The 57,671-nt window shown below is 60.0% G+C and carries 45 protein-coding genes and 1 pseudogene (2 of these 46 cut by a window edge); 19 read left to right on the forward strand and 27 right to left on the reverse strand.

The window, feature by feature from the left end; all coding sequences use genetic code 11:
- Positions 1 to 83, reverse strand: partial view of a TetR/AcrR family transcriptional regulator gene (locus AC3WMV_RS21895; protein ID WP_097090341.1) — the 5' portion only. 556 nt of this gene lie to the left of the window's left edge; 83 of the gene's 639 nt are visible here — the first part of the coding sequence; the start codon lies at positions 81 to 83; its stop codon lies off the left edge, out of view.
- A 111-nt stretch (positions 84 to 194) separates the two neighbouring features.
- Here AC3WMV_RS21895 and AC3WMV_RS21900 point away from each other — a divergent pair, with 111 nt between their 5' ends.
- Positions 195 to 851 (forward strand): O-methyltransferase, encoded by a 657-nt coding sequence (locus tag AC3WMV_RS21900; protein WP_097090342.1) that lies wholly within the window; start codon positions 195 to 197, stop codon positions 849 to 851.
- A 26-nt stretch (positions 852 to 877) separates the two neighbouring features.
- Here AC3WMV_RS21900 and AC3WMV_RS21905 read toward each other — a convergent pair whose 3' ends face one another.
- Complete coding sequence (locus tag AC3WMV_RS21905) at positions 878 to 1,357, reverse strand: GNAT family N-acetyltransferase (protein ID WP_097090343.1); 480 nt, start codon at positions 1,355 to 1,357, stop codon at positions 878 to 880.
- Between the two features lie 52 nt (positions 1,358 to 1,409).
- Positions 1,410 to 2,306: a LysR family transcriptional regulator gene (locus tag AC3WMV_RS21910; RefSeq protein ID WP_178085255.1), complete on the reverse strand. Its 897-nt coding sequence runs from the start codon at positions 2,304 to 2,306 to the stop codon at positions 1,410 to 1,412.
- A gap of 168 nt (positions 2,307 to 2,474) precedes the next feature.
- On the opposite strand from AC3WMV_RS21910, the gene AC3WMV_RS21915 reads away from it, so the two are divergent.
- Positions 2,475 to 3,485, forward strand: coding sequence for a zinc-dependent alcohol dehydrogenase family protein (locus AC3WMV_RS21915; protein ID WP_103368599.1), 1,011 nt, complete (start codon positions 2,475 to 2,477; stop codon positions 3,483 to 3,485).
- Positions 3,486 to 3,512: 27 nt separating this feature from the next.
- On the opposite strand, the gene AC3WMV_RS21920 is transcribed toward AC3WMV_RS21915, so the two are convergent.
- The 5 genes from AC3WMV_RS21920 to AC3WMV_RS21940 form a co-directional block, all read right to left on the reverse strand.
- Positions 3,513 to 4,532: an XdhC family protein gene (locus AC3WMV_RS21920; RefSeq protein ID WP_103368598.1), complete on the reverse strand. Its 1,020-nt coding sequence runs from the start codon at positions 4,530 to 4,532 to the stop codon at positions 3,513 to 3,515.
- Positions 4,533 to 4,542: 10 nt separating this feature from the next.
- Complete coding sequence (locus AC3WMV_RS21925) at positions 4,543 to 5,895, reverse strand: c-type cytochrome (protein WP_103368597.1); 1,353 nt, start codon at positions 5,893 to 5,895, stop codon at positions 4,543 to 4,545.
- Positions 5,896 to 5,912: 17 nt separating this feature from the next.
- Positions 5,913 to 8,165: a xanthine dehydrogenase family protein molybdopterin-binding subunit gene (locus AC3WMV_RS21930; protein WP_103368596.1), complete on the reverse strand. Its 2,253-nt coding sequence runs from the start codon at positions 8,163 to 8,165 to the stop codon at positions 5,913 to 5,915.
- Complete coding sequence (locus tag AC3WMV_RS21935) at positions 8,165 to 8,620, reverse strand: (2Fe-2S)-binding protein (protein ID WP_011333895.1); 456 nt, start codon at positions 8,618 to 8,620, stop codon at positions 8,165 to 8,167. Before AC3WMV_RS21935 ends, AC3WMV_RS21930 begins: the two co-directional genes overlap by 1 nt.
- An 88-nt stretch (positions 8,621 to 8,708) precedes the next feature.
- Positions 8,709 to 9,641: an AraC family transcriptional regulator gene (locus AC3WMV_RS21940; protein WP_103368595.1), complete on the reverse strand. Its 933-nt coding sequence runs from the start codon at positions 9,639 to 9,641 to the stop codon at positions 8,709 to 8,711.
- A 206-nt stretch (positions 9,642 to 9,847) separates the two neighbouring features.
- Between AC3WMV_RS21940 and AC3WMV_RS21945 the strand changes: the two genes are divergently transcribed.
- Entirely contained in the window at positions 9,848 to 11,044 is a 1,197-nt protein-coding gene (locus tag AC3WMV_RS21945; RefSeq protein WP_103368594.1) for an MFS transporter, read from the forward strand.
- A gap of 30 nt (positions 11,045 to 11,074) precedes the next feature.
- Here the strand turns inward: AC3WMV_RS21945 and AC3WMV_RS21950 are convergent, their stop codons facing one another.
- From AC3WMV_RS21950 to AC3WMV_RS21965, 4 genes are all read right to left on the reverse strand, one after another.
- The gene (locus AC3WMV_RS21950) at positions 11,075 to 12,073 is read right to left on the reverse strand and encodes an NADP-dependent oxidoreductase (RefSeq protein WP_103368593.1); all 999 of its coding nucleotides are present in this window, start codon (positions 12,071 to 12,073) and stop codon (positions 11,075 to 11,077) included.
- Positions 12,074 to 12,140: 67 nt separating this feature from the next.
- A complete protein-coding gene (locus tag AC3WMV_RS21955) occupies positions 12,141 to 13,010 on the reverse strand; it encodes an alpha/beta fold hydrolase (protein WP_103368592.1) in 870 nt (289 codons plus the stop codon).
- A gap of 82 nt (positions 13,011 to 13,092) precedes the next feature.
- A complete protein-coding gene (locus tag AC3WMV_RS21960; RefSeq protein WP_103368591.1) occupies positions 13,093 to 13,881 on the reverse strand; it encodes an SDR family NAD(P)-dependent oxidoreductase in 789 nt (262 codons plus the stop codon).
- A gap of 39 nt (positions 13,882 to 13,920) precedes the next feature.
- A complete protein-coding gene (locus tag AC3WMV_RS21965; protein WP_103368590.1) occupies positions 13,921 to 15,021 on the reverse strand; it encodes an alkene reductase in 1,101 nt (366 codons plus the stop codon).
- A gap of 147 nt (positions 15,022 to 15,168) precedes the next feature.
- Between AC3WMV_RS21965 and AC3WMV_RS21970 the strand changes: the two genes are divergently transcribed.
- On the forward strand, positions 15,169 to 15,753 hold the full coding sequence (locus AC3WMV_RS21970) for a TetR/AcrR family transcriptional regulator (protein ID WP_178085254.1): 585 nt from the start codon (positions 15,169 to 15,171) through the stop codon (positions 15,751 to 15,753).
- A gap of 114 nt (positions 15,754 to 15,867) precedes the next feature.
- Here AC3WMV_RS21970 and AC3WMV_RS21975 read toward each other — a convergent pair whose 3' ends face one another.
- The 5 genes and pseudogenes from AC3WMV_RS21975 to AC3WMV_RS21995 form a co-directional block, all read right to left on the reverse strand.
- Positions 15,868 to 16,254, reverse strand: coding sequence for a cupin domain-containing protein (locus tag AC3WMV_RS21975; RefSeq protein WP_047294860.1), 387 nt, complete (start codon positions 16,252 to 16,254; stop codon positions 15,868 to 15,870).
- Positions 16,255 to 16,298: 44 nt separating this feature from the next.
- Positions 16,299 to 17,150 (reverse strand): annotated as a pseudogene (locus tag AC3WMV_RS21980) (AraC family transcriptional regulator).
- A 66-nt stretch (positions 17,151 to 17,216) separates the two neighbouring features.
- A complete protein-coding gene (locus tag AC3WMV_RS21985; protein WP_096796431.1) occupies positions 17,217 to 17,585 on the reverse strand; it encodes a hypothetical protein in 369 nt (122 codons plus the stop codon).
- 230 nt (positions 17,586 to 17,815) lie between these two features.
- A complete protein-coding gene (yghU, locus tag AC3WMV_RS21990; RefSeq protein WP_103368588.1) occupies positions 17,816 to 18,655 on the reverse strand; it encodes a glutathione-dependent disulfide-bond oxidoreductase in 840 nt (279 codons plus the stop codon).
- A 73-nt stretch (positions 18,656 to 18,728) separates the two neighbouring features.
- Positions 18,729 to 19,349: a LysE family translocator gene (locus AC3WMV_RS21995; protein ID WP_027613032.1), complete on the reverse strand. Its 621-nt coding sequence runs from the start codon at positions 19,347 to 19,349 to the stop codon at positions 18,729 to 18,731.
- Between the two features lie 176 nt (positions 19,350 to 19,525).
- On the opposite strand from AC3WMV_RS21995, the gene AC3WMV_RS22000 reads away from it, so the two are divergent.
- Positions 19,526 to 20,419 carry a LysR substrate-binding domain-containing protein gene (locus AC3WMV_RS22000; RefSeq protein ID WP_103368587.1) on the forward strand — a complete coding sequence of 298 codons (894 nt, stop codon included), beginning with the start codon at positions 19,526 to 19,528 and terminating at the stop codon, positions 20,417 to 20,419.
- A gap of 33 nt (positions 20,420 to 20,452) precedes the next feature.
- Here AC3WMV_RS22000 and AC3WMV_RS22005 read toward each other — a convergent pair whose 3' ends face one another.
- Positions 20,453 to 21,382: a LysR family transcriptional regulator gene (locus AC3WMV_RS22005; RefSeq protein ID WP_103368586.1), complete on the reverse strand. Its 930-nt coding sequence runs from the start codon at positions 21,380 to 21,382 to the stop codon at positions 20,453 to 20,455.
- Positions 21,383 to 21,508: 126 nt separating this feature from the next.
- On the opposite strand from AC3WMV_RS22005, the gene AC3WMV_RS22010 reads away from it, so the two are divergent.
- A complete protein-coding gene (locus AC3WMV_RS22010; protein WP_103368585.1) occupies positions 21,509 to 21,784 on the forward strand; it encodes a DUF2798 domain-containing protein in 276 nt (91 codons plus the stop codon).
- 8 nt (positions 21,785 to 21,792) lie between these two features.
- Here the strand turns inward: AC3WMV_RS22010 and AC3WMV_RS22015 are convergent, their stop codons facing one another.
- Entirely contained in the window at positions 21,793 to 22,563 is a 771-nt protein-coding gene (locus tag AC3WMV_RS22015; protein ID WP_027613036.1) for an APH(3')-II family aminoglycoside O-phosphotransferase, read from the reverse strand.
- On the reverse strand, positions 22,526 to 23,485 hold the full coding sequence (locus tag AC3WMV_RS22020) for a LysR family transcriptional regulator (RefSeq protein ID WP_103368584.1): 960 nt from the start codon (positions 23,483 to 23,485) through the stop codon (positions 22,526 to 22,528). The genes AC3WMV_RS22015 and AC3WMV_RS22020 overlap by 38 nt, the downstream gene beginning before the upstream one ends.
- Positions 23,486 to 23,591: 106 nt before the next feature.
- Here AC3WMV_RS22020 and AC3WMV_RS22025 point away from each other — a divergent pair, with 106 nt between their 5' ends.
- The 5 genes from AC3WMV_RS22025 to AC3WMV_RS22045 all read left to right on the forward strand — a co-directional run bounded on the left by AC3WMV_RS22025 (position 23,592) and on the right by AC3WMV_RS22045 (position 30,739).
- The gene (locus tag AC3WMV_RS22025; RefSeq protein WP_103368583.1) at positions 23,592 to 25,319 is read left to right on the forward strand and encodes an amidohydrolase; all 1,728 of its coding nucleotides are present in this window, start codon (positions 23,592 to 23,594) and stop codon (positions 25,317 to 25,319) included.
- A 37-nt stretch (positions 25,320 to 25,356) separates the two neighbouring features.
- On the forward strand, positions 25,357 to 26,433 hold the full coding sequence (locus AC3WMV_RS22030; RefSeq protein ID WP_027613039.1) for a C45 family autoproteolytic acyltransferase/hydrolase: 1,077 nt from the start codon (positions 25,357 to 25,359) through the stop codon (positions 26,431 to 26,433).
- A gap of 37 nt (positions 26,434 to 26,470) precedes the next feature.
- Positions 26,471 to 27,796: an MFS transporter gene (locus AC3WMV_RS22035; RefSeq protein ID WP_027613040.1), complete on the forward strand. Its 1,326-nt coding sequence runs from the start codon at positions 26,471 to 26,473 to the stop codon at positions 27,794 to 27,796.
- Between the two features lie 225 nt (positions 27,797 to 28,021).
- The gene (locus AC3WMV_RS22040) at positions 28,022 to 29,809 is read left to right on the forward strand and encodes a thiamine pyrophosphate-requiring protein (RefSeq protein WP_027613041.1); all 1,788 of its coding nucleotides are present in this window, start codon (positions 28,022 to 28,024) and stop codon (positions 29,807 to 29,809) included.
- A gap of 216 nt (positions 29,810 to 30,025) precedes the next feature.
- Complete coding sequence (locus AC3WMV_RS22045; RefSeq protein ID WP_103368582.1) at positions 30,026 to 30,739, forward strand: DUF72 domain-containing protein; 714 nt, start codon at positions 30,026 to 30,028, stop codon at positions 30,737 to 30,739.
- Between the two features lie 45 nt (positions 30,740 to 30,784).
- On the opposite strand, the gene AC3WMV_RS22050 is transcribed toward AC3WMV_RS22045, so the two are convergent.
- A complete protein-coding gene (locus AC3WMV_RS22050; protein ID WP_103368581.1) occupies positions 30,785 to 31,603 on the reverse strand; it encodes an alpha/beta fold hydrolase in 819 nt (272 codons plus the stop codon).
- Between the two features lie 189 nt (positions 31,604 to 31,792).
- On the opposite strand from AC3WMV_RS22050, the gene AC3WMV_RS22055 reads away from it, so the two are divergent.
- From AC3WMV_RS22055 to AC3WMV_RS22075, 5 genes are all read left to right on the forward strand, one after another.
- On the forward strand, positions 31,793 to 32,242 hold the full coding sequence (locus AC3WMV_RS22055) for a winged helix-turn-helix transcriptional regulator (protein WP_097090367.1): 450 nt from the start codon (positions 31,793 to 31,795) through the stop codon (positions 32,240 to 32,242).
- A gap of 154 nt (positions 32,243 to 32,396) precedes the next feature.
- Positions 32,397 to 34,103 carry a ShlB/FhaC/HecB family hemolysin secretion/activation protein gene (locus AC3WMV_RS22060; protein ID WP_103368580.1) on the forward strand — a complete coding sequence of 569 codons (1,707 nt, stop codon included), beginning with the start codon at positions 32,397 to 32,399 and terminating at the stop codon, positions 34,101 to 34,103.
- Between the two features lie 24 nt (positions 34,104 to 34,127).
- Complete coding sequence (locus tag AC3WMV_RS22065) at positions 34,128 to 45,860, forward strand: two-partner secretion domain-containing protein (protein ID WP_103370562.1); 11,733 nt, start codon at positions 34,128 to 34,130, stop codon at positions 45,858 to 45,860.
- Entirely contained in the window at positions 45,861 to 46,430 is a 570-nt protein-coding gene (locus AC3WMV_RS22070; RefSeq protein ID WP_103368578.1) for a hypothetical protein, read from the forward strand. It abuts the gene before it with no gap.
- Between the two features lie 293 nt (positions 46,431 to 46,723).
- Complete coding sequence (locus AC3WMV_RS22075) at positions 46,724 to 47,089, forward strand: hypothetical protein (RefSeq protein ID WP_103368577.1); 366 nt, start codon at positions 46,724 to 46,726, stop codon at positions 47,087 to 47,089.
- Between the two features lie 92 nt (positions 47,090 to 47,181).
- Here AC3WMV_RS22075 and AC3WMV_RS22080 read toward each other — a convergent pair whose 3' ends face one another.
- Complete coding sequence (locus AC3WMV_RS22080) at positions 47,182 to 48,225, reverse strand: LLM class flavin-dependent oxidoreductase (protein WP_103368576.1); 1,044 nt, start codon at positions 48,223 to 48,225, stop codon at positions 47,182 to 47,184.
- A gap of 139 nt (positions 48,226 to 48,364) precedes the next feature.
- Positions 48,365 to 48,850: a flavin reductase family protein gene (locus AC3WMV_RS22085; protein WP_086790921.1), complete on the reverse strand. Its 486-nt coding sequence runs from the start codon at positions 48,848 to 48,850 to the stop codon at positions 48,365 to 48,367.
- A gap of 324 nt (positions 48,851 to 49,174) precedes the next feature.
- On the opposite strand from AC3WMV_RS22085, the gene AC3WMV_RS22090 reads away from it, so the two are divergent.
- Together AC3WMV_RS22090 and AC3WMV_RS22095 are read left to right on the forward strand one after the other, a co-directional pair.
- Positions 49,175 to 50,596: a purine-cytosine permease family protein gene (locus AC3WMV_RS22090; RefSeq protein ID WP_103368575.1), complete on the forward strand. Its 1,422-nt coding sequence runs from the start codon at positions 49,175 to 49,177 to the stop codon at positions 50,594 to 50,596.
- 296 nt (positions 50,597 to 50,892) lie between these two features.
- On the forward strand, positions 50,893 to 51,993 hold the full coding sequence (locus tag AC3WMV_RS22095; protein WP_027613051.1) for a polyamine ABC transporter substrate-binding protein: 1,101 nt from the start codon (positions 50,893 to 50,895) through the stop codon (positions 51,991 to 51,993).
- A 245-nt stretch (positions 51,994 to 52,238) separates the two neighbouring features.
- Here the strand turns inward: AC3WMV_RS22095 and AC3WMV_RS22100 are convergent, their stop codons facing one another.
- The 4 genes from AC3WMV_RS22100 to AC3WMV_RS22115 form a co-directional block, all read right to left on the reverse strand.
- Entirely contained in the window at positions 52,239 to 53,216 is a 978-nt protein-coding gene (locus AC3WMV_RS22100) for a TerC family protein (protein ID WP_103370561.1), read from the reverse strand.
- Positions 53,217 to 53,490: 274 nt separating this feature from the next.
- Complete coding sequence (locus tag AC3WMV_RS22105; protein ID WP_103369695.1) at positions 53,491 to 53,991, reverse strand: hypothetical protein; 501 nt, start codon at positions 53,989 to 53,991, stop codon at positions 53,491 to 53,493.
- A 225-nt stretch (positions 53,992 to 54,216) separates the two neighbouring features.
- Positions 54,217 to 55,929: an amidase gene (locus AC3WMV_RS22110; protein WP_103369694.1), complete on the reverse strand. Its 1,713-nt coding sequence runs from the start codon at positions 55,927 to 55,929 to the stop codon at positions 54,217 to 54,219.
- A 139-nt stretch (positions 55,930 to 56,068) separates the two neighbouring features.
- Complete coding sequence (locus tag AC3WMV_RS22115) at positions 56,069 to 56,857, reverse strand: AraC family transcriptional regulator (RefSeq protein WP_103369693.1); 789 nt, start codon at positions 56,855 to 56,857, stop codon at positions 56,069 to 56,071.
- 84 nt (positions 56,858 to 56,941) lie between these two features.
- Here AC3WMV_RS22115 and AC3WMV_RS22120 point away from each other — a divergent pair, with 84 nt between their 5' ends.
- A protein-coding gene (locus AC3WMV_RS22120; RefSeq protein ID WP_103369692.1) for a bile acid:sodium symporter family protein crosses the window boundary here: on the forward strand, positions 56,942 to 57,671 show its 5' portion. It continues 269 nt past the right edge of the window; only the first 730 of its 999 coding nucleotides appear in the window; the start codon lies at positions 56,942 to 56,944; the stop codon falls past the right edge of the window.

Genomic DNA, 57,671 nt, shown 5'->3' on the forward strand with positions numbered 1-57,671 from the left:
AGAATCGCCGCGACCAAGTCAGTCGAGCGTGCCTGCTGCGGCTGTTTGCGCGAGGAAATACGGGCGGTCTGACGATTGCTCATGGGCGGCTCGGGCCTCGGGGGAAACGCGAATAGCGGATCGAGTGAATCACTTGCATCATTTAAATGCGACGAATCACTCGCATCTTAATCCCCCATTGACGGAAAGCAATCATGACCACCCTGACTTCTGAACCATTGGCCAGCCTGATCGAACGCCTCTACAGCCAGGCCAGCGCCGCCACCAGCCCGGTGCTGGAAACGGTGTCGGGCGAGGAGCGCGAGCGCCTGATGCACAGCAAGACCGAGTACCTGCAACTCTACGCCATGCTCAAGGACCTATGGCTGCCGGTCTCGCGCGACACCGGCAAACTGCTGTACATGCTGGCGCGCAATACCAAGGCCAAAGCGATTGTCGAGTTCGGCACCTCGTTCGGCCTGTCCACTCTGCACCTGGCGGCGGCACTGCGCGACAACGGTGGTGGCGTGCTGATCGGCAGCGAATTCGAACCGTCGAAAATCGCCCTGGCTCGCCATCACTTCATCGAGGGCGGCATCAGCGATCTGGTGGAAATCCGCGAAGGCGATGCTCTCGTCACACTCGCCAGCGACCTGCCGCCGTCAGTCGATTTGCTCCTGCTCGATGGGGCCAAGGCGTTGTACGGCGACGTGTTGAGGCTGGTGGAAAAACACCTGAAGCCTGGCGCACTGGTGGTGGCGGATAACACCAACTATTGCCCGGAATATCTGGCCCACGTGCGTGCGCCACAGAACGGTTACCTGTCGGTGCCATTTGCTGATGACATCGAGCTGTCGATGCGACTGGGCTGAGTCCTGCCCACCCCAGGGGCAAACCACTACAAACGCATGCCCATTTCGACAGCCCGAGTCTCAAAGCCGAACTCCGCATACATCCGCGCGGCACGGTTATTGAACGGCCAGACGTTCAAACGCAGATCCTGGGCATCCTGTTCGATCGCCCAGTTTTTCACCAGATTCATCAGCCCACGGCCGATGCCCTGTCCCGAAAACTGTTTGGCGACACACACCGAGCCGATGCGAACGACATTCTGCGGTTGCATCAACGGCCCTGAACTGGCCGACAGGCTGGCCGTGATAAACGCCGCAGGTTGATCGTCGACATGGGCGATGAACACAACGTGACCGGGTTTCTCGAACAGCGCTGACCAGTGGGGCAGGTCGCGGGAAAAGTCCGCGGTGGGAGGGGCATAGATGTCGGGGCGGGCAGTGTGATGCACGTCGTTAAGCAATTGCCCCAGCTCACACATGCTCAACGCGTCTGCGCTCGTCGCGGTGCGGTAAGTGATTTGTTCCATGTCGTGCGGTGCTCCTTGATTACGCGCAAGCCGCGAACGGCGCTGTTGATCGTTATTGTTCCAGCCAGTCAGGATAGATCTGCACAAAGTGCTGCTGCAGCCATTCGACAAATACCTGAACTTGCGCAGCCAGATGCGTGCGGCTGGGGTACAGCAGTGATACCGGGCGCGGGGTGGGCCGATAGGCGCTGAGGATTTCCACCAGGGTGCCGCTGGCCAGATATTCGGCCACGGTGATGCCTGGCGCCTGAATGATTCCAAAGCCCGCTACGCCGCACTGCACGTAGGCATTCGACTCGGTGACGGTGATGCCGGCGTTGCTGATGAACGTGCGGTCTTTGCCTTTGACCGAGAAGTGCCAGGGCAATGTCCTGTTGTTTTGGCCGGAAAGAAAATTCACCCCGCGATGGGCATTCAGATCGTCGAGTGTCCGCGGTTCGCCGTGTTCCTGCAGATACTCGGGGGCTGCGCACGTGACCATGGTCGCCATGGCGATCGGGCGAGCGATCAAGGTCGAGTCCGGTAACTCGCCAATTCGTAACGCGCAGTCGATGCCTTCACCGATCAGGTCGACCGCCCGATCAGTCACGCCCAGCACCATGTCGATCCCGGGGAAGGCGCTGGTGAAGGTTTTCAGGTTTTTGATGAAGTCCAGTTGCGCGAACGCGGTCGGGATATCGACCCGAAGCCGGCCTTCGAGCGTTGCTCCGCTGCGGTCGAACATCGAAGTGGCGGCCGAGATATCCGCGAGAATTTCCTGCACTCGCTCATAGAACAGTTGGCCTTCGGTGGTGAGCGCGACTTTTCTGGTGGTGCGCTGAAACAGACGCACACCCAGGGATGTTTCCAGCTCCTGGATGTAACGGGTGACCTGGGGGCGCCCGATGTCCAGCGATTCGGCGGCTTTAGTGAAGCTGCCGAGCTCGGCAAGCCGAGCGAACAGTCGCATCGATTGCAGCAATTCCATGATCGGGACCTGACGGAATTCAATTGTTGCTTGAGGATAGAATAATCATGTGCCTTTTTGCGTATTTATTGCGCGAGCCCAACAGCGAAAGATGTGCCCAGGCAAACCCTTGGTGGTTTGCAGCCATTGATCCGTTTTTGGAGATTCGCAATGAAAGCCTGGTTACTGAAAGATTTCGGCCTCGACAATCTGCACCTGGAAGAGACAGCGACCCCGCAGCCACAGTCCGGCGAATTGCTGGTAAAGGTCGGCGCCGTGTCCCTCAATTTTCGCGACAAGGCGATCGTTGACGGCATCTACGAGCCGCACATGGTGCCCAAACCGTTGATTCCGGTGAGCGACGCAGCGGGCACCGTGGTAGCGGTGGGTGACGGCGTCAGCCGCTTCAAGGTCGGCGATCGGGTCAACTCGCATCTGTATTCCCGCTGGCTGGATGGCGAGCCGGGGCCGAATGAACCGGACTACTGCTTTGGTTCGCCGTTGCCCGGCGGATTGGCCGAATACATGATCATCCACGAAGACAGCGCCGTTGCCGCGCCGGACAACATGAGCGACGAAGAGGCGGCGACGTTGCCGATTGCTGCGCTCACGGCGTGGTACTCACTGGTCGACTTTGGACAGATCCAGCCCGGTCAGACCGTGCTGGTACAAGGCACGGGCGGGGTGTCGATTTTTGCCGTGCAGATCGCCACGGCGCTGGGCGCCAAAGTGATCGCCACATCGAGTAGCGAGCACAACCTGCAAGCCGTGAAGGAACTGGGAGCGGTCGCGGGCGTGAACTACAGAACGACACCGAGCTGGGCCGATGAAGTGTTGCGGCTGACTGACGGCAAAGGCGTGGATCTGCTGCTCGACGTGGCCGGTGGCAACGGCATCAATCAGTCGGTTGCAGCGACCAAGGCTTCCGGGCGCATTGCACAAATCGGCTTTTTGACCGGGCAGACCGTTGCACTCAATCTGATGCCGCTGATTTTCCGCCAGACCACCATTCGCGGTATCGCCGTGGCACCGCGCTCATCCTTCGACCGAATGAACGTCTTCCTCAACCAGCACAAGATTCGCCCGGTGATCGATCAGGTGTATCCGTTCGAGAAAGCGCGCGAGGCGTACGAGCATCTGGCGAAGGGCGCGTTTGGCAAAGTGGTGATCAAAGTCGCCTGATATAGGCACAGGGCCAGGCAACGGGGCTCAATGCGATTGCGCCAGACCCTGTTGCGCCTTGGCTCTGGCAATCGAAAACGCCTTCGGCAGGCTGGCGCCATTCTTCGCGGCCAGGATCTCGGCCATCACGCTGACCGCGATTTCCGCCGGTGTCTTGCTGCCAATGTAGATGCCGATTGGCCCGTGCAGCCGTTCGAGTGATGCCTGGGTCTCACCAAAATGCTCGATCAGACGTTCGCGGCGCAGTTGGCTATTGCGCCGCGAACCGATGGCGCCGATGTAAAACGCCGGGCTGTGAAGAGCTTCGAGCAGTGCCAGATCGTCGAGTCGCGGATCATGGCTCAAGGCGACGATGCAGGTGCGCAGATCAACCGCGAAGTCGCGCACCACGTCATCCGGCATGCCGATGATCCGCTCCACACCGTTCACCGCCCAGGTTTCGATGTATTCCGCACGCGGGTCGCACACCGCGACCTTGAAGCCGTTGAACAGGGCCATGGTCGCCAGATACTCGGCCAGCGCGCCGGCGCCGATCATCAGCAGCCGATACCCCGGCCCGAGGGTATTGAGCATCTGTTGGCCGTCAAAACTGAATTGCTCAGGAGTCGCCGTGGCTTGCAGTGTGACCTGGCCGCTATCCAGTGCCAGGCAGCGGCGCACCAGTTGCCCGGCATCCAGTTGCACCAGCAGTTCGTCCAGCATCTGGCACGACGGGTTGAACTCCAGAATCAGCTCAAGCGTGCCGCCACAGGGCAAACCGAAACGATGTGCCTCGTCGGCGCTGACGCCGTAGCGCACCACCTCGGGCGCCGCGTCGTTGAGGCCGCTGCCGCCATGCGCGGTGGTGTAGCGCTGGATCAGGTCGTCCTCGATGCAGCCGCCGGACACGCTGCCGATCACGCGCCCGTCGTTACGCAAGGCCATCATCGACCCTGTCGGGCGCGGCGAAGAGCCCCATGTGCGCGCCACCGTGGCGAGCAACACTTGCTCGCCGGCGGCGAGCCAGTCCCGCGCGGTGCGCAGGACCAGCAAGTCGATGCTTTCCATCAAAGTTCCTCTAACGCATTTGCAGGATGATCGGGCTGCTGCTGGCCGGATCCGTACGTTCACGCAGCTTGTTGACGGCCTGCGGTTCAATGGCACCGCCCTGATTGCCCCAGGTGCTGCGCATGAAGGTCAGCACTTCAGCGATCTGTTGATCCGATAACTGTTCACGGAACGCCGGCATGCGATAGGCGTCCGGTACTCCGGCGGCCACCACCCGTTGTGAACCGTTGAGGGTGATGTTGATCGCGGAGGCACTTTCCTTGGCCAGTGCCGAGGTGGCGCCGGCCAGCGGCGGCATCCATTCTGACTGGCCCTTGCCGTCCAAACCGTGGCACGAAGCACAGCGCGTGACGTAGGTATGAGCACCGGGCGCGTCCAGACGTTCCGTCGCCGAAACCGCCTGGTACTGCCATGGCTGGCCGTCGCGCTGAGGATCCCCCGGCAATGACTTGAGATAGCGGGCGATCGCGGTCAGATCGTCATCGCTCATGAACTGCGTCGAGTTGTTGAACGCCTCGGTCATTGAGCCATAAACCACTGCATGTTTGTTACGCCCGGTCTTGAGGAACTGCACGATCTCCGGTTCGCTCCAGCGGCCCAGACCGGTGTTGTGATCATCACGCAGGCTCGGCGCGTACCAGCCATCGAGCAAGGCGCCGGCGAGGTACGGCGTGGCGGATTCATCCAGAGCCTTCTCGTTGAACGCCAGACCGCGCGGCGTATGGCAACTGCCGCAGTGCCCGGCGCCTTGCACGAGATAAGCGCCGCGATTCCACACGGCATCCTGCGACGGTTTGTCCACGTAAGGTTCGGTATCGGCAAACACACCGTTCCACAACGCAATCGGCCAGCGCAGGTTCAACGGAAAAGGAATCGCACTCGGGATATTCGCCTGCTTGACCGGTGCCACGCCTTTCATGAAAAACGCGTACAGCGCTCGCACATCGTCGTCACTGAGCTTGGCGTAGGACGGGTAGGGCATCGCCGGGTACAGACGACGGCTGTCGGGTGCCACGCCGTGGCGTACCGCACGGTCGAAGTCCGCCAGGCTGTAGCGACCGATGCCGGTTTCCGGCTCCGGGGTGATGTTGGTCGCGTGGATCGCGCCCAGTGGTGTGGCCATTTCCAGACCGCCAGCGAACGGCGCACCGCCCGGCACGCTGTGGCATGCCACGCAGTCGCTGAGTCGGGCGACGTATTCGCCACGAGCGACCAGCGCCGGGTCGATATCGGCCACGGCGGTGTGGTTGTTTTCAAGGCGCGAGACAGGCTCGCGGGTGACATACCAGGCCAGCAGGCCTGCCGCGACCAGGCACGGCACTGCCAGCCAGCCAGCGGTTCTTGCGAATCGGCTGTTATTCATGGACGCTCCGGCGCTGATCAACTGAAGGTGTGTCGGCTCATGGGCAGGCTGCGCACCCGTTGCCCGGTCAGCGTTGCCACCGCATTGGCGACGGCGGGCGCGACAGCGGGCAACGGTGGTTCGCCGATGCCGCCCATTTTTTCCCCGCTCTCGACAACACGCACGTGGACCCGGGCCATCCGCGCAGGCGGCAGGATCGGATACAGGTCGTAGTTGCGCGCGCGCGGTTTGCCATCAATCCACACGGCTTCCTCCACCAAAGTCTGCGACAGTCCCAGCGCCACCGCGCCATTGACCTGTGCTTCGACAATCGCCGGATTGACGATGCTGCCGGGGTCGATCGCCTGCCAGATGTCGTGCACCTTGACCTGACCGTTCTCGATGGAAACCTCGGCGATCACCGCCGTCTGGGTACCGAACGGCGACGCCATCGCCACGCCTCGCGCACGTTTGCTGCCGTCCGTCGCGATGAACGGCCCACGCTTCCAGCCACCCGACAGCTCGCCCACCGCTTGCAGCAGCGTGGTCAGTCGTTGGTTGTCGCGCAGCAGATGCAGGCGCAATTCGAACGGGTCCTTGCCGCCCTTGTCAGCCAGTTCGTCAAGGAACGATTCGTAGAAGAAGTCGTTGAGCGAATTGCCCACCGAACGCCAGTAACCCAGCATCGCCGGGCCTTTGGCGTAGATCTGCGCGATGCGCTTGTTGGGGATCGCATAGGACTTGCCCGACAAGCCTTCAAGCGCCGTCGGGTCGAGTTTTTCACCCTGTTTGCCGGCCAGCGCCTCGGTCGGGCCTTCGGTGGCGCTGATTGCTTCGATCGCCAGCGGCCAGCCGTCGTTGTCCAGCGCGGCGCGGAAATTCACGGCGGCTACGGGACGCAGCACGTCGCGCAGAAACTCTTCCTCGCGACTCCAGATCAGTTTGACCGGGCGGCCAACCGCCTTGGACAACTCGATCGCCTGCGGGTAGGGGCTGGCGGCGTCGTAGAGGAAGTGCCGACCGAAGAATCCGCCCAACAATGGCGAATGCAAGGTGATGCGCGACGGATCCAGCCCGGTGCGTTTAGCGATGTCGGCACGAAACATGTCCGGCGCCTGATTCGGCAGCCAGACTTCCAGCGAACCGTCCGGATTGAATCGGGCCAGCGCCGACGGCGGCTCCAACTGGCCGTGGTTCAGGTACTGGTTGTGGTAAGTGGCGTCAATCCGCGTTTTGGCGCTGGCCAGAACTGCAGCCACGTCGCCCTCATTTTCATCATCCCTGGCCGGGCCTTTGTCTTCAGCCAGGCGCTTGAGCCAGGCATCACTGGAAAAGTCCGCAGGCATCGGCCGTACCTTGCTGTCGGCTGTTGGTTCCTGCCAGTCGACCTGAATCGCTTCCACTGCACGTTTGGCGTGCCACCAGCGCTCGGCCACCACCGCCACGGCCCCCGGCAGGCGATGCACGGAATGCACGCCTTTCATTGCCTTGACCTGCTCTTCGTTGCGCAGGTTACCCACGGTCATCCCCAAACGCGGGGCATGTTGAACGGCAGCATGCAGCATGTCGTCGACCTTCAGGTCGATGCTGTACAGCGCTTTGCCCGTGGACTTGTCGTAGGCATCGACGCGCTTCACCGGTTTGCCGATCCAGCGGAACTGGCTCGGATCACGCAGTTGCACCGAGGCCGGATCGGGAACCGGCAGATCCATGGCGTGTTCGGCCAGTTCGCCGTAGGCCAGCGAGCGGCCCGACCTGGCGTGCACGACTTTGCCGGGTTCGGTGCTCAGTTCGCTGACCGGCACCCCAAGTTTCTGCGCACCGGCCTGCAGCAGCATGGCGCGGGCGAGGGCGCCGAGGCGGCGCATCACCGGGTAACTCATGCGCACCGACATGCTGCCGCCGGTGATGCGCATACCGTTTTCCATCACCACATAGGCTTCGCCGGGCGGCGCGGCTTCGACCAGGAATGTCGACGGGTCGGCATCCAGTTCTTCACCGACGATCTGCGCCATCGCGGTGAACGTCCCTTGCCCGCCTTCCATGAACGGGCAGAGCAGGCGCACGCGGTTGTCCGGGCGAATTTCCAGAAACGCCGGCACCTGCGTGCCGCGCTCGGCAGTCGCGGCTGCCACTGCCGCTTGCACGCGCGTCGTGCCCAGTGGCAGGCCGAAACCGAGCACCAGTGCGCCGACGGCAGTGCCGGTCAGAAAACGTCTGCGCGACACGTTGATCGGTTCATGCAGAGCCAGTGCTGATGCTTCCTGAGCAGGATCGATACGCACGTTCATCAGGCATCTCCCTTGCCGGCCAGCTCATGCACAGCGGCATGAATGGCGTTGTACGTGCCGCAGCGGCACAGGTTGACCATCGCCGCCTCAATCTGCGCGTCACTTGGCTTGGGGTTTTGCTTGAGCAGTGCCGTGGCGGCCATCACCTGCCCGGACTGGCAGTAGCCACATTGGGCGACCTGCAGATCAACCCAGGTCGAGACCACCCGTTTGCCCACTTCATCGGCCTCGATCGCCTCAATGGTGGTGACCTCGCGGCCGACCACACCGGCCACCGGCGTGACGCACGAGCGCACCACGTTGCCGTCCACCAGCACGGAACAGGCGCCGCACTGCGCCAATCCACAGCCGTACTTGGTGCCGGTCATGCCCAGATCATCGCGGATCACCCACAGCAGGGGCGTATCGGCGTCGGCATCGACCTGATAGGTTTTCTGGTTGATTCGTAGTTCCATGGTTCACCCGCTCGATCATCGGTTGACGTGCATTTTTATAAGCGGTGAAACGCTGCGAGGCGCCTCACCGGTAAAGCGTGTTCTTTGTTCAACTGGCCGCGTTGCCCAGTGCTTCTGCGGCGAAGGGTTCGCCACGCAGCAGCGCGATGTCCCGACTGGGTGCGGTGCCGTACAGGCGTGCGTATTCACGGCTGAACTGCGAGGGACTTTCATAGCCGACCGCAAACGCCGCTCGCGAAACGTCCAGACGCTCCATCAACATCAGCCGGCGCGCCTCGTTCAATCGCAGCCATTTCTGGTACTGCAGCGGACTCATGCCGGTGAGTTGGCGGAAGTGATGGTGAAAGGTCGGTGCGCTCATCTGCACCCGCGCCGCCAGCTCATCGATGCGCAGCGCCGCGGTGTAGTTGACCTTGAGCCAGTCGATGGCTTTGGCGATGCGATAACCCTGGCCATCGACGGCCGTGATCTGCCGCAGCCGCGCGCCTTGATCGGTATGGAGCAGCCGATAGTGGATTTCCCGCAGCACCAGCGGCGCCAACACCGGGATCGCCTCAGGCTCGTCGAGCAATGTCAGCAGGCGCTCGAGCGCGCCTTCCAGAGCGGAAGACATGTTGCCAATGCCAGCGCCGGTGTTCGTCGACGGCTGCCGTTTCGCAGGCAAGCCACCTTTGCTGAGGATCTCGGCGAGCATGCCGACATCCAGCTTCAGCACCAGCCCGACACAGGGCTGTTCGGGGCTGGCTGCAAGCACTTCGGAATTGGCGGGCAGATCCAGCGAGGTGACCAGAAATCGCGAAGGGTCGTAGCTGTAGCCCTCACCGCCGACCCACAAGCGCTTTTCCCCACGGCCCACCAGAATCAGGCTCGGCTCGATCATGCACACGCTCGGTGGCGCCGGCTGATCGCGACGAAACAGCGGCAGGCCGGGTATCGACGTGGCGAAGTCGCCCGCTACGCTCACGCGCGAGTCAATGTTCAACGCCAGAGGTGATTGGTGGCGCAGCGGGGTAGGGATCATGTCGGGCAACTCCTGTTGAACGAACTCTAATCCGCTGCACAGGCGATTCCTATACACCACCCTGCATCCTCAGAGGATCAGGCAAGCATTCAAGAGGAATGCACTAGGGCAGAGGTGAATCGACCGGGAGAATGTGTCAAACCATTACAGGAGAGCCGCGATTCGACAACGCGATCCTGACGCCTCTCGCAATACAGGTAGTTCCCATGACTTCCCTTTCTACAGAACAACGCGGCTGGAGCGCCGTGCTGGCCATGTCGCTGGCCGCCTTCGCCCTGGTCGCTTCAGAATTCATGCCGGTCAGTCTGCTGACGCCGATTGCCGCCGAACTGCACATCACCGAGGGCCAGGCCGGGCAGGGGATTTCCGTGTCCGGAGCATTCGCCCTGGTGACCAGCCTGGTGATTGCAGCGGTCGCTGCTCGTGTCGAGCGCAAGAAGCTGTTGCTGGGTCTGACCTTGCTGATGATCGTCTCGGGTACGGTGGTCGCATTCGCGCCGGGCTATCCGTCGTTCATGTTCGGGCGGGCCCTGATCGGCATCGCCATTGGCGGTTTCTGGTCGTTGTCGGCGGCAACCGCGATGCGTCTGGTGCCGCCTGACCAAGTGTCCCGGGCACTGGCGATCGTCAACGGCGGAAACGCGCTGGCGACGGTAATTGCCGCTCCGGCGGGGAGTTTCCTCGGCGCGTTGATAGGCTGGCGCGGCGCGTTCTTCTGTGTGGTTCCGGTCGCTGCGCTGGCGGCCGTGTGGCTGCTGATCAGTCTGCCGTCCTTCAAGCTCGAGCGTCAGGCCGGTAGCGGCAACGCCCTGCGGCTGATGAAGCAATGGCCGGTCGCCTTGGGGATGGTCGCCGTCAGCGTATTTTTCATGGGGCAGTTCATGCTGTTCACCTACCTGCGGCCCTTTCTGGAGGGGGTCACCGGGGTCAGTGTTGCAACCCTGTCGTTGATGCTGCTGGGGCTGGGGCTTGCAGGCCTGATCGGGACCTTTGTGATCGAAAGATTCCTTGGCACTGGCCTGTACCGCACGCTGACGGTTATCCCGTTGATAATGGCGGTCATTGCACTGGCGCTGGTCAACTTCGGTGCTTCGCCGTTGCTGACTGCGTTGCTGCTCGGACTCTGGGGGCTGGTCGCCACGGCGGCCCCCGTGGGCTGGTGGACATGGCTGGCGCAGACGCTGCCGGAGGATGCCGAAGCCGGCGGAGGCTTGCTCGTGGCCATCGTGCAACTGGCAATCGCCGCAGGGGCCATCGTCGGTGGACTGGCGTTTGATCTGAGCGGTTATAAAGCCACCTTCGAACTCAGCGCGGCGGTGTTGGTGATTGCGTCGGTGCTCGCCTGGTTAGCGGGACGCAGTGCAACTGAAGTTCATCTGGTCGAGTCGAACGCGGCCGGTTGATCAGTTCAGCCGGCCGCCGGGGGAACGTTGTCATTTGAGCGTAACGACGACCTTGCCCTTGGCGCGCCCCTGCTCGACGTACTTCAACGCCTCTGCCGTCGAGGCAAACGAGAAGCTGCGGTCAATCACCGGTCGGATGATTGCCTCCTCGACCAGCGTGGCGATTTTTTGCAGTTGTGCACCATTGGCCCGCATGAAGACGAACGTGTAGTTGACCGCCTGCTTGCGCGCCTTGCGCCGGATACCGAAGCTGAGCAGGCGCATGACCTGTTGCAGTGGCCAGGACAAGCCTTGTTCTTGTGCGAACTGTGCTGTGGGCGGGCCCGAGATGGAAATGAGCTGGCCGCCGGGCTTCAGGACCTTGAGTGATTTTTGCAAAACGTCCGGGCCAAGGCTGTTCAACACCACGTCGTAGTCGTGCAGGACGCTTTCGAAGTCTTGCTGTTTGTAGTCGATGACCAGATCGGCCCCCAGTGCCTTGACCCATTCGACATTCGCGGTGCTGGTGGTCGTGGCGACGAAGGCGCCGAGGTGTCTGGCCAACTGGATGGCAATGCTGCCAACCCCACCGGATCCCGCGTGAATCAGTACTTTCTGACCCTTTTTCAGTTGTGCGGTTTCGATCAGTACTTGCCACGCCGTCAACGCGACCAAAGGCAGGGACGCGGCTTGCGCCATGCTGGTATTGACGGGTTTTCGGGCGACCGCGTTTTCGTCCACGGCGATCAATTCGGCAAACGTTCCGATCCGCGTTTCCGGCGGGCGAGCGTAGACCTCGTCTCCCGGTTTGAACTGCGTCACCTGTGAGCCAACCTCAACCACGACACCCGCCAGATCATTGCCCAGTATGAGCGGTAATGCATAGGGCAGAATCAGCTTGAACTCGCCACTGCTGATCTTCGAATCCAGCACATTGACGCTGCTGGCGTGTACCTCGATCAAGACATCACGGGCACCCACCACAGGGGCAGGCGCTTCGCCAATGCGCCCGGTGTTCTTTCCATAGCGATCAATCAGAAATGCTTTCATCGTAGTGCGGCTCTTGACGGTTGTAAGGAGGGTAGCTGGCGCGTTGCGGTGTTACTGCGCCGTGTCGTCAGGCGTCGAGGAATGCCTGCACCTTGGCGACAAAATCAACGCAGTGCTGGAAAATCCCGCCGTGGCCGGCATCCTCGTAAATCACCAGTTGTGCGTTGGGAATACGCCTGGCCAGCGCCATCGAGTTGACGCTGGGCACCATGATGTCGCTGTCGCCGTTAACGATCAGTGTGGGTATGCGCAAGCGTCCGAGGTCTTGCGGCGGCTGTTGGCCCCACGCGGTGATCGCTTTCAACTGGCGCAGAAAAGCGCTCGGTGTCGGGCCTTTGTCGCGATTGTTTTTGCGTGCTTTCAGGCGTTGCAGATACTGCGACGCAGATCGACGGCCATTGGCTGTCGAGGTGAAGAACAGGTAGACCTTGGGATCGCGAAAGGTCAGCAAGCCTTTGAGGATCAATGGCCACGTCACCGAACCGACTCTGTCGATGCCGTCGCCACCGGCCGGACCGGTACCGGTCAGAATCAAGCGACGCACCCGATCAGGCGCCTTCAGGGCAATGTCCTGAGCAACGAAGCCGCCGAGCGAGAATCCCAGTACATCAACGGTTTCCAACCCCAGTGCCCGGATCAACTGAATGGCATCGTCTGCCATTTCTCCGACAGTCATTGGCGCGGTTCCACCAGAGCCGCCAATACCGCGATAGTCAGTGGTAATGACGCGTCGGGTTCGTGCCAGGCCATCAATGATCGCGGGATCGAAGTTGTCCAGCACGGCGCCCCAATGGTTGAACAGCACCAGCGGCACGCCGATCGCGGGGCCGATGTCGCGGTAAGCGAAGCGAACGCCGTTGACCATGATCGACTGGTTCGCCGCGTTGCTGAATGGCGTCGACGCGCCAGTGTGGTTATTTGCCAGGATTTGATTCATTTCTGCTCCGGATCGCGGGCCGGATTCGATGCAGTGACTTGCGCCTGCATCGAATCCGCCGCGCGTGTTCGCTACCAGACAATCACTGTGGGTCCAGGTAGCGCTGGGCAACCGCAGACTGACGGATTTGCCCGATCAGGCCCTGACGTGCGCCTTGCAGATCATCCCAGCGTTGCGCTTCGTGCAGCGGCGGGATGGTCACCGGTTCGCGACGATCGAAACCGACCAGAGCGGCATCCACCAGATCGCCCACTTCCATGATGTCGCTCAAGGTGTTGATGTCGATGCCGGAGCGATCCCAGATCTCCGTACGGGTGGCGGCGGGGAGTACGGCTTGCACGTAGACGCCCTGAGGTGACAGTTCCAGGCTCAGTCCCTGAGACAGGAACAGGACGAAGGCCTTGGTCGCACCGTAGACGGTCATGCCGAACTCCGGTGCCAGACCCACCACCGAACCGACGTTGATGATCGCGCCGTCACCGGCCTTGACCAGACGTGGAGCGATGGCGCTGGCCAGGCGCACCAGCGCGGTGGTGTTGAGGGCGACCAGTTGCGCAACGCTGTCGGTGCTTTGGTCGATGAAGTTGCCGGAGAGGGCAGCGCCGGCGTTATTGACGAGGATGCCGATACGGGCGTCCTCGCGCAGGCGGTTTTCAACGGTGCTCAGATCAGCGAGTTGGGTCAGGTCCGCCGGGATCACACCGACGGTGACATCGTGTTCGCTGCGCAAACGAGCTGCAAGTGCGTCCAGGCGTGCCTGGTCGCGGGCGACCAGAACCAGGTCATGGCCGCGTTGCGCGAAGCGCTCGGCGTAGACCGCGCCAATGCCGGTGGAGGCGCCAGTGATCAGAACAGTAGGGCGAGTGCTCATGGGGGATCTCTCTTTCAGGGTGTGAGAAACAGAACGCGCTCAGTTGGCGCTGACGCTTGATTCAGCCAGCGTCGGGTAGTCGATGTAGCCTGCCGCACCGCCGCCATAGAGGGTGGCGGGATTGAACGCGGACAACGGCGCGCCCTGCTTGAGGCGCTCCACCAGATCCGGATTGCCAATGAATGGGCGACCGAAGGCGATCAGGTCGGCGTGGTCTTCGGCGAGCTGCGAAGTCGCCAGGTCCAGGTCATAGCCGTTGTTGGCGATGTAGGTGTTTTTGAAGCGCTGGCGCAGTGCGCCGAAGTCGAAGGGCGCCACGTCGCGCGGGCCACCGGTCGCGCCTTCGACCACGTGCAGATAAACCACGCCGAGGGCATCGAGTTGCTCGGCGACGTAATCGAATTGCGCCTGCGGATCGCTGCTGGAGACGCCGTTGGCCGGCGACACCGGAGACAGGCGCACACCGGTGCGATTGGCGCCGATTTCATCAACCACGGCCGCCGTCACTTCAAGCAACAGACGCGCCCGGTTTTCAATCGAGCCGCCATACGCATCCGTACGCAGGTTGGCGCTGTCCCTGAGGAACTGATCGAGCAAATAGCCGTTCGCACCGTGAATTTCCACACCATCAAACCCGGCGGTAATCGCGTTTGCCGCAGCCTGGCGAAAATCCGAGACGATCCCCGGCAGTTCGCTGGTCTCCAGCGCGCGCGGCGCCGAGACATCTTCAAAGCGATTGTTGACGAAGACTTTGGTGGCGGCGCGTAGCGCAGAAGGGGCCACGGGGGCGGCGCCGTTTTCTTGCAGATCAACGTGCGACACGCGGCCGACATGCCACAGTTGCAGGAAGATTTTTCCGCCCTTGGCATGGACTGCATCGGTCACCAGGCGCCAGCCGTCGATCTGCGCCGGCGTGTAGATTCCCGGGGTGTCCTGATAGCCCTGACCTTGTCGGGAAATCTGCGTGGCTTCACTGATCAGCAAGCCTGCGCTGGCACGTTGGCTGTAATAGGTGGCCGCGAACTCGCTGGGTACAAAGCCTGCGCCTGCACGGTTGCGAGTCAGCGGTGCGAGGACCACACGGTTCGACAGCGTCAGGTCGCCAAGTGTGTAAGGGGTGAACAGAGTCTGGTTACTCATCTGGTATTTCTTCCGTGCCCGTTGGTGGAGATCGGTGTGCGTGCAATTAGGATGATGATCGAAATCTAAACTGTCAACGGTTTTGATTATGACCAGCATCTATGTATGATTGGCGCAAGCATTCCCAATGAACACGAGGTACTGCACGTGCGAGTGACCAAGGCCCAGGCGCAGGCCAATCGAGAACACATCGTCGAGACCGCTTCCGAGCTGTTCCGTGAGCGTGGCTTTGACGGCGTCGGTGTGGCGGATCTCATGGCGGCTGCCGGTTTCACCCACGGTGGTTTTTACAAACATTTCGGCTCCAAGGCCGACCTGATGGCTGAAGCCGCGTCCTGCAGTCTTGCCAAGTCGCTGGCAGGTGCCGAAGCGCTCGACGTGCCTGGCTTCATCGATGTCTATTTGACAAGAGAACATCGCGACGGACGTGGCAGCGGTTGCACCATGGCCGCGCTGTGTGGCGACGCGGCGCGTCAATCGGATGAGGTGAAAACGACGTTTGCCGAAGGGATCGAGCGCACCCTGCAGACCCTCGGAGACAAATATCCAACCGGGCCGGACGCCGTGGCGGGCGAGGGGAGGAAGAAAATGATCGACCTGTTGTCGCGGGCTGTCGGCGCGATTGTGCTGTCGCGTGCCTGTCCGGATGATTCCGCGCTGGCTGACGAGATTCTTGAGGTGTGCCGCGCTGAAATGCTGGCTTCGATGCCGGTTGACGAAGAGGTGGTCTGAGGCGGCGCTCGCTCAGTAAACCCAGTACAAAAACGCCCGTACGATCAGCGGCCAACCAACGGCCCGCCACTCAAAAAAGGCGCCGTCAAATCGCAGATTGACGGCGCCTCCTGCTCAGATCCAGACGTCGTTGTCAGCCGTGCGCTCGCCACCTTCGTGCCCGGTGTTACGCACACCCCGAGGCTCGATCATCATCAGGCGCGCTTCTCCTTCCGCTGCCGTCCGATGTTCGATCCCGCGCGGCACGACGTACAGCTCACCCGGTTCGACGTATACGCTGCCATGGGGCAGGTCGATCCGCAGCGTGCCCTCGATCACAATAAAGGCCTCATCGGTTTCCGGGTGGGAGTGCCAGATGAATTCACCTTCGATACGAACCACTTTGAACTGGTAGTCATTCATTTCGGCGACCACACGGGGGCTCCACTGCTGATCGATCAGCGCGGATTTCTGCGCCAGATTGATGGCGTGCAGTGCTGGTACTTTGCTGGTATGTGGCATGACAAATCCTCTATCAGACAGAAGTCGTCAGCCTAGCGAAGGCGCTATTGGCGATGCTTGTACGATCCTGCAAGTTGCCTTTGCCCCAGGACGCGTTCCAGCCAACGCGACGGAGATACCCCATAAGTGCGGGTGAAGTGCCGGGTCATATGACTTTGGTCGTGAAAACCCGCAGCCAGTGCGGCATCCACCAGTGAGAATCGGTCAAGCAGCAGCGTGCGCAATACATCCAGGCGGCGCAGGGTCACGAAGCGATAGGGGCTGGTGCCAAACAGCACTCTGAAGTCCCGAGAGAGGCTCCATCTTTCACGGCCACTGGCGTGCTCCAGCATTTCCAGCGTAATGCTCTGGTGCAGGTGAGCCATGATGAATTCCCTTGCGCGCTCGGCTGCCGGGTAATCGAGCAGTTTGCGCCCGCGAGGTTTGCCGGCCACGGCGCGCAGAGCCATTGCCAGATCAAACAGGGCGTCCTGTTCTTCCAGCGGATCAAGTGATTAATCCATCGCCTGCACGAACGGTTCGCTGGCGCGATACAGGCGTGGGTCGCTGGACAGACCGCCGGCGATGAAGGGTAGCGGTTCACCCTTCAACACCTGCTGAATCAAAGCCGGATCGATATAGGCCATTCGATAGCGAAACCCCGCTTCGGTCCCGGCCATGCCATCGTGCAGTTCATCAGGATGCAGGAGCAAGGTATTTCCCGGTAAGCCGTGCCGCAGGCTGCCCTTGTAGTGAAAGCTTTGCACGCCAGAGAGTGTGCGACCGATCGAGTAAGTATCGTGCCGATGTGGGTGGTAGCCATGGCCGCCAAACCGGGCTTCGATACGTTCTATCCGCACCGGTTGAGTGCTGCGCACTACCCAATCGGAATCTGGATCTGGTCTGGACTGTTCCATGGTTTCACTGTCTCTGAGAGAAGCCTGCTGCGAGCGATGATAGCCAACCTGATCGAAAGCAGGGTGTCACCGTTGCCCTCGCGTATTTTGCGCCAGACGCTCACGCCAGTTGCCACCGTGCGTGCGTTGGCATTCCTCCTCGGAGTCGAAACGCACGTTGCGCTCTGAAGGGGACAGGTCGATATCGGCTTCCCTCAGCGCAGTGGCCGTCAGTTCGAAGAGGCGTGCCTTGGCGTCAGTCAGGGCGAGGTTTTTGTCGGCTTCGGTGTCGAACACCCAAATGACATTCAGGGTCGCCGCCAATGCGTTCAGGTCAGCGGTGTGAGTCAGCCAGGTGAAGCCCTGGATTTCAGCTTTTGCGGCTTCACATGCGTCGGTGAGCGTGGCAATCAAGCGCCGCTCGATCCGCGCCAGTTCTCGTTTTCCAGCAGGCATTGCAGATCCTTTGACGACAGTGGTGGTGTGGTCTCAATGTAATTGCTGAGGTTCACAAATTCTCATATCCAACCCGAATACCCTGTGGGAGCGAGCTTGCTCGCGAAAGCGGTAGGTCTGTTATGTCAGTGTTGACTGACTTGGCGCCTTCGCGAGCAAGCTCGCCCCCACAAAGGTTGCTGTGAACCGGGATGTCCCTGTCCAGCACAAATGTTTGTGGGAATGTGGCGTCAGTCCAGATCGCTGGCCTGATGTCGCTCCGCAACCTGACTGGCCTCGTCACCCCAGGTGCGATTGACGCGCTGGCCACGAATCACCGCAGGGCGTTGGGCGATGTCCTCTGCCCAGCGCTGCACGTGGGTGTATTCGTGGGCCGCTAGAAATTCGGCGGCCGCATACACGTTGTTGCGCACCAGTTGGCCGTACCACGGCCAGACCGCGATGTCGGCGATGGTGTAGCTGTCGCCGGCCAGATAGCGGCTCTCGCCAAGGCGCCGGTCAAGCACATCGAGCTGACGCTTGGCTTCCATGGTGAAGCGGTTGATCGGGTATTCGAGCTTCTCCGGCGCATACGCGTAGAAGTGCCCGAAGCCACCGCCCAGATAAGGTGCGGCGCCCATCTGCCAGAACAGCCAGTTCAGGGTTTCCGTGCGGCCGGCGGGATCTTTCGGCAGGAAGGCGCCGAATTTCTCTGCCAGATACAGCAGGATCGAACCGGATTCGAATACCCGAATCGGCGGCTGTGCGCTACGGTCGAGCAGCGCCGGAATCTTCGAGTTCGGATTGATCTCGACAAAACCGCTGGAGAACTGATCGCCCTCGTTGATGCGGATCAGCCACGCGTCGTACTCGGCCTCGGTGTGCCCCAGTGCGAGCAATTCTTCCAGCAGGATGGTCACCTTGACGCCGTTGGGCGTCGCCAGTGAATACAGCTGCAGCGGGTGATTGCCCACGGGCAGGGTTTTTTCATGCGTCGGCCCGGCAATCGGGCGGTTGATGCTGGCGAAATGGCCGCCGGACGGGGCTTCGTGTTTCCAGACTTTGGGCGGTACGTAGGGCGCTTTACTCATGAAATGGGCCTCATGGTGAACTTGCCGAGAATGACCTGACGGGTATCAGACCAGACAGCATAAACGCTCTAGCTCAAGACTGCGCAACCCCCGGAATGATCAAACACGCCGCCAGACCCATCAACGCGATCCCGATGACCTTGTCGAGGAGCCGCTGTTTTTCCAGCAGGCGCCGGCGTAACCGTTCGGTGGAGAAAAACAGCGCGACCAGGCTGAACCACAGCCAATGAATGACCGACATGAACAGGCCATAGGCGAAGTTCAACGTCAGCGAACTGCCTGGCTCCACCACCTGACTGTACGCCGCTACCACGAACAACATGGTTTTCGGATTCAGTGCATTGGTCAGAAAACCTGAGCAGAACACCTTCCAGGCACGGGGTGCCGAAGCGCTCGCCTCGGCAAATGTCAGTACAGATTTATTGGTGAAGGATTTGATGCCCAGATAGACCAGGTAGCCGGCACCCAGCAGTTTCATCATCCAGAACAGCAGCGGCGATTGGGTGATGATCAGCGCCACCCCGAACACCGTGTAGAACACATGAACCTGCACGCCACAGGCGATGCCCAGCGCAGCCAGCAAACCACTGCGCCGCCCGTAGGCATAACTGTTGCGAGTGACCATGGCAAAGTCCGGGCCGGGGCTGATCACCGCCAGAACAGTGATGGCGATTACCAGAAACAATTCATTCATCCCTACGCTCCATCGCGTTATTTGCGCTACTTGAATTCACAGATACAGAGCCTGCAGCATCGCCGCCAACAGCGTGGATGGAATTAACAGGCCCTGAGCGGCGACATGATGGAGAAGTGTCTTTGGCAAAAAAAACGATTTATAGTCGCGAAAATCTGTGAGAAATCATCGTCTATATGAACCTGCCTCCGCTGGCTGCCTTTCGCTTCTTCAACACCGCCGCCCAGACCCAGAGTTTCGTCAAGGCCGCTGAGTTGCTGCACGTCACCCACGGCGCGGTCAGCCGTCAGGTGCGCTTGCTGGAGGAGGCGATCGGGGTCGAATTGTTCGAGCGGCGTAACCGCGCGATTTTTCTCAATCACGCGGGACGCTTGCTGTTCAACGTCACCGCGCCGATGTTCGAGCAATTGCAGAACACGGTTTATCGCCTGCAGCGTGAAGTCCACGACGATGTGCTGGTGGTGTCCTGCGAGCCAACCATCGCCATGAAGTGGTTGATCCCGCGCTTGCCTGACTTCCACAGCGCACACCCACAGTTGCAGGTGCAATTGCTGACGGCCGGCGGACCGATCGACTTCGCTCGTTCAGGCGTGGATCTGGCGATCCGCCGCGACGATTTCCATTGGGACGAGACCGTGCACGCCGTGACTGTTTGTGAAGAGTGGATCGGTCCGGTTTGCGTGCTGTCCAGTCGTCCTGACGGCGATCATTTGCGCGGCGCCTGCCTGCTGCACAGCAAGACCCGCCCGCAGGCGTGGGACAACTGGATGCGACAGACCCGGATCAGCGCGGCAGGGGGCAGTCGGGTCGATTACGAGCATTTCTACCTGTGCATTCAGGCCGCGCTGGCCGGGCTGGGCGTCGGTATGGCGTCGTTTCTGATGGTGCAGGACGAACTCAAATCCGGCCAGTTGATCGCGCCGTTCGGCTTCGTTCGCGACGGTTCGAGTTATTGCCTGCTGTCACCGCGACCCTTCGAACAGAGCGCCAATGCCATGCTTTTTCGTGAGTGGATTAGCCAGCAGATGAGTGCGTGCAGCCAATGGCTCGGGGGTGATCTGCAGCCTTGAAGACAGAGCGCTGCATTCATCAGCCAGGCATGATCAACGGGCTTGCATCGGCCAGCGCCTGTTCAGGTGCTCCGTCAAATAATCCATGAAGGCTCTGACCTTCGGCGTCATCGCTGCACGTTCCTGCACGCATGCATAGATGTCCATCGGTTCGACATGCCCGTGGGTTTCACCCGGAAGATCTTCGAACAGTTGCACCAGTTGACCGCTCTCGAGATAGGGCGCAGCGACGAATTCGGCCAGGCGCGTGACACCTGCGCCGTTGACTGCCATTTGCGCCAAGGCATCGATGTCGTCGCTGATGGCGGTGGCGTTGATCGGGGCGTCGTAGCGTTGGCCGTCGCGGATGAGGCCCCAGCGCAGAAAGCGTCCATCCAGTGGATAGCGAAACGCGAGGCAGGCGTGGTGTTGCAGCTCTTGCGGTGATTGCGGCACCCCGGCGCGCGCAAGGTAGGCGGGAGCGGCGCAGAAGATGAACGGCAGGGAAACAATCCGGCGCGCGACGATGCCGTCTTCCAGTTGCGGCTTGATCCGCAGGCTCAGGTCGATGCCGTCCTGGATGTGGTTGATTTTGCCGTTGGTGGTCGACAGCTCGACCAGCAGGCGTGGATGCAGCGCGGCGAAACTGGCGAGTAACGGCGCCAGGACGTGGCGGCCGAATGCACTGGTGGAGGCGATGCTCAAACGCCCTTGCAGTTCGCTTTCATCGCCGACGATCGCACTTTGCGCCGACTCCAGATCAGCCGCGATGCGTCGGACCTTTTCGTAATACAGCGCACCATTTTCGGTGAGGGCCATGCTGCGGGTGGTGCGTTGCAGCAGGCGAACGCCGAGGTGCGTTTCGAGGCGACTGAGGGTCTGGCTCACCGCGGCCGCACTGACGCCCAGGGTCTTGGCGGCGCCGACGATGGAGCCTGCTTCGACCACTTTGATAAAACTGGCAATCGCCGCCAACAGATTCATCCGTGTCCCGCCGCGTGGGTTTGATTCGTAAGTTGTGCTTTATAAAGTACCTGTGGCGGGCCGTCTAGTTGAGGGCAGGGGGCTTTGCTAAGGTGCCGGCTCCCTGTCAATGGATGGAAAAGCCATATGAATCAAAGAACCACTACCGATGCCTTGTATCCCAGCAGGCGCAAGCTGTCGCCGCGTGCAACGCCGTACGTGTTTGCGTTGTACATGGCGACGATCATGGCGTTCCTGATGTCGCTGGTGATCACCGCTGCCAACTCCGGGATTGATAACGACTACCTGAGTAATGCCTTGCACGCCTACAAGCTGGCGATGCCGGTGGCTTTCCTTTGCATCCTCGTGGTGCGGCCGATCGTGATCAAACTGGTGGCGATGACGGTGCATCCGCATCGCTGAGATACGCCTCAGAAAAACTCGTCGAGCAACTGATAAAAGGCGATTTTTTGCTGATCCGGTTGCACTCCGTAAGCCTCGAAAAATACCGGCAGCCATTGCTCGCCCAGGTTGTAGGCGATGCTGTGGGCTGCCAGTGCCAAGTCCTGAAACCGATCGGCAACCCCCAGTCGCCCGCAGTCGACGAAACCGCTGAAGCGACCGTTGTCGGCGAGCAAGTTGGGCAGGCATGCGTCGCCATGGGTCACCACCAGGTCTTCGCTGTGCGGGCGCGCGGCCAGCATCTGCTCGAACACCGCTTCGGCGCTTTGGCCGAGGCGCGAATCGTCGAAATCTTCTTCATCGATCAAACCAGCCAGCAGGTGCTCGCGGGCCAAGGCGATTTTCGCATCGAGGCGATGATCGAATGGGCAGTTTTTGATGTCGAGCGCATGCAAGGTGCGCAAGGCATTAGCCGCCAGCGAGACAATTTGCTGCGGTGCGAGATGCTCGCTGCTGGCGAGGTCACGCCCCGGTACGGCAGTCATCAGCAACCAGAAGCGCTCGCTTTCTTCGACGCTGTCGAGCACGCGCGCCGCTGGCAGATCCTGCTCCGCCAGCCAGCGCAGGCGCTGCACTTCGCCGGGCAATTCGGCAAAGGAAATCCGCGGTTCCGATTTGACGAACAGCGGGTCTGATCCAGCGGGCGTGAGGCGGAACACGTCGGCACGGGATTCACCGATGGTTTGTTGTTCGTAGCGGATATCAGCGAAGCGTTGGCGCCATGTCTGTGGCAGATCCATTTTCATTCGTCCCTTGTGACAGTGGGCGCCAGTGCGCCTTCAAGAATTCGATAAACACTTTGACCTTGCGCGTACTGCGCCGGTGCGCCAGGTACAGCACGTAGATCCACGGGCCGAACGCGCTTGGCTCACGCCAGTATTCGGGCATCACTTCTACCAGTTCACCGCGCGCCAGATACGCTGCGGCGCTCCATTGCGGCAGAAACTGCAGGCCCTGACCCTTCAGCAGACATGCCAGCAGGAAGTCGTAATTGTCGCTGGCTACTCGCGGGTTCGGCTGGGTCAGGCGAATCCGCCGGTCCCCTTGCTTGACCCACCAGAAATGCCGGTTGAGCAGCGGGTGGCGGAAGATCAGCCACTCGTGCTGCTGATAGTTGTCCAGTGACACCTCTTTGCCCTTGCGCGCCAGGTACGCCGGGCTGGCGCACAACACCACGTGATTCTCGACGATAGGTTGGGCGATCACCCCCGGCAGGTCGATCGGGCCATCACGCAGCGCCAGATCGTAACCGCCATCCACCGGATCGTCATAGCTGTCGCTCAAGTCGACTTCCAGATGCACCTGCGGGTGGGCGTCGAGAAAACGGCAGCAGACTTCGTTGAGAAACGCCGGGGCGAAGGAGGGCGGGGCGGTGATGCGCAAGCCGCCGCTCAATTCGTGCTTGAGCTGTTCGACGCCTTCGCAGGCCAGTTGCAATTGCATCAGCGCCTGCCGCGCACCGTCCAGATAAATCCGTCCGGCCTCGGTCAGCGCCATGTGTCTGGTCGTGCGGTCGAACAGGCGCGTGCCGAGCTCGTCTTCCAGCTGCGCCACGGCTTTGGTCAGGGCTGACGGCGTCTTGCCGAGCACATCGGCGGCGCGGCTGAAATTGCCGTGTTCGGCGGTGGCGACGAACATGGTCAGGGCACTCATCTTGTCCATTGATCTATTCCTGCTGGGCACAGAAGTTGTGCGCGAGGTGGCATTCAGTTATCGCCAGGGCTTGGATAGGCTTGCTCGCAGCCTAACAAAAATAAAGAGAAGCCTCATGAAGCAGCTACTGACGCTGATGGTGTCATCGGCACTGGCCTGTGCCTCACTGGAAAGTCTGGCGTCCGCCGATCTGATCCTGCACAACGCCAGGGTCTACACCGCCGAACCCGGCCAAGCCTTGCAGCAAGCGGTTGCGGTGGAACACGGCAAGATCCTCGCCGTGGGCACGGATGCGCAGGTGATGCGTCTGAAGACGGCGGCCACGCAAGTGATCGACCTGCACGGCAAGGTGCTGATGCCCGGCTTCATCGACTCGCATTCGCACACCATCAAGGGCGGTCTGCAGATGTTGCAGGCCAACCTCGACGGGCAACTGTTGCCGCTTGATCAACTGGAACAGCACCTGCGGAAATGGCGTCAGGACGGCAAGGCGCAGCGTGGAGAATCCCTCAGTGTCGGCGGATTGCCGTCGACTTACTGGAGCGACATTGCCGGCCTCGAACAGCGCTTCAATCAGGGCGAATGGGCGAACCAGCCGATCCTGCTGCTGGGCTGGGATCTGCACACCGGCTGGGCCAATCGGGCCATGCTCGACCGCGCTGGCGTGACGGCTGAAAAGATCAAGGGGCTCAAAGGCGAAGAGCAGGCAACCATCGGCCACCACCCCGACGGCAGCCCGGATGGCTTCCTTGTCGATGCCGGTCTGTACCCGGTGCAGGCCCTGCTGCCGCCGCCGACCGCTGATGAGTTATTGGACGGCGCGCGCGCGGCACTCCATTACTACAAGAGTCTGGGGATCACCGGGTGGCTGGATCCGCTCGCCAACGAAGTCCCCGGCAGTGACGTTACCAACACCTCGCTCGGCGTGCTGCCGACCTACAAAAAACTCTCGGAAAACGGCGAACTCACCGCTCACGTCGCGGCGCTGCTGATGGCGGACTCCAAGGCTACGCCGACCGACCTTGATGAGCTGGACAAGGTGCGCCAGCAGTTCCTCGGCGTCAGCAACCTGACCCTGCCGGGGATCAAGATCTTCGCCGATGGCGTGGCCGAAGTGCCGGCGCAAAGCGCGGCGATGCTTGAGCCGTATCGCAACACAAAAAAGACCGGCGAACTGCTGATCGACCCGGCGCACTTCGGCGAGCTGGTCAGCGCTGCCGATGCCCGTGGCTGGCTGGTGCACATCCACGCCATCGGCGACCGTGCGGTACGTGAATCGCTCAACGGCATCGAGCAGGCGCGCAAGGATCGGCAGAGCGGCATCGCCCATTCGATCACCCACCTGCAAATGGTCAACCCAAAGGAATTCGCCCGCTTCAAGGCGTTGAATGTGATCGCCTCGATGCAGATGTTCTGGGCCGCTGCCGACGAGTCGAGCATGGATCTGGTCAAGCCTTACGTCAGCGCGATGGCCTTCATGTACACCTATCCCGCGCGCTCGCTGCTCAAGAATGGCGCGACCATCGCCGGTGCCAGTGACTGGCCGATCACCACCCCCGAGCCGTGGAAGGCGATCTATCAGGCCGTCAGCCGCAAAGGCCCGAAAGGCGTGCTCAACGCCGCTGAAGACATCGACCGCCAGACGATGTTCCAGGCCTACACCCTCAACGCAGCCAAAGTGCTGCGCCTGGAAGACCGGATCGGTTCGCTCAAACCCGGCAAGCAGGCCGACATGATCGTCCTCGACCGCGATGTGTTCAGTGTCGAGCCGCAGGCCCTGCGCGACACCCAAGTGCTCAATACCTGGTTTGCCGGGCGCGAAATCTACCGCCGCAAGCCTTGACGGCATCTCTCTGTAAAGTAACCAAGGAAACCTTTTCGTGAATGTTCATTGCTTTGTCACCGACACCCGCAACCCACAGATTCGCGGGCAACAGATTGGCGCCACCTGGGCGGCTCAGATCCGCCAGACCGTCGAGCTCTATCTGGATTTCTTCAATCAGGTCGGTGTGCCTCAGGCACAGGTGCAGACCATCGGCGAAGCCAGTCTGCAAACCCTCCAAAGCTGGTGCCCGAGCCTAGCCGAAGAGATCGTCGCCACTGCTGAGGGCGCTGGCGTGCCGCTGTGGCAGCTCGCCAGCCTGAATGCCCGCACCGAGATACTCGCGGTGATGCCTGCGTCCACCGAAGGCGAGTGCTCGACCGCCGTGTTCGCCCCCAATGGCGCGAGGGCGCCACGCACCATTCAGACCTGGGACTGGCACGATTCGCTGGTGCCCAACGGGTTGATTCTGCAACTGACCACGGCCAAGGGTATGACGGTCAAGCTGTTCACCGAATTCGGCATGCTCGGCAAGATTGGCGTCAACAGTGCGGGGCTGGGATTGCATTTCAACATCCTGCATCACGCCAGCGACAACGGGTCCGCCGGGGTGCCGGTGCACGCGATTGCGCGGCGCATCCTCGAAGAAGCCAGCAGCGTTGAGGAGGCGATTGCGCTGGCGCGTTCGGCACGGGTCAGTGCCTCGACGGTACTGACCGTGTTCTCCCGCGAGGACTCTACCCCGCGTGCGGTGAGCATCGAAATGTCGCCGGTCTTCACCGCTGTGGTGCGGCCCGACGCCGACGGCTGGATCACCCACACCAACCACTTTCTCGATCCCGAACTGAGCCTCGGCGAGCGTACCCCCGATGCCTCGACGACTTACGCGCGTTTCGATCACGTCAACGCGGCGCTGCAAAACATGGCCAGCGGCAATCTGAGCCGCAGGGCTGAGGCGATGTGCGGCGAGGCGGGCGAAGACGCGCCGATCTGCTTCCACCCGGATCTGAGCATGCCGGCCACCGAGCGTTGGGAAACCTTGCTGACCATCGGCATCGACACTGAAAACAGCGTGCTCGAATACGCAGCCGGCAACCCCGCGCAGCTGGCCCGAAACGGCCATCTGCGCTTCTGAATCGCTGCCTCCAATAAAAACAAAACGAGCATTGCACATGGCTACCGAGATTGATCGCACGAGCGGTTCCCCGTCTGCGCTGAGGACGTTTTTCGTCTCCGGCATGGGCACCGCCCTGGAATTTTACGACTTCGTGATATACGGCACCGCCGCCGCGCTGGTGTTTCCCAAGGTGTTCTTTCCGCAGATGGACCCGCTGACCGCGACGCTGGTGGCGTTCGGCGCCTTTGGTGCCGGGTTCTTTGCCCGGCCCCTTGGCGGCATGGTATTCGGGCATTACGGCGACAAACTCGGCCGGCAGAAAATGCTGGTGATCACGCTGCTGTTGATGGGCCTGAGCACTTTGTTGATCGGGTGTCTGCCGGGCTATGCGACCCTTGGTGCTGGCGCACCGGTGTTGTTGGTGCTGCTCAGGCTGGTGCAAGGCTTTGCCGCCGGTGGCGAGTGGGGCGGTGCGGCGCTGTTCGGCATCGAGTCGGCGCCGCCCGGACGACGTGGTCTGTGGGGCAGTTTCACCAGCATGGGCATCGGAATCGGCGGGATTCTCGGCGCCGGGGTTTTCGCCATTGTCAGTGTCGCGTCGCACGATGACCTGACCGGATTTGCCTGGCGTATTCCATTCTGGCTCGGTGGCGTGCTGGTGCTGATCGGTCTGTATGCGCGCTTGCAAAAACCGCTTGAACAACCCGCCGAACCGCAGACGCACGTGCGCATGCCGTTGCTCGAAGCGCTGCGCGCACGGCCCAGAGCCATGCTGCTGTGCACCGGTATCGCTTTCGGCTACGTGACCATCGCCTACATCGGCAGCACGTTCTTTCTGTCGTACGCCACGCAACTGGGCTATGGCAGCACCGATGCGCTGGTTTTCGACTTGTCGCTGTCGATCGCCATTGTGATCACTGCGCCGTTGTTTGCCTTGCTCTCGGATCGCATCGGACGCCGCAAGGTAATGATCCTCGGCGCGGTGATCATGGCCCTCGGTTTTTTTGCGTTCTTCCCGCTGGTCGGCCTCAAGAGCCTGCTGGTTTCAACCGCCGCCTACGTCGCCATCGGTGCGTTCATGGGTGCGACGCAGGGGCCGATTCCCGCGTTTCTGGCGGAGCAGTTTCCGCGACACATGCGTTATTCGGGAATGTCGGCTGCTTATCAGATCGGTGCGGCGCTGGGCGGCGGGACAGCCTCCAGTGCGGCCACAGCGATTCTGATCGCCAACAATCACAACGCCTTCGGGGTGGCAGTTTACGGTGCGATTGCGCTGGGCATCGTGGCGCTGTGTTCATTGCTGCTCAGAGAAACGGCGCACCTGAGTCTGGCGCAAATCGATGAGGCCGAGTGGCCTTCACCCATGCCCGCTACCAGTTGAACCACTTGAACCTGTAGGAGCTGCCGAAGGCTGCGATCTTTTGATGTTGTTTTTGAAGATCAAAAGATCGCAGCCTTCGTCAGCTCCTACAGGGAGCGGCTCGGCAACGCCGTCGGGTAAAAACAATCGAAACTTCGCGCGCTCCCAAGCTGTCCAGACCCATGTACTGCCCGGCGGATATCTCGCCGGGCAGGCTTCATGCACAGGTGACAGGCGAGGAACGAGATGACGACGACAGTGGGAGATTTTCTGGTTGAGCGGCTCAGCCAATGGGGCGTCACGCGGATTTTTGGTTATCCGGGAGACGGCATCAACGGCGTGTTCGGCGCGCTCGCCCGAGCCAATGGCAAGATCGAATTCGTTCAGGCGCGACACGAAGAAATGGCCGCTTTCATGGCCTCGGCCCACGCCAAGTTCACGGGCGAGTTGGGCGTGTGCATCGCCACTTCGGGACCGGGTGCTTCGCACCTGATCACCGGGTTATACGACGCACGCATGGATCATCAACCGGTGCTGGCGATTGTCGGCCAGCAGGCGCGGACGGCGCTTGGCAGTCATTACCAGCAGGAGCTGGACCTGGTCTCGATGTTCAAGGATGTGGCCGGGGCGTTTGTGCAGCAGGCGTCGGCGCCGTCGCAGGTTCGGCATTTGCTCGACCGCGCCGTGCGTACGGCGGTTGGCGAGCGGCGGGTGACGGCGATCATCCTGCCCAATGATTTGCAGGATCTTGAGTATGAGCCACCGGCGCGGGCGCATGGCACCGCGCATTCCGGCGTCGGTTACACCAAGCCGAAAGTGCTGCCCTACGAGGCCGATCTGCAGCGCGCCGCTGATGTGCTGAACAGCGGTGAAAAAGTCGCGATTCTGGTGGGCGCCGGCGCACTGCAGGCAACGGATGAAGTGATCGCCATTGCGGAAAAACTCGGTGCCGGGGTCGCCAAGGCGTTACTCGGCAAGGCTGCGCTGCCGGACGATTTGCCGTGGGTCACCGGTAGCATCGGCCTGCTGGGCACCGAACCGAGCTACAAGATGATGCACGAGTGCGACACCTTGCTGATGATCGGCTCGGGTTTCCCCTATGCCGAGTTCCTGCCCAAGGAAGGTCAGGCGCGTGGCGTGCAGATCGATCTGCAGCCAGACATGCTCAGCCTGCGTTATCCGATGGAGGTCAATCTGGTCGGCGACTCCGCCGAAACCCTTGCTGCACTGCTGCCGTTGCTCGAACAGAAAACTTCGCACAAATGGCGCAAGAAAATCGAAGGCTGGCGCAGTACCTGGGAGAAGACCCTGGAAAAACGCGCGATGTCCAAAGCCGATCCGATCAATCCGCAGCGGGTGGTGTATGAGCTGTCACCGCGCCTGCCGGATCAGGCGATCATCACCAGCGACTCGGGCTCCTGCGCCAACTGGTACGCCCGTGACCTGAAAATCCGCCGGGGCATGCAGTGTTCGTTGTCCGGTGGCCTGGCCTCGATGGGCGCTGCCGTGCCGTACGCGATTGCCGCCAAGTTTGCGCATCCCGAGCACGCGGTGATTGCGCTGGTGGGTGACGGCGCGATGCAGATGAACAACATGGCCGAGCTGATCACCGTCGCCAAATACTGGCGCCAGTGGGACAGCCCGAAGTGGATCTGTGCGGTGTTCAACAACGAGGACCTGAATCAGGTCACCTGGGAGCAGCGGGTGATGGAGGGCGATCCGAAGTTCGAAGCCTCGCAAAGCATTCCCGACGTGCCGTATCACCTGTTCGCCATTTCCATCGGCCTGAAAGGAATTTTCGTCGACCGCGAAGAAGACGTCGCCGCCGCCTGGGAGCAGGCACTGGCCTCGGACGTACCGGTGCTGATCGAGTTCAAGACCGACCCCAACGTGCCGCCATTGCCGCCGCACATCAAGCTCGAACAGGCGAAGAAATTTGCCACGACCTTGCTCAAAGGCGACCCGGACGAGGCGGGCGTGATCGTGCAAGCCGCCAAGCAGGTGCTGGCCAGCGTCCTGCCCGGCAAAAAATAATCGTGTAGGCGCTTCGTCGCGCTCCAAATCTGTGAGCGCCGCTGAACCCTGTGGGAGCGAGCTTGCTCGCGAAAGCGTTGTGTCAGGCACAGCGTTTGTGGATGTATCGACGCCTTCGCTGGCAAGCCAGCTCCCACAGGTATTTCGCCGTCCCTGAAATCTGTGAACGAAGACCGTGGAGATTTTCATGCGTGAAGCGGCGAGGGTGCTTTTTTGATGTTCATCGGTTGCGCAGGCTGGAGTCTGGGGCGTGAGTATTGGCCGCAGTTTCCGGCCGAGGGCACGCATCTTCAACGTTATGCCGCGCAGTTCAACTGTGTGGAAATCAACAGCTCGTTCTATCGCCCGCATCGGCGTCAGACCTATGCGCGCTGGGCGGATTCGGTGCCGCCGGGCTTTCGCTTTTCAGTGAAGGTGCCGAAGCAGATTACTCATGAGTTGCGTCTGCAAAACTGTGAGCAAGCGCTGGATGAGTTTCTCGGGCAGTGCGAAGGCCTGGCCGATCGGCTGGGGTGTTTGCTGGTGCAACTGCCACCGTCGCTGACATTCACACCTGAAGTTGTCGAAGCGTTTTTCGTGGCGTTGCGCCAACGCTTCGCCGGTGCCGTAATGCTTGAGCCTCGGCATGAGTCATGGGTGGCGGCGGCGCCGATGTTGCAGACGTATCGGATTGCCCAGGTCGTGGTCGATCCGTCGCGGATCACTACCGATGGTTCGGCGCAGGGCTGGGCGGGTTTGCGCTATTGGCGGTTACACGGTTCGCCACGCATCTACCACAGCGCCTACGATGAGCGTTATCTGCACGCGCTGGCAGAGCAAATGAAAGTCGCGGCAGCAGAGGGGGCCGCAGTCTGGTGCATCTTCGACAACACTGCCAGTGGTGCCGCGCTGGGTAACGCGTTGGCACTGGCAGCGTTGATGGCAGATTGAGGCAGGCGGACAACCACTCGCAGAAGGTTGTCGCGCCGACGCACATCAGCGGTTCAGGAAACCCAACAGGTCTTCGTTCAGCGCCTGGGCGTGTGTCACGGCAAAACCGTGCGGTGCTCCGGCGTAGACCTTCAACTCGGCGCCTTTGATCAGTGCCGCCGCCTGCTTGCCGGTGGTTTCGAACGGCACGATCTGATCGCCGTCGCCGTGGATCACCAAGGTTGGTACGTCGATCTTCGCCATGTCCGGACGGAAGTCGGTTTGCGAGAATGCGGTGACGCAATCCACGGTGCCTTTCAGCGAGGCGAGCAGGGCGACGTTCAGGGTTTGCGTGAGCACGCCATCGGAGACTTTCTGGCCCTGATTGGTGCCGTAGAACGGCGCGGCGAAATCCGCGATGAACTGCGCGCGATCCTTGAGCAGACCTGCCTTGATACCGTCGAACACCGAGGTGTCGACACCTTGCGGGTAGTCGGCTTTCTTGCCGAACAGTGGCGTCACTGCACCGAGCAGTACCAGCCCGGCAACGCGCTCGCTGCCATGGCGGGCGATGTAACGGCTGACGTCGCCGCCGCCCATGGAGAAGCCCACCAGCGTGACGTCGCGCAGGTCGAGGTGGTTGATCAGTTGCGCGATGTCATCGGCGAAGGTGTCGTAGTCGTAGCCGGCCCACGGTTGATCGGAGCGCCCGAAACCACGGCGGTCGAAGGCAATCGTGCGGTAGCCGCGACTGCTCAGGTATTCCATCTGGTATTCCCACATGTCGGCATCCAGCGGCCAGCCATGGCTGAACAGTACGGGTTTGCCGCTGCCCCAGTCCTTGAAATAGATCTGTGTGCCGTCATCGGTAGTGAATGTGCTCATGGAAACTCCTTGCTGTGGGCAATCGTTCAGGAAGGCCGGATGCCGCAATGGCCGCCCATCACTATCGGTGCAAATCGCGGCTGTCACTTGTACGCAAGTGCTCAATTGCCATGGCGGGTGGCGTGGTTCTTTTCCAGCGTCACAGTTGTAAGATGCAACCACACGCCGGTTTTGATGGAGAAACACCCTGTGAAGCGCAAAAGCCTGCACGGCAACGCCTGCCCGGTCGCCCGTACGCTGGACCTGATCGGCGACTGGTGGTCGCTGCTGATCATCCGCGATGCGCTGGAGGGCATTCGCCGCTTCAGTGATTTTCAGAAGAATCTGGATATCGCCAAGAACATGCTCAGCGCCCGGCTCAAGGCCTTGGTCGAGCAGGGGATCCTGCAAACCGTGCCGGCCGCCGATGGCGGTGCCTATAAGGAATACGTGCTGACCGAACGCGGCAAGGCCTTGCAGACGGTGATCGTCGCGCTGTCGCAGTGGGGCGGGGAGCACCTGTATGCGCCGGGTGAGCCGGGTTCGGTGATGGTTGATGCGCATCAGCGGCAGCCGATCAGGAAACTGGAATTGCGTTCAGCGGATGGCCGCTTACTGGCACCTCAGGACGTGGCGACGAAGTTGGGCGTTGCGCACTGAACCAAGGATTCCCCTCGGAAAACCGCAGCCGCGTCGATTGTTCAATCCCTGTTACAAACCCGACAAAAGGTTGAAACGATTGTTTGACGTCAAAATGATGGCCATCTAATATCGCGCCACTATTTTGATGTCATTCCGTATCGAGGGATCGAACATGTACCCACCCGCCCTCGCGGCGAGGTTGTGCGCAGCTTTGCTGTGCCTGTCTCCACTTCAGATTGCCTTCGCTGCACCCACTCCCGGTGAAACCGACCTGATCCGCGATCGCCAGAATCGCCTGCTTGAAGAGCAGCAGCGACGTCTGGAAGAACTCAAGGACCTGCCCGGCAAAGATGCCAAGCCTGCGCAACCGGCAGCGCCCACCGACACCCGCTGTTTCCCGATCAAGGACATCGAGCTCAAGGGCGCCGACAGTCTGTCCGACAGCGACAAAACCCGTCTGCTCAAACCCTACATCGACCAGTGCCTCGGGGTGCCGCAACTCAACGAGTTGCTCAAGGTCATCACCGACCATTACATCGAGAAAGGCCTGGTCACCAGCCGCGCCTACCTGCCGCAGCAGGATCTGTCCGGCGGGCACCTGAAAGTGCTGGTGGTCGAAGGCAAACTGGAAGGCATGAAAGGCGCCGAGAACAGCAAGCTTTCGGAGCGCGAACTGGCGATGGCGTTTCCCGGCAAGTCCGGCGAACTGGTCAACCTGCGCGAGATCGAGCAGATGGTCGATCAGCTCAATCGCCTGCCGTCCAATCAGGCCAAGATGGAGCTGGCGCCGGGCAAGAACGTCGGCGGCAGTGAAGTGCTGGTCACCAATAACCCGCAGAAGCCATGGCGTGCCGGACTGTCGCGCAGCAACGACGGCCAGCGCAGCACCGGTGAACAGCAGTGGGGCACCACTTTCGATTGGGACAGCCCGCTGGGCCTGGCCGATCAGTTGAGCCTGCGCGGCGGTCACGACGCAATGACCGATCACCAGCACACCTCCAGCAACGCCATGCTCAATTACAACCTGCCGTGGGGCTGGTGGAACTTCAGCTACACCTACAGCCAGAGCGACTACCGCTCGCAGATCGCCGCCAACGGCTACAACTTCAAGCAGACCGGCGACAGCGAAAACCATCAATTGCGCGCCGAGCGAGTGATCCATCGCGACTCGGTGAGCAAGACTTCGCTCAGCGCCGGGCTGTCCTACCTGCGCACCAACAACTACATCGAAGACAGCAAGCTCAAGCTGAGCAGCAACCGCATCAGCGAAGCGCAGTTCGGCTTCAACCACGGTCGCCGCATCGGCAGCGCCTTCGTCAACTTCGACGCCGGCATGCAGGAAGGCATCGGCGCGTTCGATGCGCAGGGCAGCCACGATCCAGGCCCCGGCGAGCCCGACGCACGCTACCGCAAATACACCGCGACTCTGAGCTACCTGCAGCCGTTCAAGGTATGGGGCGAATCCTTTAGCTTCAGCAGCCTGATGACCGGCCAGCGCAGCGAAGACGTGCTGTTCAGTCCGCAGCGCACCAGCCTTGGCGGGTCAGCGTCGATCCGTGGCTACAAGGATCAGTCGTTGTCCGGCGACAGCGGCGGCTACTGGCGCAACGACCTGCGCTGGAGCCGACCGGTCACGGCCGAATGGCTGCGCCCGGTGTTCGCTGAATACGGCACCAGCCTCGGTTACGACCAAGGCGTTATTCGCGGCGACCGTTACAACGGTGATCAGCACGGACGCATGTCGAGCAACTCGCTGGAACTGTTCGCCCGCGGTGAGCATGTGGCTGCCAGCGTGACCTTGGCTCACTCACTCGAACGTCCGGATGTGCTGACCGAGCGCGAAGCGCCGATCTATTTCCGCCTCGACTTTTTCATCTAATTCAAATTCTTCGAGACCATCGACATGGATGTTCGTCAGTTCGCCTTCCTTGCAGGCCAGCCTTCTGCGGCCGTAAAAAACCGTGAGTCGTTTCTGGGCATGCCCAAGCGCGGGCTGGCGTTCCTGCTGGCGAACGTCATGTTCTGGCAACCGATGTGGGCGCAGGCCGACGGCATTGTCGTGGCCAACCCGAACACCGCGCTGGACCGGGCCGGCAATGGCGTGCCGATCATCAACATCGCCACGCCCAACGGCAGCGGGCTGTCGCATAACCAGTTCCACGATTACAACGTCGGCGCGCAGGGTGTCATCCTCAACAACGGCTCGAGCCAGACGTCGAACACACAATTGGGCGGCCACATCATCGGCAACCCGAACCTGAAAAACAGCGGCTCGGCGCAAGCCATTCTCAACGAAGTCATCAGCGGCAACCCGAGCCAGTTGCGCGGTTACACCGAAGTGGCGGGGCAGTCAGCGCGAGTGATCGTCGCCAACCCGTATGGCATCACCTGTAATGGCTGCGGCTTCATCAACTCGCCACGGGTCACGCTGACCACCGGCAAACCGGTGCTGGATGGCGCGGGGCGGCTGGATCGTTTTCAAGTTGATCAGGGCAGCGTCGCCATCGAAGGCGCCGGCCTCAACGCCAACAACGTTGACCGTTTCGAAATCATCACCCGCAGCGCGAAGATCAACGCTGAGCTCCAGGCGCAGAACCTGACGATTGTTGCCGGGCGCAACGACGTCAACGCGCAGACCTTGAACGTCACGGCCCGTGCCGATGACGGCAGCGCCAAACCGCAACTGGCGATTGACTCCTCGGCGCTGGGCGGGATGTATGCCGGGGCGATCAAACTGGTGGGCACCGAGGCCGGGGTCGGGGTGAAGCTCGACGGTAAACTGATCGCCAGCGGTGGCGATATTCAGCTTGATGCCAATGGTCAATTGAGCCTGGCCGATACCTCGGCGACCGGTGCAGTCAACGCCAAGGCGGCCAGTCTCGATGCGCGCGGGCCGGTGTATGCCGGCACGACATTGAACGTGCAGACCCAAGGCAATCTGACCAACCGCCAGACCCTGGCTGCCCGCGACAGTATCAACCTCAGTGCCGGCGGTCAGCTGACCAACGCCGGAGTCATCGAGGCCGGGGTCAACGCCGACGGCAGCCGTAACGCCAACGGTGATCTGAGCCTGAGTGCGCAAAACCTCGACAACACTGGCAAAAGCCTCATCGCCGGCCGCAATCTGACAGTCAGCACTGCGCAAACCCTGAGCAACCAGGGCGGTACGCTCAGCGGACAAACCACGGCGATCACGGCGGGCACGCTGGACAACCGCAACAGCGGCCGCGTGCTCGGTAATGCGACGCTGAACGTCACCGCCAATCAGCTATTCAACACTCAAGGGGTGATCCATAGCTCGGGCCATCTGACCGGTAGTTTCGGTCAACTGGACAACAGCAACGGCGAGTTTTCCAGCAGCGGCGTCACCCGGCTCAACGCGGCAACGGTGAACAACCGCAGCGGTCAGATCCTCGGCGATCTGGGGCTGAATATCGACCTCAGCGGCGCGCTGGACAACCGTGACGGCGTGCTCGGCTCCGGCCAGTGGGTGAGTCTGCAGGCGGCCAGCCTGGATAACCGCGATGGCGGTGTGCTGGTCAGCGACGGCAGCCTGACCGTGCGTCTGCGCGGCGCACTCGACAACCGCAACAAAGGCGAGATCACTGCCAAGGGCGCCATCGACGCGCAAACCGGCAACCTCGACAACCGCGACGGCAAACTCATCGGTAAAACCACCCTGGCACTGCGCAGCGATACCGCGGACAACCGTGCCGGCGTGATCCAGGCCGATCAGCAATTGACACTCAACGTCGACCGCCTGGACAACCGCGACAAGGGTCAGATCACCGGCAAGTCCGGTATCGCTTACGCCGGTACACGTCTGGACAACAGCGGCGGACTTATCAGTGCGGTCGGTCCGGTCAGCCTCAACGCGGGCGAAGTGCAAAACGCCGCAGGCCGAATTTCCAGCCAGAACGATCTGACAGCGACCATCGGCCTGTTGCAACAACAGGGCGGTGCGCTGGTCGCTCAGGGCAATCTGAGCCTGACCGGCAAGACGCTCGACAACCGCAATGGCGGTCTGGTCGGCACCACAAAAGCGCTGACCCTGACAGTCGACGACATCGACAACCGCAACGGCGAAATCTCCAGCAGTCTGCTGTTGAACATCAAGGGCCAGCGCCTGGACAACAGCGACAGCGGCAAGCTGCTGGCCGGCACCGACCTGGGCCTCGCCGTGGCGAAACTGATCAACCTGAATCAAGGCCTGATCAGCGCCAAGGGCGCAACCACGCTGACCGGCAGCAGCCTGGATAACAGCGGCGGTCGCTTCAACAGTCTCAACGGTCTGGTGATTACCCTCGACGATGCCTTGATCAACGCGCAGGGCACTATCAGCAGCGAGGGCACGCTGACGGCCAATCTTGGCCGGTTCGACAACAGCGCCGGTGGCCTGAGCACAGCCGGCGTATTGTCGGTAACCAGTCGTGGCGCGGTGCTCAATCGGGCGGGTTCGATCAACACCGACAGCTCCTTGACCCTGACCAGCGCCAGCCTCGATAACAGCCAGAAAGGTTTGATCAGCGCCAAAGGCGCCAGTCATGTCGATACCGGTGATTTCGATAACAGCCTGGGCGGCAAACTCACCAGTGAAGCGTCTCTGACGCTCAAGGCCGCTCAGGTCAACAACGCCACTGGCCGGATTGCCAGCCAGCAAGCGTTGAACGTATCGGTCACCGGGCTGGATCAGCAGGGCGGCGAACTGTTCAGCAAATCCGACCTGACCCTTGATTTGAACCACGGCCAATTGAACAACCAGAACGGTTTGATCAACGCGCCCGGCACCCTGCTGCTGAAAAACCTCAATGGCGTGAACAACCACAGCGGCGAGATCTCCAGCCAGCAAGCATTCACCCTCGCCGCCAATGACCTGGATAACAGCAACGGCAAGCTGATCAGCCAGCAAGGGCTGACGCTGCGTATTGCTCAAGCGCTGAATAACCTCAAAGGCGTAATTTCTGCGGCGGCACTCGACAGCCATTCCGTGAGCCTCGACAACCAGGATGGCTTGATCAGCAGTCGTGGCCCTCTGGTGCTAACCACCGACAAGACCTTGAACAACCAGTCCGGCACACTCATCGCCGACGGTGAACTGGCGCTGACCGCCGATACGCTGGTCAACCAGCAGGGCAGTATTGCCGGCAAGTCCGATGCCAGTGTTCAGGTCAAAAACCTGAACAACCAGAACGGTAAACTGATCGCCACCGGTATGCTCAAACTGAGCGCCGAGACCCTCGACAACCGCCAGGGTGGCTTGCTCGGTTCGACCAAAGCCATGACCCTGACGGTCGCTGAGCTGGACAACCGTGGCGGCGAAATCTCCACCAACAGCGATCTGCTGCTGACCGGTAAAAAACTCGATAACAGCGATGGCGGCAAGGTCTTCATCAGCCAGGCACTGACGCTCACGGTCGATCAGTTGCTCAACCGCAACAAGGGCCTGATCGACACGGGCACGCTGCTGAAGCTGCAAGGTCGTACGCTGGACAACAGCGGCGGTGAATTGCTCAGCCAGCAGGACATGCTGCTGAACCTCAGCGGCGACTTCACCAACCAACTCGGCAAAGTCAGCAGCGAAGGCGCGCTGACCGTCAATACTGCGCAACTGAGCAATACCGGTGGCAGCCTGTCCAGCGCTGCAGATATCACTCTCGACAGCAGCGGCAACATCGATAACCAGGCAGGCAGGATCGTCACCGATGGCGCCCTCGTGCTGAAAAGTACTGGCCTGGATAACCGGCAGAAGGGCACCCTCAGTGGCAAAGGCGCGGTCACGGTCACGACCGGTGACTTCGATAACAGCAGCGGTTCGCTGAGCAGCGCCGACACGCTCAATCTCGTCGCCGGCCAGGTAACCAACAGCGATGCCGGCAGTATCGGCAGCCAGGGCGCACTGACCGCATCGGTGACCGGCTTCGATCAACAGGGCGGCAAGTTGCTCAGCAACACGCGCCTGAACTTGGACCTGAATCACGGCCAGTTGAACAACATCAACGGCGTGATCAGCGCGCCTGGCACTTTGTTGCTCAAGCAACTCAATGGCGTCAACAACCAGGGCGGTACGATCTCCAGCACTGAAGCGTTCGTCCTTACCGCGCAGAGCCTGGACAACAGCAACGGCAAACTCTTGAGCAATCAGGGCCTGACCCTGCGCATTGCCAACGCGCTGGATAACGTCAAGGGCCTGATCGGCGCGGCGTCGATTGATGCGCGGGCAGGCAGCCTGAACAACAGCGGTGGCAGCCTGGTCAGCCGTGGCGATCTTGAACTTACGGTCGATGGCCTGTTGCGCAACGATGCCAGCGGCCTGATCAGTGCTGCGCAGGCGCTGAACATCAGCAGCGCCGATCTGAACAACCAAAGCGGCACGCTGCTGGGTGTCAGCGCGGTCACGCTCAATGCGATGGCGCTGAACAACCGTGACAGTGGTTTGATCAACAGCAAGGGCAATCTGAAGCTGACCGCGACCAGTCTCGACTCCAGCAATGGCGGTGAAGTCTCCGCCGCGGGTGACATCGATCTGACCCTGACTTCGTTGACCCAGAACGGCGGCCGCCTGTTGGGCGACCAAGCCATCACGCTGGAGCTGGCCAACGGTGACCTCGACAACCAGAGCGGCCTGCTCACCGCCAAAGGCCCGCTGACCCTCAAGCGTCTGCGCGACCTGAACAACCAGCGCGGTGAGATCTCCAGCAACCTGAGTTTTGACGTCATCGCTCGTGCCGTGAATAACAATGCCGGCAAGTTGATCAGCGGCGAAAAACTCTTGCTGCGTGGCACCTCGATCACCAACCAGAAAGGCTTGCTGTCCGGCTGGCAAGGGTTGAGCGTCAGCGGCAACAGCCTCGACAACCGCGACAGCGGCACACTCTCGAGCAAATTCGGTGATGTCGCGGTCGAGCTCCAGGACGCGTTGCTCAACAGTGGCGCCGGTGCACTGGTTGCCGAGGGCAGCCTGACCGTCAAGGCCGGCAGCCTCGATAACAGCAACAAAGGCATTCTGAGCAGCGGAGCAGGGCAGACGCTCACGCTAAGCGGCGCGCTCAATAACAGTCAGGGCGGCTTGATCGCCAGCGACGGTGCGCTGGATCTGCTGAGCATGGCGCTGACCAACGTCGGCGGCGCGATCAATGCGCAGCAGGCGATCACCGCCACGGTTTCGCGACTGGACAACAGTGGTGGCCAGATCGCCAGCAACGACGCGATCACCCTCAACCTCAGCGGCGACCTCAACAACAACGGTGGCCGACTGGCTGGCGCGGGCCCCGTGCTGATCAAGGGCGTGACTGATCTGAGCAACCAGAACGGCCAACTCGCCAGCCAGAAGAATCTGAACCTGTCGAGCGGCACGCTGGACAACAGCAACAAGGGCACCATCGCCGCCAATGATCTGCTACAGATTACCGCCAGCGGCGCAGTGCGCAACAACGCTGACGGTTTGATCTACAGCCAGAACGCCGCGCTGCAACTGAAGGCGGCGAGCCTGAACAACGGCAAGGGTGCGCTGCAAAGCGAAAACGGCCTGACCCTGGATATCAGCGGCGACCTCGACAACCAGAGCGGCAAGGTCATCGCACAAAACGGTGATGTGAGCATCAACGCCGCCAATATCGATAACCGTGGCGGGACTCTGTCCAGCATCAAGGGCGCGCTCGAAGCGCGCACGGTAGGTGTGCTGCGCAATGGCTACGACCTCAACAACAACCGTCAGGGCGGCATCATTCAGGCACAGGGTCTGAAGCTGTCGGCACTGGCCGGGCTGGACAACAACGGCGGACGCATCTCCGCGCAAGCGACAGACGCGAACATCACCACGGCCGGATTCGATAACCGCAACGGTGTGCTTTATGCCAAAGGTCTGGTGAGCGTCAGCGGCACCAATCTGGACAACGGCGCCGGGCAGATTGCCGGTGAGCGCATCGACTTCGGCCTCAGCGGCGCGCTGAGCAACGTTGCGGGCGTCATTGAAAGCAACACGCAACTCGCCGTCAGGGCGGCCAGCGTCAACAACCAGAATGGTCGTCTGCGTTCGCTGGGCAACTCGGGCAAGACCGATTTGCAGATCGGCGGCCAACTCGACAACCGCAACGGTGTGCTGGAAACCGCCAACACCGACATGACTGTCAACGTCGGAAGCTTCCTCAATGACGGCGGGCAACTCAACCACGTCGGCCGCGGCAAGTTCGAAATTTCCACGGCCAATGTGATCGGTGCGGGTGGCAGCATCACCACCGGTGGGCTGCTGGAACTCAATGCCGATACCTGGAACAACTCCAGCGTGATTCAGGCCGGAACCTTGAACGTCAACGTCCGGCAGTTCAGCCAGAGCGCCAGCGGCAAGTTGCTCGCCTCGGATGTATTACAGCTGCGGGGCGGCAACTGGACCAACGACGGCTTGATCGCCAGTGATGGCTTGATCGATATGCAGTTGAGCGGCGGCTACAGCGGCAATGGCCGGCTGTCGAGCCAGCGCGGCACTTACCTCTCCGCAGCACAGATGAACATCGGCGCGGGCGGCAGTTTTGCTGCGGGTGCGACCTCGACCATCAGTGTGGGTGGGGCACTCATCAACGCCGGGCGCATCACTTCCAGTGAAGACCTGATCGTCAATGCCGGTAGTGTGACCAACTACGGCACCTTGGGTGCGGCGCAGAACCTGAACATCAACACGCCTTCGTTGCTTAATGATCGCGGGCTGATATTCAGCGGCAACGACATGACGCTCAGTGTGGGCAATCTGACGAACCAGAAAGGTGATTTCTACGGGTTGGGGAATGTGACCATCAAGGGTTACGGCGGTGCTGCGCGGGCTGCAGGTGTCTACAACATCTCCGGGTCAATGGAGAGCGGTGGTGGGTTCCAGATCAACGCCGATGTTTTCGAGAACCGTACCGAAGGTCCGGTGATGTCGGGCGATCGCAAACTGATCTCGGGTTATATCGCCAATATTTGCAATGACTGCAGGGGCGGTACTTTCACCTTCACACTGATAGCTCGCGAGCTTTTTCAAAGTACTGACACTGATAGCAGCGCGTCAGCAGTGCTCAATGTCGGCAAGGATTTCGTTTTCAAGGGTGGTACGTTTCTTAATAGCAAAAGTACTATCGCCGCGAGCGGCAACATCGACATCACTGCTGACAACTTGAAGAATATCGGTGCAAAAAGCGGGACGATCGAGCGCTCAAGTACTTACGTACTCACCATGGGGGGCGGTACTACGACGCAATTTCTCGAAGACGTCGTAATGCCCTACAACCAGCGAAACAATCCTGATTTCCCGTATGTGTATTACATCGATCCGTCAGGCGGCATCCGTAAGGCCATCCCGAAATCCGGTCGTATCAGAGAGGGCAACCGCGACGGTGAGTGGTATGACGTGGTTTCGCTCAAAGACAGTGAAACGGGCGCCGTTGTTAGTGCGTTGCGTGGATACGGCATCGCACTTCCGGCTCTGAACTACGGCTTTGAAACCACAACTCCCTCCCTGTATGACCCGAACAATCTAGTTGAACTGCCCGGCCAGTTGACCCAGTACAAAGCGGAGTCTGTCACTGAAATCGCCGTGGACAGCACCGGTGCTGCCAGTACCAACACTGGCCGCAACGCAGTCATCCAGGCAGGCGGCAACGTATCGATCACCGCCGCCAAGGAACTGGAAAACAGCGTTATCCACCAAGACTACGGCTCGACCGGAGGCACCAACAAGGTCGGCAACACCAACGTCGGCAACACCGGCACCACCGTTATCCGGATCAACAGCCAACTGCCGCCGGACCTCGCCCAGCAGCAGGTCAACCCGCTGTCCCTGCCAGGCTTCTCCCTGCCAACCGGGGAGAACGGTCTGTTCCGCCTGAGCGGGCAGGGCGCCGCTGATACTGCGCCAGTCGCCGCGACCGGCCCGGCGCCGACCTGGACCGTGGGCGGGCAAACCGTCGCCACGGAAGCTCACGTCGTGGCTGGCAGCAGCGGCGGCCCGCGTAACCTTTTCATTGACGCGCCGCCCGCAGTCTCCGACAGCACGCGCGCAGTGGATACGTTCCACCGCACCCCGAGCGTCGTTCAGGCTGTCGCCAGCACGGTCGACGTCAACGTGCCGGTCAAACCCGCCGGCCCGGGCATGAAAGACCGCGGCAACGACGCCAGGGAGTCGATCGACACCCGTCCGGTGACCCGCGTCACCGGTCTGCCGGACACCAAGGCGCCGTCCAACGCACACAAATACCTGATCGAAACCAACCCGGTGCTGACCGACCTCAAGTCGTTCATGAGCTCCGACTACCTGCTGGAAAAACTCGGCTACGACCCCGACCAGAGCGCCAAGCGTCTCGGCGACGGCCTCTACGAGCAACGCCTGATCCAGCAAGCCGTGACCGCCCGCACTGGCCAGGCATTCATTGATGGCCAGACCTCCAACGAGGGCATGTTCAAGTACCTGATGAACAACGCCATCGCCAGCAAGGACGCCCTCAATCTGTCGGTAGGCGTCGGCCTCACCTCGCAGCAAGTTGCCGCGCTGACGCACGACATCGTCTGGCTCGAAGAGCACGAAGTGAACGGCGAAAAAGTGCTGGTGCCGGTGGTTTATCTGGCGCAGGCCAATGGTCGTCTGGGTCCTACCGGGGCGCTGATTGCCGGTAATGATGTGACGCTGATTGCCGGTGAAAACCTGGATAACGTCGGGACGTTGAAGGCGACGAATAATCTGTCGGCGACGGCGGGTAACAATCTGATAAATAGTGGACTTATTCAGGCTGGGAATCGTCTGGATCTGTTGGCGACCAACGACATTATCAATAAATCCGGGGGCGTCATCACCGGGCGTGAAGTGTCGCTGAACACACTCAGTGGAGATGTAATCAACGAGCGCACTGTTACTTCATCCGACAGCAGTACACGTTTCGGTACTCAGCATCACGATTTCGCCGATACAGCTGCACGTATCGAAGCCACCAATGACCTGAGCATCATGTCCGGCCGCGACATTAATATCTCCGGTGGTGTGCTGCAAAGCGGTCGAGACATGGATCTTGATGCCGAGCGCGATCTCAATATCGCAGCGACACAAGTCACTAACAGCGTATTTCACGACAGCAAACACAACAGCAGTGACGTCACTCAACTGGGTGCGAACGTCAATGCGGGACGCGATTTCACAGCGCAGGCCGGTCGCGACTTGGCAGTGATCGCCAGCCAGATTGATGCTAAGCGCGATGTCTCGATGAGCGCTGCCGAAAACTTGATCATCAGTTCTGCGGCGGACGAACAGCACTCTTTGTCCAAGGGCAAGAAACTTACCGTTCAGGAAGATCATGTCAGCCAGGTCATGTCGGGGGTGACGGCAGGCGGCAGTGTGGCGCTTAGTTCTGGCGAAGATCTGACCGTCGTCTCCAGCCGGGTCACGGCGGGCGACGAGGCGTATCTGGTAGCGGGTAACAACCTGAATATTCTCGCGGCCCAGGACACTGATTATTCGCTGTACGACAAGAAGAAAAAGGGCTCTTTCGGTTCCAGTAAGACCAAGCGTGATGAGGTGACCAAGGTCGACAACATTGGCAGTGTGATCACCTCGGGTGGTGACATGGTCCTGGTGAGTAATGGCGATCAACATTACCAGGCCGCCAAACTGGACAGTGGCAATGATCTGACCATCACCAGTGGCGGCTCCGTTACTTTCGAAGGCGTCAAGGATCTGCATCAGGAGAGTCACGAGAAGAGCAGTTCAAGCTCGGTCTGGAGTTCTGCGAAGGGGCGAGGGAATACCGACGAAACACTGCGTCAGACCGAACTCACAGCTAATGGCAATCTGGTAATCAATGCTATTGACGGCTTGAATATCGACCTGCGCGACATCAACCAAAAGTCGGTCAGTCAAACGATCGACGCCATGGTCAAAGCAGACCCGGGGCTCGCCTGGTTGAAAGACGCCGAGAAACGCGGTGATGTTGACTGGCGCATGGTCAAGGAAACTCACGAATCGTTCAAATACAGCAACTCCGGAATGGGGCCGGCAGCCATGCTGGCGGTGGTCATCATTGTTTCTGTGCTGACAGCAGGAACCGGAACAGCCGCGACGATAGGGGCTACTGCAGGTCAAGCGGCTTCGTCTGCGGCAATCGCTGCGGGTGCTTCCGCATCTACGGCTGCTACCATTGCCGCGGCTGCATCTGCGGCAGCCACGGCGGCGTTTTCTGCAGCGGTAGGGCAGGCTGCTACCAGTGCAATCAACAACAAGGGCAACTTGGGCGATACCTTCAAGGATGTGATCGCTTCAGAGAGTTTCAAAAGTTACGTTTTCGCTGCAATCACGGCAGGTATTGCCTCGAAATTCGGATACAACCCCACAGATCTGAACTTCGATCTGGACAGTGTCCAGAGCGTAGCTATGAAGGCGACGTTTGATGCCTTGGCGAAAACGGCGGTCATGGGCGGAAGTCTTCAGGACAATCTGGTTTCTTCAGCACTTGGCTCCGTCGTTGCCATCGGTGGCGCGGTTGCAGCTAATAAAATTGGTGATATCACCGTATTCGACCAAGGCAAAGTCACCAAGGTTGTGATGCATGCCGCGCTGGGCGGTTTGATGGCCGAAGCGATGGGTGGCGATTTCCGTACCGGTGCGATTGCAGCGGGGGCGAATGAGGCGCTGGTTGATTTTCTGGCCGACAAACTGTTGCCGGTAGGTGTTGACAAGAACAGTGCGGTTTATCAGCAAGGGGTAAACAAGTTACTGGCAGCCTCGCAGTTGGTTGGCGTACTGACGGCTGCAATTACAGGTGGGGATGCGTCCACTGCTGCTGCTGTGACAGCCAATGCAACCCAGTACAACAATCTTGACCATCCGTCCGCCGAACGATTGCTCAAAGAGCTTGAGGGATGTCGATCAACTGCTGGTTGTAGTGCGCAAACGATCCGCGACATCGTCACTAAGTATGAGGATCTGTCCGCCCAACGTTCGATGGCAATCAATGATTGCAAAAGTCGGGCATGTGTTGATGAAATCCAGAGCAGCGCCGTTTCCATGGATACTCCGGTGGCGAAGGATCTGTTGAATTTCCTTCGCAGAAATGTTTCTTACGACATGGTGGGTTTGCTTAATGGTAACCCCTGGTCGATAGCCGTTCCATCGCAGGGCGTTGACGGTTGGGGGGCTTTATTTACCTCCGATAAACAGATGGCCTTCGCCAAAAACCTGGCAGAAGGTTGGTTGACCCCCGACGAGATGGCTCTCGCAGACCAGTGGGCAAAAGATACCAGTTGGCTGGATCAGCAAGCGGGTCAGCCGCTAACGCTGCAACAGCGGGCGACGTTGATGACTGAGCTGCAGATGACCGCAGGGATGTTACTTATTGGCAAAAGCGCCCCTTACCAAACTGGTATAGAGTTTAAGCCAAAATGGACGCGAAAGAGCGTGGGCCAAATTGATGCTTATACCTCACCTTCAGAAGCAATAAAAACGCTGGAAGCCAACGGTTACAACAGAACGTTTTCAGGGGACGGAACGGTCTCCATGCTGACCAAAGGAGACAGGACTTATAAGTTCTATCCGATGTCTACGTCGACAAAAGAACCTACGGCAGAATTGCTAATTAAAGGCATCGACAGATCGATTGTCAAAATCCGATTCAAGGTTGAGTAAATGAGCCTGTCAAAAGTGGAATTTAAAGAAGTGAATCGCATAACGGCAGCGTTAGCGAGGCACCTTGATTTGGAAAAAGATCTTCCTGCGATGGTCTTTCTTGATTCAGGGCTTGAGTATTATTTTTTTGAAAGGCCAGTGCTAAGTAGTACTGATGTTCTCAGTGACTTGGTTCGCTTGAACTATGAAGTTTTCTCGACAGACGTATTCGCCTTGTTCAGCGCACCTTCTGGCTTGTGCTACCTTTTCGATGGGAACAATGTCGATGAAGGTATCGAAGTCTTGAATTCTGGCTTTCGGGACTTTTTCAAAGGCACTGCGGATTACCCGATGATCATCGGTAATCTGGGTTTTGATTGGCTATTGTTTGAAAGTGCTTACGAAGAGTTTGGTGTGCTGGCTCTGAGTAAGGCCAATGCCAAGTTAAAATTTTCTGAGGGCTTAGGGCGTAATTTGATCCGTTCCAAGGAGTTTCAAGCCCTTAAAGGTCGTGATGGAACTTTGGACACAATCATTGACGCGTTTCATGATTATTTCAATGATGAAGGTGGGCGGGTCCCGCTCGAATAAACCATACCACTTCCGCTTGTTCCTCCCGGTATTGGAGATCGAACCATGAATGCTCTGCAACAGGATCTGGTGATCGATCTCCCGTGTGGAAAAGTGTTGAGAAGAAGGCCCTCAAGGTTGTTTTTTTTCGGGCTCCGCTGTGCCAGCATGTAGGTGCGGCCAGACCACGTTTAGATAAAGGGGCACGGGCCACAGCTTTGAAATTTATTTAAGAAACGTGGTCTGTCCGCGTTTTCCCCACGTGATCGCTATCTAAAAATTCAATTGAATGTATTTACAGTGGAAAATTGAATATGCGAGTCGATAGTATGTTTAATCAGGCTAGAGCTATGGTTGCAGGGAACTATAGCTACGCGATTGATGAACTTGGTTTTCGTCCGGAACAAGCGTTTGCGTATACTCAAGATGAATTGGAGCGTCTTATGCGAAAGGATTCTCCTGGCGCTAACGCAGTTCTTCAGACCGCTATTTATATGGAAGGCATTCGTCGTGGGTTAAGGCTGTCAAGGGAAAGTCAATACGCGATTGATGTGTTGGAATTTTTGGCAGATACGTACGAAAAGTGCAGCGTTGAGAGTCTTGTAGAAATCGGCGTTGATGATAAAGAATTAGAGATTATCCAGTCTGATATGGACACTGTTAGCAAAGTGTTTTTGTGATTGGAATTATTAGGCCGGGTTTCAATTGCTGCTGAACTGAAAAGCCCCGAACTGCTCGGAGCTTTTTATTTGGACTGGCGATCGGCAGTGACTTAACGAAACGCCGGCACCACATCCCTGATAAATAGCTCCAACGACTTCTTCTTCTCCGCATGCGGCAAGCTGTTGTCACACCAGAAACTGAACTCATCCACCCCAAGTTCCTGGTAATACTTGATCCGCGGAATGATCTCTTCCGGCGTACCAATCATCGCCGTCTTGTGCAGGCTCTCCAGCTCAAACTCCGGGCGGCCAGCAAATTTCTCTTCTGGGCTGGGAGCGAGGAAGCCGTTGACCGGTACTTCCTTATTGCCGAACCACGCATCAAACGTGCGGTAAAAACGTGAGATCGCTTTAGCGCCGACTTTCCAGCCGCCCGGATCGTCAGCCGAATGCACGTGGGTGTGGCGCAGCACCATCAGTTGTGGACGCGGGACGTTGGGGTTGTTGTCGAGTGCGGTCTGGAACTTGTTCTTCAGGTCGACGACTTCTTCGTCACCTTTCATCAACGGCGTGACCATCACGTTGCAACCGTTGGCCACGGCGAAATTGTGCGAATCCGGGTCGCGGGCGGCGATCCACATTGGTGGATTCGGCTTCTGGATCGGCTTCGGCACGCTGGTCGAGGTCGGGAATTTCCAGATGTCGCCGTCGTGGGCGTAGTCGCCTTGCCACAGGGCGCGGACTACGGGGACCATTTCGCGCAGGGCCTGGCCGCCGCTGGAGGCGGGCATGCCGCCGGCCATGCGATCGAATTCGACCTGATAGGCGCCACGGGCCAGGCCGACTTCCATACGTCCGTTGCTGATGACGTCGAGCAGCGCGCATTCACCAGCGACCCGCAGCGGGTGCCAGAACGGCGCGATGATGGTGCCGGCTCCGAGGTGAATGGTGGTGGTTTTGGCGGCGAGGTAGGCCAGCAGCGGCATCGGGCTTGGCGAGATGGTGTATTCCATCGCGTGATGTTCGCCGATCCACACGGTGCTGAAACCGCCGGCCTCGGCCATCAGGGTCAGTTCGGTCAGGTCTTCGAACAGTTGGCGGTGGCTGACGCTTTCGTCCCAGCGTTCCATGTGGATGAACAGGGAAAATTTCATGACGCTTCCTCGGGTCTTTTATTGTTGAGGCTACAAAACCTGTAGGAGTGAGCCTGCTCGCGATAGCGGTGTGTCAGAAAACACTTCGACATCTGCTAAACCGCTATCGCGAGCAGGCTCACTCCTACAATTGTTCCATTCAGGCCAGAACGGGCAGGGCGCCCATCTTGCCGTGGCAATACACCAGCGGCCCGGTGTGCTGCTCCGGGACGATCAGATTCTTCACCGCGCCGACCATGATCGCGTGGTCGCCGCCTTCATATTCGCGCCACAACTCACACTCGATGATAGCCGTCGCATTGGCCAGGATCGGGTTGCCCAGCTCGCTCAACGTCCACTCGATGCCCTGCGCCTTGTCCTTGCCTTTGCGGGCGAAGGCGTAAGCCTCGCTCTGTTGGCCGCCGGACAGGACGTGGATCGCGAATCGCTTGTTCTTGATCAGCACGGGATAAGAATCGGAGCTGTAGTTGGGGCAGAACAGCACCAGGGCCGGGTCGATCGACAGTGAACTGAAGGCGCTGGCGGTGAGGCCGACGATCTGGCCGTCATCGTCCAGTGTGGTGATGACAGTGACGCCGGACGGAAACGAGCCCATGACTTGTTTGTAGATGGCAGCATCGATCATTGGACGGTCCTCGGGTGTTGTGACGCGATTTTTATGTATTTGTTGGTCTGATGGTATACCAGTATTTTTTCTTTGCAAGCGCTTTTAGGCTGAACCGATAAACGTGGTGCTTTCGTCGGAAACTCAGCGTTTATTGGGCTTTCGGCTGGCCTGCAGGCCGCAGTATCAGTGAGGATGGCGGATCAGCTAGCGCCGTAAACTACGGATCAGTCTTGTGAAATGTTTGGAATACCATAATATGGTCTGCATCTGAGGGGCGACCGCAGAGTCCCCCCGGTTTGGCTTCATACAAAGATAAGAACAGACAAACTCGAGTTCATGCATATGTCCCAGATGTCCCGGCAAGATCCGTTGATCGAGAATCACACGGTCGACTACGTCCCACTCGCGGAACGCCACGGGAAGGCCCGCGACCTTTTCACTTTATGGTTCAGCACCAACATCGCGCCATTGCCCATCGTCACCGGCGCCATGGTGGTTCAGGTGTTCCATCTCGACTTGCTCTGGGGGCTGCTGGCGATTGCGGTGGGGCACCTGATCGGCGGCGTGGTGATCGCACTGGCCTCGGCGCAGGGGCCGCGCATGGGCATTCCACAAATGGTTCAGAGTCGTGGTCAGTTCGGGCGTTACGGCGCACTACTGATCGTGTTTTTTGCGGCGCTGATTTACATCGGTTTCTTCATTTCCAACATCGTGCTGGCCGGTAAGTCGATTGTCGGCATCGCACCGTCGGTACCGGCGCCGCTGAGCATTCTGATCGGCGCACTGGCGGCCACGGCGATTGGCGTGATCGGCTACAACTTCATCCACACGCTGAACCGCATCGGCACCTGGGTGATGGGCAGCGCGCTGCTCGCCGGTTTCATCTACATCTTCGCCCACGACTTGCCGGCAGACTTCCTGACGCGCGGCAGTTTCAATCTGTCGGGCTGGCTGGCGACGGTGTCGCTGGGGATCATCTGGCAGATCAGCTTCTCGCCGTACGTGTCCGATTATTCGCGTTACCTGCCGGCGGATATCGGCATCGCCAAACCGTTCTGGGCCACTTATCTGGGCGCGACGCTGGGGACGATTCTGTCGTTCAGCTTTGGCGCCGTGGCAGTGCTGGCGACGCCGGAAGGCACCGAGGCGATGGCGGCAGTCAAGCAGTCCACCGGGTGGCTGGGGCCGATTCTGATGGTGCTGTTCCTGCTCAACATCATCAGCCACAACGCGCTGAATCTGTACGGCGCGGTGCTGTCGATCATCACCTCGATCCAGACGTTCGCCAGTCAGTGGACGCCGAGCATCAAGGTGCGCGTGCTGTTGTCGAGCGTGGTTTTGGCAGGTTGTTGCGTGGTGGCGCTGAGTGCCTCGGCGGATTTCATTTCGCAGTTCATCGGCCTGATTCTGGCGTTGCTGCTGGTGTTGGTGCCGTGGGCGTCGATCAACCTGATCGACTTCTACCTGATCAAGCGCGGCGCGTATGAGATCAGCTCGATTTTCCGCGCGGACGGCGGCATTTACGGGCGCTTCAATCTGCACGCGATCATTGCCTATTTCATCGGGATCATTGTGCAACTGCCGTTCGCCAACACTTCGCTGTACGTCGGGCCGTACGCCAATCTGGTGGACGGTGCGGATCTGTCGTGGCTGTTTGGCCTGGTGGTGACGGTGCCGCTGTATTATTGCCTCGCCACACGCGGGCAGACGCAGAAGCAACGTGGCGAGGGGATTTATCCCCGATCGGCTGCGAAGCAGTCGTGAAGTCAGCGAGTGCGGCCCCCTTTGAGATATAAAGGGGGCCGCTTCGCGCCCCATCGGGGATGAATCCCCTCACCACAAGTGATCCCCGTCCAGCTTCCGCATTCCAGTGGTCATTCAAATTGGCCATTTCGATCCCCTTTTGGCCCATCCCCCACTGTGCCGCGACCCCGCGGTCGGCAAGAATCAAAGCCACAACGAAACGCTGGACCTTCCTTGCCCTTGGCTACCTTTACAGCCGCTGCCGTGTACAGAACATAAAAACCATCGATCTCACGTCGCATTCTGGGGAAACAACCATGGTCACGATGAAACGCATTCTGGGTGCCACCGTGTGTGGGCTGACGCTGCTGGCCAGCGCGGTACACGCCGAGCAGCGCGAGCTGCGGGTCTACAACTGGGCGGATTACGTTCTGCCGTCGGTGCCCAAGGATTTCGCTGCGAAAACCGGCATCAAAGTGACCTGGGACACCTTCGACACCAACGAATCGCTGGAGGCCAAGTTGCTCACCGGCAACTCCGGCTACGACCTGGTGGTGCCGTCGAACCAGTTCATCGACACCCAGATCAAGGCCGGCGTGTTCCAGAAACTCGACAAGTCGAAACTGCCGAACTGGAGTCATCAGGATCCGGCGCTGCTCAAACTGCTTGACGCCAATGACCCTGGCAACCAGTACGGCGTGCCCTACATGTACGGCACGGTACTGATCGGTTTCAACCCGGCCAAAGTCAAGGCAGCGCTCGGCGACAACGCGCCGGTGGACAGTTGGGATCTGGTGTTCAAGCCCGAGAACATGGAGAAGCTCAAATCCTGCGGCGTAGCGATGCTCGATTCGCCGTCGGAAATCCTCCCGCTGGCCCTGCATTACCTCGGTCTCGATCCGAACAGCCAGAACCCGGCCGACTATGAAAAGGCCAAGGATCTGATGCTGAAGATTCGTCCGTACGTGACCTACTTCAACTCGGCCAAATACATGACCGACATCGCCAATGGCGACATCTGCGTGGCCATCGGATACTCCGGCAGCTTCTATCAGTTCGGCAACCGCGCGAAAGAGGCGGGTAACGGTGTGGTGGTCGATTGGCGTTTGCCGAAGGAAGGCGCGCCGATCTGGTTTGATACTTTCGCCATTCCGAAAAGCGCGAAGAATGTCGAAGAGGCGCATGAATTCCTCAACACCTTGCTCGATCCGAAAGTCATTGCGCCGATCAGCGACTTCCTCGGCTACCCGAACGTGAACAAGGACTCGATGCCGCTGGTGAACAAAGACATCACCGGCAACCCGAACCTGACGCCAACGCCTGAGGCTCTGAAAACCCTCTATGTCGTCCAGCCACTGCCGCAAAAACTCGAACGCGTACGCACGCGGGTGTGGACCAGCATCAAGTCCGACAAGTAACGCCGCGGTCACCTGTAGGAGTGAGCCTGCTCGCGATGCGTCGTGTCAGCCGACATTGATGCTGGATGTGCCGGCCCCTTCGTGAGCAAGCCCACTCCCACCCTGGATCTTGTGCAGCCCCGAATCCTTCATCCACCGCCTATCACTGTGGGAGCGGGCTTGCTCGCGAAGGCGTCCGCTCAGCCGACATTTCCATTGAATCTCACGCCGCCATCGCGAGCACGCTCACTCCTGCAGATGTTGTGTCATTCGGTGCGTTGGAGGTCTTCCTTGCGAGTGACGATCAGACTCAACACCACCGACCCCAGAATCACCCCGCCCACCACCGCCAGCGACCACTCCACCGGCATGTGAAACCATGGCATCAGCGTCATCTTGCCGCCGATGAACACCAACACAATCGCCAGTCCATACTTGAGCAAATGAAAGCGGTCTGCCATGTCTGCCAGCAGGAAGTACAACGCCCGCAGGCCCATGATCGCGAAGATGTTCGAGGTGAAGACAATGAACGGGTCGGTAGTGACCGCGAAGATCGCCGGGATGCTGTCGACCGCAAACATCAGGTCGCTGGCCTCGATCAGCACCAGCACCAGGAACATCGGCGTGGCCCAGCGCACGCCGTTCTGCAGCACGAAAAAGCGCTCGCCATGAAAGCCCTGGGTGATCCGCATGTGCCCGCGCACCCAGCGCAGCAGCGGATTTTTGTCGAGGTCCGGTTGCTGCTCGGCGAACATCAGCATCTTGATCCCGGTGATGATCAGGAACACCCCGAAGGCATACAACAGCCACTCGAACTGCGACACCAGCCACACCCCGGCGAAGATCATCGCCGCGCGCATCACGATCGCCCCGAGTACGCCGTACAGCAGCACCCGGCGCTGCAATTCCGGTGGCACGGCGAAGTAGCTGAAGATCATCACGAAGACGAACATGTTGTCGATCGACAGTGACTGCTCGATCAGATAACCAGTGAGGAATTCCAGCGTCTTGCGCTGGGCAATTTCGGCGCCGAACTCGCCGTGCAGATACCACCAGAGCAACCCGGCGAAAGCCAAGGCCAGTGCGCACCAGGCGATCACCCAACAGGACGCTTCCCGCACTGAAACGCGGTGTGCCTTGCGTCCGCCGAAGACGAACAGGTCCAGTGCAAGCATGGCGAGAACGAAGATGATAAACGCGCCCCACATCCATGGTTCGCCAATATTGATATTGTCAGTGGGCATGGCAATCTCCCTGTCTTTTATGTCGTTGGAGGCAGACCGGGACATGCTAGCGAGGAGTGAATGCCAAGGGAAAATCGTATATTCCTGAGGTAAAGTTCGATAAAAACGAAGTGTCTGGCTTTTTTTGCGGCAGGCGTCTTTGCAATGGCAGACGGCATTGATGCGTGAATACGAGAGAAATTTCAGTGCGAGTTAATTTGGAAGGCAGAGTTGCCAAACACTGCGGGCGGGCACCTACCCGTTTGGCATTAATATGTCATTGCGACTGACTTTCTTATTGTGCAGGTTTGTCAAGAGGACCCGACGCCAGCAGTTCTAATCTGCCTTTTACTTTGTGCGGCTTGCCACCGGACTCTATTTGGAAATCAAACTCTGCGTATATTGATTCCTTTGTGTTGTTTTGCTCTCGTTTTCGCTCTAGTTTGATTTCGCCGTTGTCCGCATGAAGCCATCCCCCAGAAGCAATGACGCTGGCACGCACACGGCTTTCGTCACCTTTCTTAATTGGATATGTGCCACTTCCGAGCTTCTGATCAATGATGATAGTAATCTGGTAAAAAACGTCTGCTTCGTGATATCGGCCGATGATGCTGACTGATCCGGGAACCAAAGATGCATAAATAAACAGCTCCGGCCTGAAACTCGGAATGGGCGGAAAATCAGGATTGAATTCGGCCTTGTAGTATTTGCCAACGGGTTGTTCTTCTACTTCTATGAGTAATGGCTTCAAGTCTTCATCGACGCCATGTTGTTTAAGCAGAATGGCATTGCTCATGGTTGCGTTCCTTCAGTGTTGAACGGTTTCAGGGATTTTCCAAATGGAAAGTCTATCGAGTGAGAACGTTACTCGCCGTCCTGTTCGACCGCTACTGTCAGAACTGTCAGTTGCCAGTTATGGGAGAGTGTGTTGGCAGGGTTGTATTGATGCAGAGATGAGTGACAGGGCAAGGCCGCCGAAAGCGGATTGAGACCCTTTCGAGCCTCAATCCAATCCACCTTGTTACTTGCGGGCAGCCAACGCCGGAGTACGCGGCGGCACCTGACGCTTCGATCCGGTAGCCTCAAACGCCGAGGCCAGACGCAACAGATTCGAGTCATCGTAAGCACGACCGGCGAAAGTCAGACCAACCGGCATGCCGATGTCGGCCATGATCCCCATCGGCACAGTGACAGTCGGCACACCGAGATGCCGGATCGCCAGATTGCCGTTGGCGACCCAGACGCCATTGCTCCAGGCGATGTCTGCCGATTCCGGATTGATATCGGCATCTGCCGGGCCGACGTCGGCGTTGGTCGGGAACAGCACCGCGTCGAGTTTCAGCGCATCCATCCAGTCTTCCAGATCAAGCTTGCGGGTCTTTTCCAGACCGCGCAGCCCATCGGGCAGCGTCGGGATCTGGTCCCACGGAGTGATTCCGCGCTCGGCCATGCGCACGTATTCGTCCATGCCGGCGGCCAGATCGCCTTCACGGTTGGGCAGGGTACCCGGGTCGTGCGGGAAGATTTTCGGCCCGTCGACATCGGCCAGGCGATTGAGCTTCGGATCGTCGTTGGCGCGCAGGAAATCATCGAAGGCCCAGGCCGACAGATCCCACAGTTCGTGGTGCAGGAATTCCTTGGAGACGATGCCGCGATTGAACACGGTCGGCGCGCCGGGGCGGTCGCCTTCGCAGTTGGAAACCAGCGGAAAATCCACTTCGATGACTTCGGCGCCGGCCGCTTCCAGCGCGGTGCGGGCCTGGTTCCACAGGTCGATCACCGAAGCGCGGGTGTTGATCCGCTGCCCGGTCGGGCCGCCGATGCCTGGGGCTTCGCTGGTGCCGGCTTCGGGGTCGGCATTGATGTACATCTTCGGTACACCGAGGCGTTTACCGGCCAGTGCATCGGACTTTACCGCCAGCTCGGCGTAGGAGGCCGGGCGCACCGAATCGACGCTCGGGATCGGTACCCACGGCTGCAGGCGCCACAGATCGCCACGGGTGTCGGGGTCTTCGGCGACCACCACGTCGAGCACCTCAAGCAGATCGGCCATGGTCCGGGCATACGGCACCACCACGTCCATGGTCGGCGTCAGCGGCCAGTTGCCGCGCACCGAAATTACTCCGCGCGATGGCGTGTAGGCGCACAAACCGTTGTTCGATGCCGGGCCGCGACCGCTCGACCAGGTTTCTTCCGCCAGACCGAACGCCGAGAAGCTCGCCGCGGTCGCGGTGCCGGCACCGTTGGACGAGCCGGAGGCAAACGGCGCGGTCAGGTAGGCCGCGTTGTACGGACTTTCGGCCCGGCCATAGACGCCACGCTGCATGCCGCCATTGGCCATCGGCGGCATATTGGTCTTGCCCAGGCAGATCGCTCCAGCGCCGCGCAGGCGTTCGATGGTGAAGGCGTCGCGATGTGCCACCAGATCGGCGAATGCCGGGCTGCCGGAAGCAGCGGTCAGACCCTTGACCAGATAGCTGTCCTTGGCGGTGTAAGGGATACCATCCAGCGGGCCGAGGGTTTCGCCCTTGGCCCGGCGCGCGTCGGACGCCCGGGCTTCGGCCAGTGCTTCGGGATTGCGCACCACCACCGCATTCAGTGCGGTGGCGGTGTTCGGGCCGTCATAGGCGTCGATCCGGGCCAGATAGGCCTGCACCAGTTCAACCGCGGTGGTCTGGCCGGCGTCGAGCGCCGCGCGTAATTGAGCAATGGAGACTTCAGTGACTTCGATCATGCTGTTACCGCCGACAGGTTCGCTAAAGGGGAGGATCATTATGGTTATGGTCGAGACGTGTAGAAAATTGCGTATGGACGAAACTCTACCCTGAACTTTGCCGAATGGCATGTGCTAATTCGATAAATATCGACAAAAATCAGCGAAAAAATTCCCCCGGTGTCTCACCAAACTGCTGGCGAAAAGCTGCGATGAACGCCGAGGTCGAGTCATAACCGCAGGCCAGCGCCACGTCGGTGACCCGTTCGCCACGTTCCAGCGGGGTCAGCGCGCCCAGCAGACGCAAGCGCTGGCGCCAGGCACGGAAGGTCAGGCCGGTGTCGCGTAAAAACAGGCGGCTGAGGGTTTTTTCGGTGACGCCGAATTTTTCGCTCCAGTGCTGCAGTGTGGTCTGCTGTTCCGGATGTTGCTCCAGGCTTTGATAGATCTGTCGCAGACGGCTGTCCTGGGGCAGTGGCAGCATCAGGTCGATCTGCGGCGCCTCGGCCAGTTGATCGAGGATCACCTGGGCCAACCGACCATGTGCGCCACCCTCGTCATATTCCACCGGGACCAGACTGAACGCGCGGATCAGCTCGCGCAGCAGGTCGCTGACGCCCAACACATGACAACGCTCCAGCGCCCAGCCAGCCACACTGCAATCGATGTACAGGCTGCGCATTTCCGTGTGCGGCGAGCTGAACACTCGGTGCGGCACGCCCGCCGGAATCCACACCGCGCGCTCGGGTGGCGCGACGAAACGCCCGGCGCCGGTCTGCACTTCGAGCACGCCCTGAATCGCGTACGACAATTGCACCCACGGGTGACTGTGGCGCCGGGTCAGTGCACGATTGGGCAGCGATTCGGTGCGCCCGTATAGCGGACGCGGCAGGCTGGGCAGTCCCGGAATGCTGCGCCGGAAGCTTTTCTCATGTCCTTTAGGCGGCATCTGTTGGCTCTTCGGCGTTAGTCGGTAATTCCCACTCACGTTAGAGTCGCAATCACGTACTGGCAACCCCCGGATGAGCAAACCATGACCCGCCCAAGATTCCTGCCCGACAACTTCACCCTGACCCTGATCAGCGTCGTGCTGCTGGCCAGTTTCCTGCCGGCCAGCGGGCAGGTCGCGGTGGGGTTTGGCTGGCTGACCAACATTGCCATCGCGCTGCTGTTCTTCCTCCACGGCGCCAAACTGTCGCGTGAATCAATCATCGCTGGTGCCGGCCACTGGCGCCTGCACCTGTTGGTGTTCGGTCTGACCTTTGTGCTGTTCCCGCTGCTCGGGCTGGCGTTGAAACCGCTGCTGTCACCGCTGATCGGCGACAAGCTGTACATGGGCATGCTGTATCTCTGCGCGTTGCCAGCCACCGTGCAGTCGGCAATTGCCTTCACCTCGCTGGCCCGAGGCAATATCCCGGCAGCGATCTGCAGTGCAGCGGCGTCGAGCCTGTTCGGGATCTTTCTCACGCCATTGCTGGTGACGCTGCTGCTGAACGTGCACGGCGACGGTGGCTCGACCCTGGATGCGATCCTGAAAATCAGCGTGCAACTGCTGCTGCCGTTTATTGCCGGGCAGATCGCTCGGCGCTGGATCGGCGCGTGGGTGGGACGCAACAAAAACTGGCTGAAGTTTGTCGATCAGGGTTCGATTCTGCTGGTGGTGTACGGCGCGTTCAGCGAGGCGGTCAACGAAGGTATCTGGCACCAGATTCCGCTGGTCGATCTGCTGGGGCTGGTGGTGGTCTGCTGCATCCTGCTGGGGC

This window comes from Pseudomonas sp. FW305-3-2-15-E-TSA4, assembly GCF_058787295.1.

What these genes read in the sequence shown, in the direction of transcription:
- AC3WMV_RS21900 (WP_097090342.1), top strand. Translation starts at nt 195, where the DNA reads ATGACCACCCTGACTTCTGAACCATTGGCCAGCCTGATCGAACGCCTC.
- AC3WMV_RS21905 (WP_097090343.1), bottom strand. Translation starts at nt 1,357, where the DNA reads ATGGAACAAATCACTTACCGCACCGCGACGAGCGCAGACGCGTTGAGC.
- AC3WMV_RS21910 (WP_178085255.1), bottom strand. Translation starts at nt 2,306, where the DNA reads ATGCGACTGTTCGCTCGGCTTGCCGAGCTCGGCAGCTTCACTAAAGCC.
- AC3WMV_RS21915 (WP_103368599.1), top strand. Translation starts at nt 2,475, where the DNA reads ATGAAAGCCTGGTTACTGAAAGATTTCGGCCTCGACAATCTGCACCTG.
- AC3WMV_RS21920 (WP_103368598.1), bottom strand. Translation starts at nt 4,532, where the DNA reads ATGGAAAGCATCGACTTGCTGGTCCTGCGCACCGCGCGGGACTGGCTC.
- AC3WMV_RS21925 (WP_103368597.1), bottom strand. Translation starts at nt 5,895, where the DNA reads ATGAATAACAGCCGATTCGCAAGAACCGCTGGCTGGCTGGCAGTGCCG.
- AC3WMV_RS21930 (WP_103368596.1), bottom strand. Translation starts at nt 8,165, where the DNA reads ATGAACGTGCGTATCGATCCTGCTCAGGAAGCATCAGCACTGGCTCTG.
- AC3WMV_RS21935 (WP_011333895.1), bottom strand. Translation starts at nt 8,620, where the DNA reads ATGGAACTACGAATCAACCAGAAAACCTATCAGGTCGATGCCGACGCC.
- AC3WMV_RS21940 (WP_103368595.1), bottom strand. Translation starts at nt 9,641, where the DNA reads ATGATCCCTACCCCGCTGCGCCACCAATCACCTCTGGCGTTGAACATT.
- AC3WMV_RS21945 (WP_103368594.1), top strand. Translation starts at nt 9,848, where the DNA reads ATGACTTCCCTTTCTACAGAACAACGCGGCTGGAGCGCCGTGCTGGCC.
- AC3WMV_RS21950 (WP_103368593.1), bottom strand. Translation starts at nt 12,073, where the DNA reads ATGAAAGCATTTCTGATTGATCGCTATGGAAAGAACACCGGGCGCATT.
- AC3WMV_RS21955 (WP_103368592.1), bottom strand. Translation starts at nt 13,010, where the DNA reads ATGAATCAAATCCTGGCAAATAACCACACTGGCGCGTCGACGCCATTC.
- AC3WMV_RS21960 (WP_103368591.1), bottom strand. Translation starts at nt 13,881, where the DNA reads ATGAGCACTCGCCCTACTGTTCTGATCACTGGCGCCTCCACCGGCATT.
- AC3WMV_RS21965 (WP_103368590.1), bottom strand. Translation starts at nt 15,021, where the DNA reads ATGAGTAACCAGACTCTGTTCACCCCTTACACACTTGGCGACCTGACG.
- AC3WMV_RS21975 (WP_047294860.1), bottom strand. Translation starts at nt 16,254, where the DNA reads ATGCCACATACCAGCAAAGTACCAGCACTGCACGCCATCAATCTGGCG.
- AC3WMV_RS21985 (WP_096796431.1), bottom strand. Translation starts at nt 17,585, where the DNA reads ATGCCTGCTGGAAAACGAGAACTGGCGCGGATCGAGCGGCGCTTGATT.
- yghU (WP_103368588.1), bottom strand. Translation starts at nt 18,655, where the DNA reads ATGAGTAAAGCGCCCTACGTACCGCCCAAAGTCTGGAAACACGAAGCC.
- AC3WMV_RS21995 (WP_027613032.1), bottom strand. Translation starts at nt 19,349, where the DNA reads ATGAATGAATTGTTTCTGGTAATCGCCATCACTGTTCTGGCGGTGATC.
- AC3WMV_RS22000 (WP_103368587.1), top strand. Translation starts at nt 19,526, where the DNA reads ATGAACCTGCCTCCGCTGGCTGCCTTTCGCTTCTTCAACACCGCCGCC.
- AC3WMV_RS22005 (WP_103368586.1), bottom strand. Translation starts at nt 21,382, where the DNA reads ATGAATCTGTTGGCGGCGATTGCCAGTTTTATCAAAGTGGTCGAAGCA.
- AC3WMV_RS22010 (WP_103368585.1), top strand. Translation starts at nt 21,509, where the DNA reads ATGAATCAAAGAACCACTACCGATGCCTTGTATCCCAGCAGGCGCAAG.
- AC3WMV_RS22015 (WP_027613036.1), bottom strand. Translation starts at nt 22,563, where the DNA reads ATGGATCTGCCACAGACATGGCGCCAACGCTTCGCTGATATCCGCTAC.
- AC3WMV_RS22020 (WP_103368584.1), bottom strand. Translation starts at nt 23,485, where the DNA reads ATGGACAAGATGAGTGCCCTGACCATGTTCGTCGCCACCGCCGAACAC.
- AC3WMV_RS22025 (WP_103368583.1), top strand. Translation starts at nt 23,592, where the DNA reads ATGAAGCAGCTACTGACGCTGATGGTGTCATCGGCACTGGCCTGTGCC.
- AC3WMV_RS22035 (WP_027613040.1), top strand. Translation starts at nt 26,471, where the DNA reads ATGGCTACCGAGATTGATCGCACGAGCGGTTCCCCGTCTGCGCTGAGG.
- AC3WMV_RS22040 (WP_027613041.1), top strand. Translation starts at nt 28,022, where the DNA reads ATGACGACGACAGTGGGAGATTTTCTGGTTGAGCGGCTCAGCCAATGG.
- AC3WMV_RS22045 (WP_103368582.1), top strand. Translation starts at nt 30,026, where the DNA reads ATGTTCATCGGTTGCGCAGGCTGGAGTCTGGGGCGTGAGTATTGGCCG.
- AC3WMV_RS22050 (WP_103368581.1), bottom strand. Translation starts at nt 31,603, where the DNA reads ATGAGCACATTCACTACCGATGACGGCACACAGATCTATTTCAAGGAC.
- AC3WMV_RS22060 (WP_103368580.1), top strand. Translation starts at nt 32,397, where the DNA reads ATGTACCCACCCGCCCTCGCGGCGAGGTTGTGCGCAGCTTTGCTGTGC.
- AC3WMV_RS22065 (WP_103370562.1), top strand. Translation starts at nt 34,128, where the DNA reads ATGGATGTTCGTCAGTTCGCCTTCCTTGCAGGCCAGCCTTCTGCGGCC.
- AC3WMV_RS22070 (WP_103368578.1), top strand. Translation starts at nt 45,861, where the DNA reads ATGAGCCTGTCAAAAGTGGAATTTAAAGAAGTGAATCGCATAACGGCA.
- AC3WMV_RS22075 (WP_103368577.1), top strand. Translation starts at nt 46,724, where the DNA reads ATGCGAGTCGATAGTATGTTTAATCAGGCTAGAGCTATGGTTGCAGGG.
- AC3WMV_RS22080 (WP_103368576.1), bottom strand. Translation starts at nt 48,225, where the DNA reads ATGAAATTTTCCCTGTTCATCCACATGGAACGCTGGGACGAAAGCGTC.
- AC3WMV_RS22085 (WP_086790921.1), bottom strand. Translation starts at nt 48,850, where the DNA reads ATGATCGATGCTGCCATCTACAAACAAGTCATGGGCTCGTTTCCGTCC.
- AC3WMV_RS22090 (WP_103368575.1), top strand. Translation starts at nt 49,175, where the DNA reads ATGTCCCAGATGTCCCGGCAAGATCCGTTGATCGAGAATCACACGGTC.
- AC3WMV_RS22095 (WP_027613051.1), top strand. Translation starts at nt 50,893, where the DNA reads ATGGTCACGATGAAACGCATTCTGGGTGCCACCGTGTGTGGGCTGACG.
- AC3WMV_RS22100 (WP_103370561.1), bottom strand. Translation starts at nt 53,216, where the DNA reads ATGCCCACTGACAATATCAATATTGGCGAACCATGGATGTGGGGCGCG.
- AC3WMV_RS22105 (WP_103369695.1), bottom strand. Translation starts at nt 53,991, where the DNA reads ATGAGCAATGCCATTCTGCTTAAACAACATGGCGTCGATGAAGACTTG.
- AC3WMV_RS22110 (WP_103369694.1), bottom strand. Translation starts at nt 55,929, where the DNA reads ATGATCGAAGTCACTGAAGTCTCCATTGCTCAATTACGCGCGGCGCTC.
- AC3WMV_RS22115 (WP_103369693.1), bottom strand. Translation starts at nt 56,857, where the DNA reads ATGCCGCCTAAAGGACATGAGAAAAGCTTCCGGCGCAGCATTCCGGGA.